At 56.4% G+C, this 57,671-nt stretch carries 52 protein-coding genes, 3 tRNA genes, 1 other RNA gene and 1 riboswitch (1 of these 57 running past the window's edge); of the genes, 2 read left to right on the top strand and 54 right to left on the bottom strand.

Annotation, left to right across the window (positions count from 1 at the left end; genetic code table 11):
• From dprA to rnpB, 3 genes are all read right to left on the bottom strand, one after another.
• Positions 1-839 carry the 5' portion of a DNA-processing protein DprA gene (dprA, locus tag DWX75_RS06785; RefSeq protein ID WP_118015579.1) on the bottom strand. It extends 259 nt beyond the left edge of the window, so the window shows 839 of its 1,098 coding nt (coding positions 1-839); it begins with the start codon at positions 837-839; the stop codon falls past the left edge of the window.
• Positions 840-1,121: 282 nt separating this feature from the next.
• Positions 1,122-1,772 carry a C40 family peptidase gene (locus DWX75_RS06780; RefSeq protein WP_369974338.1) on the bottom strand — a complete coding sequence of 217 codons (651 nt, stop codon included), beginning with the start codon at positions 1,770-1,772 and terminating at the stop codon, positions 1,122-1,124.
• A gap of 17 nt (positions 1,773-1,789) precedes the next feature.
• Positions 1,790-1,956, bottom strand: a riboswitch (cyclic di-AMP (ydaO/yuaA leader).
• Positions 1,957-2,115: 159 nt separating this feature from the next.
• Positions 2,116-2,473, bottom strand: an RNA gene (rnpB, locus tag DWX75_RS06775) — RNase P RNA component class A.
• Between the two features lie 265 nt (positions 2,474-2,738).
• Between rnpB and deoD the strand changes: the two genes are divergently transcribed.
• Positions 2,739-3,449, top strand: a complete 711-nt coding sequence (gene deoD / locus DWX75_RS06770) for a purine-nucleoside phosphorylase (RefSeq protein WP_118015577.1) — start codon at positions 2,739-2,741, stop codon at positions 3,447-3,449.
• 94 nt (positions 3,450-3,543) lie between these two features.
• Here the strand turns inward: deoD and DWX75_RS06765 are convergent, their stop codons facing one another.
• From DWX75_RS06765 to DWX75_RS06675, 19 genes are all read right to left on the bottom strand, one after another.
• Positions 3,544-4,932 (bottom strand): aminopeptidase, encoded by a 1,389-nt coding sequence (locus DWX75_RS06765; RefSeq protein ID WP_118015587.1) that lies wholly within the window; start codon positions 4,930-4,932, stop codon positions 3,544-3,546.
• Between the two features lie 5 nt (positions 4,933-4,937).
• Positions 4,938-5,903: a tRNA dihydrouridine synthase DusB gene (gene dusB, locus DWX75_RS06760; RefSeq protein WP_118015576.1), complete on the bottom strand. Its 966-nt coding sequence runs from the start codon at positions 5,901-5,903 to the stop codon at positions 4,938-4,940.
• A complete protein-coding gene (locus DWX75_RS06755; RefSeq protein WP_118015575.1) occupies positions 5,900-6,697 on the bottom strand; it encodes a type III pantothenate kinase in 798 nt (265 codons plus the stop codon). Before DWX75_RS06755 ends, dusB begins: the two co-directional genes overlap by 4 nt.
• Before the next feature lie 22 nt (positions 6,698-6,719).
• Positions 6,720-7,703 carry a biotin--[acetyl-CoA-carboxylase] ligase gene (locus DWX75_RS06750; RefSeq protein ID WP_118015574.1) on the bottom strand — a complete coding sequence of 328 codons (984 nt, stop codon included), beginning with the start codon at positions 7,701-7,703 and terminating at the stop codon, positions 6,720-6,722.
• A gap of 109 nt (positions 7,704-7,812) precedes the next feature.
• Positions 7,813-9,801 carry an ATP-dependent zinc metalloprotease FtsH gene (gene ftsH, locus DWX75_RS06745; protein WP_118015573.1) on the bottom strand — a complete coding sequence of 663 codons (1,989 nt, stop codon included), beginning with the start codon at positions 9,799-9,801 and terminating at the stop codon, positions 7,813-7,815.
• 43 nt (positions 9,802-9,844) lie between these two features.
• Positions 9,845-10,390 carry a hypoxanthine phosphoribosyltransferase gene (gene hpt, locus DWX75_RS06740; RefSeq protein ID WP_118015572.1) on the bottom strand — a complete coding sequence of 182 codons (546 nt, stop codon included), beginning with the start codon at positions 10,388-10,390 and terminating at the stop codon, positions 9,845-9,847.
• Entirely contained in the window at positions 10,377-11,771 is a 1,395-nt protein-coding gene (gene tilS / locus DWX75_RS06735; protein ID WP_118015571.1) for a tRNA lysidine(34) synthetase TilS, read from the bottom strand. Before tilS ends, hpt begins: the two co-directional genes overlap by 14 nt.
• A 97-nt stretch (positions 11,772-11,868) precedes the next feature.
• Positions 11,869-12,327, bottom strand: coding sequence for a S1 domain-containing RNA-binding protein (locus DWX75_RS06730; RefSeq protein ID WP_118015570.1), 459 nt, complete (start codon positions 12,325-12,327; stop codon positions 11,869-11,871).
• 97 nt (positions 12,328-12,424) lie between these two features.
• Positions 12,425-12,730: a cell division protein FtsL gene (gene ftsL, locus DWX75_RS06725; protein WP_118015569.1), complete on the bottom strand. Its 306-nt coding sequence runs from the start codon at positions 12,728-12,730 to the stop codon at positions 12,425-12,427.
• 79 nt (positions 12,731-12,809) lie between these two features.
• A complete protein-coding gene (locus tag DWX75_RS06720) occupies positions 12,810-13,946 on the bottom strand; it encodes a glycosyltransferase (protein ID WP_118015568.1) in 1,137 nt (378 codons plus the stop codon).
• A gap of 39 nt (positions 13,947-13,985) precedes the next feature.
• Positions 13,986-14,753 carry an SDR family NAD(P)-dependent oxidoreductase gene (locus DWX75_RS06715; RefSeq protein WP_233519505.1) on the bottom strand — a complete coding sequence of 256 codons (768 nt, stop codon included), beginning with the start codon at positions 14,751-14,753 and terminating at the stop codon, positions 13,986-13,988.
• Between the two features lie 88 nt (positions 14,754-14,841).
• Positions 14,842-15,117 carry an HU family DNA-binding protein gene (locus DWX75_RS06710; protein WP_118015567.1) on the bottom strand — a complete coding sequence of 92 codons (276 nt, stop codon included), beginning with the start codon at positions 15,115-15,117 and terminating at the stop codon, positions 14,842-14,844.
• Between the two features lie 156 nt (positions 15,118-15,273).
• Positions 15,274-15,951, bottom strand: coding sequence for an SAM-dependent methyltransferase (locus DWX75_RS06705; protein ID WP_118015566.1), 678 nt, complete (start codon positions 15,949-15,951; stop codon positions 15,274-15,276).
• On the bottom strand, positions 15,939-19,292 hold the full coding sequence (gene mfd, locus DWX75_RS06700) for a transcription-repair coupling factor (RefSeq protein WP_118015565.1): 3,354 nt from the start codon (positions 19,290-19,292) through the stop codon (positions 15,939-15,941). The genes DWX75_RS06705 and mfd overlap by 13 nt, the downstream gene beginning before the upstream one ends.
• A gap of 55 nt (positions 19,293-19,347) precedes the next feature.
• The gene (locus DWX75_RS06695; protein ID WP_118015564.1) at positions 19,348-20,949 is read right to left on the bottom strand and encodes a CTP synthase; all 1,602 of its coding nucleotides are present in this window, start codon (positions 20,947-20,949) and stop codon (positions 19,348-19,350) included.
• Between the two features lie 69 nt (positions 20,950-21,018).
• A complete protein-coding gene (rpoE, locus tag DWX75_RS06690; protein WP_118015563.1) occupies positions 21,019-21,354 on the bottom strand; it encodes a DNA-directed RNA polymerase subunit delta in 336 nt (111 codons plus the stop codon).
• A 48-nt stretch (positions 21,355-21,402) separates the two neighbouring features.
• Positions 21,403-23,058, bottom strand: a complete 1,656-nt coding sequence (argS, locus tag DWX75_RS06685) for an arginine--tRNA ligase (protein WP_118015562.1) — start codon at positions 23,056-23,058, stop codon at positions 21,403-21,405.
• A 101-nt stretch (positions 23,059-23,159) separates the two neighbouring features.
• A complete protein-coding gene (locus DWX75_RS06680; RefSeq protein WP_118015561.1) occupies positions 23,160-23,612 on the bottom strand; it encodes a DUF1934 domain-containing protein in 453 nt (150 codons plus the stop codon).
• 125 nt (positions 23,613-23,737) lie between these two features.
• Entirely contained in the window at positions 23,738-25,117 is a 1,380-nt protein-coding gene (locus DWX75_RS06675) for an NAD(P)/FAD-dependent oxidoreductase (RefSeq protein ID WP_199497539.1), read from the bottom strand.
• Positions 25,118-25,456: 339 nt separating this feature from the next.
• On the opposite strand from DWX75_RS06675, the gene putP reads away from it, so the two are divergent.
• Complete coding sequence (putP, locus tag DWX75_RS06670; RefSeq protein WP_369974337.1) at positions 25,457-26,935, top strand: sodium/proline symporter PutP; 1,479 nt, start codon at positions 25,457-25,459, stop codon at positions 26,933-26,935.
• 428 nt (positions 26,936-27,363) lie between these two features.
• Here the strand turns inward: putP and DWX75_RS06660 are convergent, their stop codons facing one another.
• The 32 genes from DWX75_RS06660 to DWX75_RS06505 all read right to left on the bottom strand — a co-directional run bounded on the left by DWX75_RS06660 (position 27,364) and on the right by DWX75_RS06505 (position 57,528).
• A complete protein-coding gene (locus DWX75_RS06660) occupies positions 27,364-28,647 on the bottom strand; it encodes an ArsB/NhaD family transporter (RefSeq protein ID WP_118015558.1) in 1,284 nt (427 codons plus the stop codon).
• A gap of 21 nt (positions 28,648-28,668) precedes the next feature.
• Positions 28,669-28,974, bottom strand: a complete 306-nt coding sequence (locus DWX75_RS06655) for a hypothetical protein (protein WP_118015557.1) — start codon at positions 28,972-28,974, stop codon at positions 28,669-28,671.
• 34 nt (positions 28,975-29,008) lie between these two features.
• Positions 29,009-30,685 carry a glutamine--tRNA ligase/YqeY domain fusion protein gene (locus DWX75_RS06650; protein WP_118015556.1) on the bottom strand — a complete coding sequence of 559 codons (1,677 nt, stop codon included), beginning with the start codon at positions 30,683-30,685 and terminating at the stop codon, positions 29,009-29,011.
• A 51-nt stretch (positions 30,686-30,736) separates the two neighbouring features.
• Complete coding sequence (locus DWX75_RS06645) at positions 30,737-31,534, bottom strand: HD domain-containing protein (RefSeq protein ID WP_118015555.1); 798 nt, start codon at positions 31,532-31,534, stop codon at positions 30,737-30,739.
• A gap of 85 nt (positions 31,535-31,619) precedes the next feature.
• Positions 31,620-32,162, bottom strand: a complete 543-nt coding sequence (locus DWX75_RS06640) for a transcription repressor NadR (protein ID WP_118015554.1) — start codon at positions 32,160-32,162, stop codon at positions 31,620-31,622.
• A gap of 66 nt (positions 32,163-32,228) precedes the next feature.
• Positions 32,229-32,304, bottom strand: a tRNA-Val gene (locus DWX75_RS06635).
• A 3-nt stretch (positions 32,305-32,307) separates the two neighbouring features.
• Positions 32,308-32,382, bottom strand: a tRNA-Glu gene (locus DWX75_RS06630).
• 2 nt (positions 32,383-32,384) lie between these two features.
• Positions 32,385-32,460 (bottom strand) — tRNA-Asn (locus DWX75_RS06625).
• Positions 32,461-32,699: 239 nt separating this feature from the next.
• Positions 32,700-34,193, bottom strand: a complete 1,494-nt coding sequence (locus tag DWX75_RS06620; protein ID WP_118015553.1) for a UxaA family hydrolase — start codon at positions 34,191-34,193, stop codon at positions 32,700-32,702.
• A gap of 1 nt (position 34,194) precedes the next feature.
• Positions 34,195-35,658 carry a tagaturonate reductase gene (locus DWX75_RS06615; RefSeq protein WP_118015552.1) on the bottom strand — a complete coding sequence of 488 codons (1,464 nt, stop codon included), beginning with the start codon at positions 35,656-35,658 and terminating at the stop codon, positions 34,195-34,197.
• 23 nt (positions 35,659-35,681) lie between these two features.
• Positions 35,682-36,713, bottom strand: coding sequence for a zinc-binding alcohol dehydrogenase family protein (locus DWX75_RS06610; protein WP_118015551.1), 1,032 nt, complete (start codon positions 36,711-36,713; stop codon positions 35,682-35,684).
• 55 nt (positions 36,714-36,768) lie between these two features.
• Positions 36,769-38,607: a sigma 54-interacting transcriptional regulator gene (locus DWX75_RS06605; RefSeq protein WP_118015550.1), complete on the bottom strand. Its 1,839-nt coding sequence runs from the start codon at positions 38,605-38,607 to the stop codon at positions 36,769-36,771.
• Between the two features lie 33 nt (positions 38,608-38,640).
• Positions 38,641-39,930, bottom strand: a complete 1,290-nt coding sequence (locus tag DWX75_RS06600; RefSeq protein WP_118015549.1) for a TRAP transporter large permease — start codon at positions 39,928-39,930, stop codon at positions 38,641-38,643.
• Entirely contained in the window at positions 39,930-40,418 is a 489-nt protein-coding gene (locus DWX75_RS06595) for a TRAP transporter small permease (protein WP_118015548.1), read from the bottom strand. The genes DWX75_RS06600 and DWX75_RS06595 overlap by 1 nt, the downstream gene beginning before the upstream one ends.
• Positions 40,419-40,516: 98 nt before the next feature.
• Complete coding sequence (locus DWX75_RS06590) at positions 40,517-41,536, bottom strand: C4-dicarboxylate TRAP transporter substrate-binding protein (protein ID WP_118015547.1); 1,020 nt, start codon at positions 41,534-41,536, stop codon at positions 40,517-40,519.
• Positions 41,537-41,910: 374 nt separating this feature from the next.
• On the bottom strand, positions 41,911-42,555 hold the full coding sequence (locus DWX75_RS06585) for a bifunctional 2-keto-4-hydroxyglutarate aldolase/2-keto-3-deoxy-6-phosphogluconate aldolase (protein ID WP_118015546.1): 645 nt from the start codon (positions 42,553-42,555) through the stop codon (positions 41,911-41,913).
• Entirely contained in the window at positions 42,555-43,514 is a 960-nt protein-coding gene (locus DWX75_RS06580; protein WP_118015545.1) for a sugar kinase, read from the bottom strand. Before DWX75_RS06580 ends, DWX75_RS06585 begins: the two co-directional genes overlap by 1 nt.
• Positions 43,515-43,661: 147 nt before the next feature.
• On the bottom strand, positions 43,662-44,159 hold the full coding sequence (locus DWX75_RS06575; protein WP_118015584.1) for a DUF523 domain-containing protein: 498 nt from the start codon (positions 44,157-44,159) through the stop codon (positions 43,662-43,664).
• Between the two features lie 74 nt (positions 44,160-44,233).
• Positions 44,234-45,637, bottom strand: coding sequence for an NADPH-dependent glutamate synthase (gene gltA / locus DWX75_RS06570; RefSeq protein WP_118015544.1), 1,404 nt, complete (start codon positions 45,635-45,637; stop codon positions 44,234-44,236).
• A 1-nt stretch (position 45,638) separates the two neighbouring features.
• The gene (locus DWX75_RS06565) at positions 45,639-46,481 is read right to left on the bottom strand and encodes a sulfide/dihydroorotate dehydrogenase-like FAD/NAD-binding protein (RefSeq protein ID WP_118015543.1); all 843 of its coding nucleotides are present in this window, start codon (positions 46,479-46,481) and stop codon (positions 45,639-45,641) included.
• Between the two features lie 48 nt (positions 46,482-46,529).
• On the bottom strand, positions 46,530-47,273 hold the full coding sequence (locus tag DWX75_RS06560) for a methylenetetrahydrofolate reductase (protein ID WP_118015542.1): 744 nt from the start codon (positions 47,271-47,273) through the stop codon (positions 46,530-46,532).
• A gap of 180 nt (positions 47,274-47,453) precedes the next feature.
• Entirely contained in the window at positions 47,454-49,121 is a 1,668-nt protein-coding gene (locus tag DWX75_RS06555; protein ID WP_118015541.1) for a formate--tetrahydrofolate ligase, read from the bottom strand.
• 55 nt (positions 49,122-49,176) lie between these two features.
• A complete protein-coding gene (folD, locus tag DWX75_RS06550; RefSeq protein WP_118015540.1) occupies positions 49,177-50,040 on the bottom strand; it encodes a bifunctional methylenetetrahydrofolate dehydrogenase/methenyltetrahydrofolate cyclohydrolase FolD in 864 nt (287 codons plus the stop codon).
• A 47-nt stretch (positions 50,041-50,087) separates the two neighbouring features.
• The gene (locus DWX75_RS06545; RefSeq protein WP_118015539.1) at positions 50,088-50,936 is read right to left on the bottom strand and encodes a 4-hydroxybenzoate octaprenyltransferase; all 849 of its coding nucleotides are present in this window, start codon (positions 50,934-50,936) and stop codon (positions 50,088-50,090) included.
• Positions 50,933-52,393 (bottom strand): menaquinone biosynthesis decarboxylase, encoded by a 1,461-nt coding sequence (locus tag DWX75_RS06540; protein WP_118015538.1) that lies wholly within the window; start codon positions 52,391-52,393, stop codon positions 50,933-50,935. Before DWX75_RS06540 ends, DWX75_RS06545 begins: the two co-directional genes overlap by 4 nt.
• 54 nt (positions 52,394-52,447) lie before the next feature.
• Complete coding sequence (gene tatC / locus DWX75_RS06535) at positions 52,448-53,242, bottom strand: twin-arginine translocase subunit TatC (RefSeq protein WP_118015537.1); 795 nt, start codon at positions 53,240-53,242, stop codon at positions 52,448-52,450.
• Positions 53,243-53,259: 17 nt separating this feature from the next.
• Positions 53,260-53,472 (bottom strand): twin-arginine translocase TatA/TatE family subunit, encoded by a 213-nt coding sequence (locus DWX75_RS06530; protein WP_118015536.1) that lies wholly within the window; start codon positions 53,470-53,472, stop codon positions 53,260-53,262.
• Positions 53,473-53,648: 176 nt separating this feature from the next.
• Complete coding sequence (gene tatA / locus DWX75_RS06525; RefSeq protein WP_118015535.1) at positions 53,649-54,089, bottom strand: twin-arginine translocase TatA/TatE family subunit; 441 nt, start codon at positions 54,087-54,089, stop codon at positions 53,649-53,651.
• 49 nt (positions 54,090-54,138) lie between these two features.
• Positions 54,139-55,098, bottom strand: a complete 960-nt coding sequence (locus DWX75_RS06520; RefSeq protein WP_118015534.1) for a polyprenyl synthetase family protein — start codon at positions 55,096-55,098, stop codon at positions 54,139-54,141.
• 148 nt (positions 55,099-55,246) lie between these two features.
• The gene (locus DWX75_RS06515; RefSeq protein ID WP_118015533.1) at positions 55,247-55,810 is read right to left on the bottom strand and encodes a hypothetical protein; all 564 of its coding nucleotides are present in this window, start codon (positions 55,808-55,810) and stop codon (positions 55,247-55,249) included.
• A 42-nt stretch (positions 55,811-55,852) separates the two neighbouring features.
• The gene (gene floA, locus DWX75_RS06510; RefSeq protein WP_118015532.1) at positions 55,853-56,851 is read right to left on the bottom strand and encodes a flotillin-like protein FloA; all 999 of its coding nucleotides are present in this window, start codon (positions 56,849-56,851) and stop codon (positions 55,853-55,855) included.
• Positions 56,852-56,889: 38 nt separating this feature from the next.
• Positions 56,890-57,528, bottom strand: a complete 639-nt coding sequence (locus tag DWX75_RS06505; protein ID WP_118015531.1) for an NfeD family protein — start codon at positions 57,526-57,528, stop codon at positions 56,890-56,892.
• Between the last annotated feature and the right edge of the window lie 143 nt (positions 57,529-57,671).

The following is a 57,671-nucleotide window of genomic DNA, read 5'->3' as shown; positions in this document are numbered from 1 at the left end:
ACGAGCCTGGCGCCCTGCTGGATCAGATGGTGACAGCCCTCGCTCGTCGGCGAACAGACACTGCCGGGTATCGCATAGACATCACGGCCTTCAGAAAGAGCCTGGTCGGCCGTGATCAGCGATCCGCTGCGGCGCGCAGCCTCCACGACGAGCGTCCCCTGTGCCAGCCCGCTGATGATGCGGTTCCTGGCCGGAAAGAAGGCCGGCAGCGGCGGCGTCCCCGGCGCGTACTCTGACAGGACCGCTCCGCGCTCGGCAATGGCTTGAAGCAGGCGGCGGTTTTCCCGCGGATAAGCGACATCGACGCCGCAGCCGAGCACTGCCACCGTCCGGCCGCCTGCTTCGAGTACTCCGCGATGCGCACAGGTATCGATACCGTGCGCGGCACCGCTGACGACGGTAAGGCCTGCTGCTGACAGCTTCCGGCCGAATTCCACGGCCAGCGCTTCCCCGTAATGGCTCATGCGCCTCGCACCGACCATCGCGATGCGCAGGGCATCGGGCACCAGCGTCCCGCGATAGTAGAGGACCATCGGCGGCGAGAAAATTTCCTTCAATATATTGGGATATTCCTCATCTTCGATGGTGCAAAGACGGATATCCCGCGATGTGCAGAGATCCTGAAGCTCAGCCGGACGGTCCGGATGACCGCGCCGGAACGCATTCACATTCGCGCAGAGCTGCCGGGGCATCGGCACGCGCCGCGTAAGCTCAGCAGCCGGCAGGTGCCAGATCAGCTCAGCATCTCCATACGTCTCCAGCAGGAGTTTCAAACGGTGGCTGCCAAGTCCGGGACATTCCGCCAGCGCAGCCAAGTGGAAAGCCTGTTTCGATTCCATACCATCGCCTTCTTCCTGACCTGTACGTTATATCATCTTACAAAAAAAGCTTTCAATATGCAACTGCTTACACGAAAATTTCAGAATAATTTCGGTTTCCTCTACAAGAAAAGCCATCCACCGGATACCAGTGAACGGCCGACTGTATCACTCCGTGAAGAGCTCATCCCAATACGCGTAAGCAATCATCAGGAGGATCAGGAAGACAAGGAAGATATCGCCCAACATTCTCATCCTTTCCGAAAAAAAAGGGAGAGAGACTTCCGCCCCTCTCCGAAAAAATTACATTACGCGACGGGCACCAATATAGCAGGAACCCCAATAAGAACTGTACAGGGAAGCAATGGACACGCCCTGGCTCGACGAGGCATTGATGAACTCACCATCGCCAAGGTAGATGCCAACGTGAGACGGACCCGGTTCATACGTGGAGAAGAACACGAGATCGCCTGCCACGAGCTCACCTGTGGACACCGGATAGCCGCATTCATACTGTGCATCAGCCGTGCGCGGCAGATAAACGCCGGCATGAGCAAACACATAGCGGACGTAGCCGGAGCAGTCAAACCCGCTCGGCGTCGTGCCGCCAAATACATACGGCACGCCGAGGTAATTCATCGACTCCGATACGACACGGCGCGAGATGTAGTTTGTGCCACGGCTGACTTCCGGCATGGACTTGCCGAGCAGTGCCGCATAGGTGGACGGACCGACAAGGCCGTCTGCACTGAGGCCCTGGGTGACCTGGAAGGCCTTGACTGCTTCTGCCGTAGCGGGACCGTAGTCACCATCTGCTGCGACATCGTAGCCCAGGCTGGCCAACTGCCCCTGGATCTCTGCTACATCGCTGCCCTGGTCTCCGACGCGGAACGCTGACGCCCCCGCCACAGAAAACCAGCACATAAGGATCATGGATAGTGCGAAAATACGCATTGCTTTACTCAAAAAGCCACTCCTCTCTCTCTTCGCTTACGAGGTTAGCTGCCGGGTTAGGGTAGAGAAGACCACCCTCGCCTTTTTCACCATGAAGACCTTTGCGGTCTGACACCGTGAGCCAGACGTTCACCCCAAAAACTTGGTTCCCCCGCTCCTGGGCTGGACTCAGCTTATTCTGTTAAACCCAATTCTAATATATATAATACGACAAAAGTCGTCGTATTCCTGTCACTTGATGATTCTTTTTTGCGTTTGTATGAAATTCTTTCAGATTGTTTTCAGATTCCCCCCAGACATGAAAACAGGCTGCCAGAAGGGGCAGCCTCGTTGCATGCATCGTGTTATAAGTCATCAGTAAGCCGAGTTCTGTTCCGCTTGCGCGGTGACAATCATTTATCTAGGCACGGCAGTTGCCTGCCGGCTCAAGCGACTCAACCCGGAAGGTTCCGCGGGCCGCATCATCCCTTCCCTATTCGGTCTTGCTCCGTGTGGGGTTTACCAAAGCCAGCCAGTCACCTGGTCTGCTGGTGCGCTCTTACCGCACCTTTCCACCCTTGCCTGACAAGTCAGGCGGTCTAAATCTCTATAGCACTTTCCCTGAGGTCACCCTCGCTGGACGTTATCCAGCACACTCGCCCTATGGAGCCCGGACTTTCCTCATCAGCCTCGAGGGCTGCCGCGATTGTCCTGACAACTTATATCAACATCTCGGATTATAACACATTTTTCATCGATTTGTCAATTTTTGTCTCAACGTTACAAGGCTGTACATCCAACAGCGATTCAGCGGGATTTTGTACATGTATGCGTGGATAACACCGGGATTCATGCGGAATCGTCATGGGAAAAAGGGACAGGTGGGCTTTTCTTATTCCTTATTTTTTTTTATAATTAGGCCATAGGTTTTAAATTTTCAGAACAGATAGCATTTTATCTGCACGGAACATGTAAAGGAGAATGACCATGGCTACACCTCATATTGCTGCTGAAAAAGGCGAGATCGCCGAGCGCATCCTGCTGCCGGGCGACCCGCTGCGCGCAAAATTCATCGCGGAAAACTTCCTCGAGAACCCGAAACAGTACACGTCGGTTCGCAACATCCTCGGCTTCACGGGCACCTACAAAGGCGTCCCCGTCTCCGTACAGGGCACGGGCATGGGCATTCCTTCCATCTCCATCTACACCCATGAGCTCATCAAGGAATATGGCGTCAAGAAACTCTTCCGCGTCGGCACCTGCGGCGCCATGCACAAGGACCTGAAGCTCCGCGACGTACTCATCGCCCAGGCGGCCAGCACGGACTCCTCGATCATCCGCAACATCTTCGGCGGTTCGATCAACTACGCGCCGATTGCCGACTACAGCCTGCTCGAGAAGGCCGTCACCAATGCGCGCAGCCTGAATCTGCCCGTAAAGGTCGGCAATATCCTCTCGGCAGACCGCTTCTACGACGATGAGATTGACAACGACAAGCTCCGCCAGTACGGTGTACTCGCCGTCGAGATGGAATCCGCCGCACTCTACACGATTGCCGCCCAGTTCCATGTCCAGGCACTCGCCCTCTTCACCGTCAGCGACCATCTGCTGACCGGCGAGAGCTGCTCGGCAGAAGAACGCCAGACGTCCTTCAACGACATGATCAAGATTGCCCTCGAAACGGCCATCGAAGACTAAGATACAAAATAAAAAGCCTGCATCATCCCGATCAGGATGATGCAGGCTTTTTTGTTATACGAACAGCCGAGATGTCATACCTCTCACAGTGCCTTTATGCTTCGAGCAGGAAGGCCGTATATCCCTTGCGCGTCTCATAGATATCGACCTTGCTCGTGGCCTCCCACGGGGAATGCATGCTGATGACGCCCACGCCGCTGTCGATGACCTGCATGCCGTAAAGGCTCATGATATAGGCAATCGTACCGCCGCCGCCGAGGTCGACACGGCCGAGTTCCGCCAGCTGATAATGCACATGATGCTTGTTCAGGATGCGGCGAAGCTCCGCGAGATATTCCGCGTTGGCATCGTTCGACCCCGATTTGCCGCGGGCACCCGTGAACTTGTTGAAGACCATGCCACGGCCGAAATACGCCACGTTCTTCTTGTCAAAGGCCGAGGCATACAGAGCGTCATAAGCACTCGAGACATCCGACGAAAGCATCTTCGAATTGGCCAGCGTGCGGCGCAGTGTCAATTCGCTGTACACGCCCATAGCATTGAGGAGCTCCGCAACCGTATTCTCAAAGAAATGCGACTGCATGCCCGTAGCGCCGACACTGCCAATCTCCTCCTTGTCGACGAGCAGGCAGCAGGCCGTACGGCGCACATACTCCGTCTCGAGCATCGCGCGCAGAGACGTGTAGGCACAGACACGGTCATCCTGCCCGTAAGCCAGGATCATGCTGCGGTCAAAGCCGAGATCACGCGCCTTGCCGGCCGGCACGAGCGCCAGCTCCGCCGACTCGAAATCCTCTTCATCGATATCGTATTTCTCCTTGATGAGCTTCAGAACGCCGGCCTTGACGGCCTCCTTGTCCTCACCCGCAAGCGGATGATTGCCGACGAGAATGTCGAGGTCCTCGCCTTCGACCACCTTGGCTGCATTCTTCTTCATCTGCTCCTGTGAGAGATGGATTAGAAGGTCCGTGACGCAGAATACCGGGTCGCCTTCATCCTCGCCGATGCAGACCTCGATGACCTTGCCGTCCGGCTTCACCACGACGCCGTGCAGGGCCAGCGGCAGCGTGACCCACTGGTATTTCTTGATGCCGCCGTAGTAATGCGTATCGAGATACGCGAGGCCTCCATCTTCATAAAGCGGATTCTGCTTCACATCGAGACGGCACGTATCGATATGGGCACCAAGGATATTCATGCCGTAGGCAATCGGGGCCTCGCCGACCTGGAACAGCACGATGGACTTCTTCATGTTGACGGCATATACCTTGTCCCCGGCTTCCAGCTTGTGGCCGGAGGCAATGACTTCCTTGAGGTCGCGGTACCCGGCCTCACGTGCCTGGCGCACGGCTTCTTTGACACTCTCGCGCTCCGTCTTGCAGGTGGACAGGAATTCACGATATCCCGTGCAGAGTTTCTCGAGTGCCTGCTTTTCCTCCTCGCTGTACTGATTCCAGACTGGAACCTTCTTCGTTTCCGCCATGAAAATCATCCTTTCTTGAAATATGCATCGATGATCGCGACAAAGTCCTGCCGCGTCACCGCCTTGTTGAACAACTCGCGCAGCACAGCACCATGCGTGATGCCCCGCGTGTACCAGGTCGCATGCTTGCGCATCTCTCTGGGACCTACATAATCGCCCTTATATTGGAGCAGGAGGTCGAGATGGCGCAGCAGCACCTCCGCGCGTTCCTGCATCGTCGGCCCCGGCAGGCGCTCGCCGGTTTTCCAGTAATGCGTCAGCTGCCGGAAAATCCAGGGATTGCCCTGTGCGGCCCGGCCAATCATGACACCGTCGCAGTTCGTCACACGGCGGATTTCGTCGAGATCGTCTTCCGTGCGCACATCGCCATTCGCAATGACGGGGATGCTGACGCTCTCCTTGACACGGCCGATGATTTCCCAGTCGGCATGCCCGCGGTAAAACTGCTCGCGCGTACGTCCGTGGACCGCGATGGCATCGACGCCGGCTTCTTCCGCCAGCTTTGCCATCTCGATCACATTGACGTGATCGTCGTCCCAGCCCTTGCGCATCTTCACGGTAAACGGCATCTTTACGGCCTTGCGGACAGCCGAGAGGATCTCATAGGCCAGACGCGGCTCGCGCATCAGTGCGGAGCCCTCGCCGTTCTTGACGATCTTCGGTGCCGGGCAGCCCATATTGAAATCGAGGATGTCCGCTGTGCCGAGCGCTTCGACATAGCGGGCCGCTTCCGCCGCCATCTCCGGCGTATTGGCAAAGATCTGCATGGCAAGCGGCCGCTCCTCCGGCTCCGACTGCAGCATGGAGAGCGTGCGCTCGTTGCGGAAATGGATGCCCTGACAGGATACCATCTCCGCATAGCAGAGCGGGCAGCCCATATCGTGCGCGATGACGCGGTAGGCCGTATCCGTCACGCCGGCCATCGGCGCGAGGAATACCGGCGTATCAAAATGGAACTTGCCGATTTTCATTTATTATGCCTCTCCTGTACACGTTCCTGATTGCGTTCATAGAGCACCCGCAGGCCTGTCAATGTCAGGAAATGGTCGATGGTATCGATGGTCGAGGATTCGCGCGAGATCATGCGGGCCAGACCGCCTGTCGCGATGACCTTGACCGGCTTCTCGCCACCCATTTCCTGCTTGATGCGGCGCACGATCTCATCGATCTGCCCCACGTAACCAAAGATGATCCCCGCCTGCATGCCCTGTATCGTGTTGCGGCAAATGATCTGCTTGGGCGGCACAAGTTCGATGCGCGGCAGCTGGGCAGCGCGCTGGAACAGGGCGTCGGCACTCGTGCCGATGCCAGGTGCAATGACCCCGCCGAGGAAATCCCCGTTCTCCGCCACGACATCAAATGTCGTCGCCGTGCCGATATCAATGACGATCAGGGGGCCGCCGTACTGTTCATAGGCACCGACCACATTGACGATGCGGTCGGCACCAATGGCGCGCGGATTCTCATAGTTCAGACGGATGCCCGTCTTGATGCCGGGGCCGACGACGAGCGGCCGCAGGCGGAAATAACGCTCGCACATCTTGACGAGCGGCACGACAAGCGGCGGTACGACCGAGGAAATGATGATGGCCTCGATATCCGTCATCTTGATGCCCTGATACGCAAACAGAGCATTGATGAGCATGCCGTATTCATCACCGGTCTTCTGGCGGTCCGTCGAGATGCGCCAGTGTTTCATGAGCTGGCGACCTTCGTAGGTCCCCATGACGATATTGGTATTCCCGATATCCAAGACTAATAACAAAGGGATTCCTCCTGTAGAACTCTTACTCCATATGACTGGGGCGGATTGACACATCACCCGCCAGCACGCGGCGGCGGCCGTCCGGCGTATCGACGAGCAGGGCGCCGTCGGGATCGATGTCGACGGCTTTGCCCGTAAAGCTCTCACCGCTGCGGACGCCGATGACGCGTACCTCGCGGCCGAGCGTGATGCTGAATTCGCGCCAGGCGTCAAAAACGCCGTCAAAGCCCTGTTCCTTCACGAGCTGATAGAGCACATCGAATTCGTGCAGGACTGCGCGGAAAAACGGCACGCGCGGTACTTTCTCCCCCTTCATCTCCTGCAGGGACGTCGCGACGGCGCGAATCTCTGCGGGGAATTCTTCCTGCGCGATATTGACATTGATGCCGGTGCCGATGATGACATAATTGATGCTGTCCATCTCCGCACTCATCTCGGTCAGGATGCCCACGAGTTTCCTGCCCTGATACAGGATATCGTTGGGCCATTTGATCCCGGCCTGCAGGCCGAAGGATTTCATGGCACGGGCCACGGCCACAGCGGCCAGCAGCGTGCATTTTGGCGCTTCCTGCGGCAGGAAGGGAGGACGCAGCAGCACGGAAAACCAGATGCCCCTGCCGCGCGGCGAAAAGAACTGGCGCTCCAGCCGGCCTCGTCCGGCGCCCTGCTCCTCGGCTACCACGACAGTGCCGTCTGGCGCCCCCTTCTGAGCCAGCCGTTTCGCCTCAAGGTTGGTCGAATCGATGGACTCGTAGGCATGGATTTCCCTGCCGACAATCCGTGTCTGCAGACCATGCCGGATCTCTTCCGCCAGCAGGCGGTCCGGCGCCTCTCGCAGCGAATAGCCGCTGCGGGAATGGCTCACGATATCGTAGCCGCTCTCCCGGAGCTCCTGGATGTGCTTCCAGACGGCCGTACGCGAAACGCCTAGCCGCTTTGCGATTTCTTCACCGGAAAGATAGGAATCCCCTGCCGAGCGCAGCAGGGAAAGTATTTTTGCGCGCAAATACGCCACCTCCCCATTCTTCAATACATCGTTTTATTATACACCGTAACGGGTGATAAAAAAAGCGAAGGACACACCTTCCGGCATGTTCTTCGCCAAAAATTGCACCTTATTTGCTGTAATGCGTCACATTGAATTTCGGTTCTGCATCCTTTGCCTGCTGTTCATCGCGTTCATCCGCCGTTTCCTTTGCGGCAGGCTCCGCGTCATCCGTGACAGGCAGCGGCGTTACGGCCGGCGTTCCATTCTGCGGGCCGTCGCTTTCTCCGGAATCCTCATCGTTCTCATCATGGATATGCCCCGTCGTCAGGAGTTCTTCCAGTTCCTTGGCCGTGAGTGTCTCACGTTCCATCAGGGCCTGCGCGATGAGTTCCAGCTTATCGCGGTTCTCCGTGATGATCTTGCGGCATGCCTCATAGGCATCCTCCATGTACTTGCGGACTTCCTTATCGATCTCGCTGGCCACTTCTTCCGAGTAGTTGCGCTGATGATTGAGGTCGCGGCCGAGGAATACCTGATGATTCTGACTCTCACCATATGCGACAGGACCGAGCACTTCGCTCATGCCGTACTGCATGATCATGCTGCGCACGATGCGCGAAGCCTGCTGGATATCCTGCGATGCACCGGTCGAGATTTCTTTGAGGACGACTTCCTCCGCCACGCGGCCGCCCATTGCCACCTTGAGGCGATCGAGGAGTTCCGAGCGCGTCGCGTAGTTGCGATCTTCCTTCGGCAGCATCAGCGTGTAGCCGCCGGCACGGCCGCGCGGAATGATTGTGACCTTGTGCACGGGGTCCGCATGTTTGAGCATCATGCCGACCAGCGTATGACCGCCCTCGTGATAAGCCGTCAGGCGCTTCTCCTCTTCGCTCATGACATGGGATTTGCGCTCCGGACCTGCGATGACGCGTTCGATGGCTTCCTCCATCTCGACCATGCCGATCTGATGCTTGTTGCGACGCGCAGCCAGCAGGGCCGCCTCGTTGACGAGGTTCGAGAGATCCGCACCCGTAAAGCCCGGCGTGCGGCGGGCGAGGATGTCGAGGTCCACATCCTTGGCAATTGGCTTGCCCTTCGTGTGAACCTTGAGGATGGCCAGTCGTCCGCGCACATCCGGCTTGTCCACGACAATCTGGCGATCGAAGCGGCCGGGGCGCAGCAGAGCCGGGTCCAGGATATCCGGACGGTTCGTCGCCGCGATGATGATGATGCCTTCATTGGCAGCGAAGCCATCCATCTCGACGAGCAGCTGGTTAAGAGTCTGCTCGCGTTCATCGTGACCACCGCCGACACCGGCGCCACGCTGGCGGCCGACGGCATCGATCTCATCGATGAAGACAATGCACGGCGCGTTTTTCTTGGCCTGTTCAAAGAGGTCGCGGACGCGGGAGGCGCCGACGCCGACGAACATCTCGACGAAGTCGGAACCCGAGATCGAGAAGAACGGCACGCCGGCTTCGCCGGCAACGGCACGGGCCAGCAGGGTCTTACCGGTGCCCGGAGGGCCGAAGAGCAGCACGCCCTTCGGGATGCGTGCACCGAGATCATTGAACTTCTTCGGATGCTTGAGGAACTCGACAACCTCCTCGAGCTCCTGCTTGGCCTCATCGGCACCGGCGACATCGCGAAACGTGACCTTGATCTTATCCGCACCACTCATGCGCGCCCGGCTCTTGCCGAACGACATGACGCGGCCGCCGCCGCCCTGCGTCTGCTGCATGATGAAGAACCAGACACCGATGAGCAGCAGGATGGGCAGGACAGACGAGAACATCTGCGACCACCAGGGCGGCTCCGGCGGATTCTCCGCCGCGATGTCAATGCCCTTCGAGGTGAGCTTCTGATAGAGATCCGGGTCATTATTCGGCGCATCCGGCGTGATGGTCGTGAATTCCGTACCATCCGACAGCGTGCCGCGGATGGTGTTCTGAATGATGACCACCTTGGATACCTTGCCCTCATCCACCTGATGCAGGAACTGGGTGTACTCCACTTCCTGCCGGTTCGTATTCCTGGTCGAGAAATAATCGATGATGGATATCGCCACCAGGATGATGAGCAGATAAAACCCTACATTGCGTAGAAACTTATTCAAACCATTGTCCCCCTTCGTTCCAGAGTCGAGGCGTACCGGTTCTTCATGCGTAGACCTCAGGCTTCAGCACACCGATATATGGCAGATTCCGGTACTTCTCTGCATAATCAAGGCCATAGCCCACCAGGAACTCATCCGGCACCGTATAGCCGCAGTAATCGATGTGCACATCGACCGTACGGCGGGACGGCTTGGAAAGCAGGGAGCAAAGCTTGACGCTTTTCGGTTTGCGCTCGCGGAAATACTTCATGAGGTAATTCATCGTCGTACCCGAGTCTATGATATCTTCGATGATGATCAGGTGTTTTCCTTCCACATCGTAGTCAAGATCCTTGAGAATCTTGACCGTACCGCTCGTTTCCGTGCCGTTGCCATAGCTCGAAGCAATCATGAAATCGAAATGCACAGGCAGATTGATGCTGCGCACGAGATCCGTATAGAATACCACCGCACCCTTGAGAATACCGACGCAGTAAATCGTTTCCTTGGCATCCTTGTAATCTTCCGTAATCTGAGCACCAAGTTCCGCTATGCGCTTCTTGAGTTCTTCTTCTGTGAATACGATTTTCTCGATATCATCTTTCATCATGGTCTTTATCCTCTCTTCTTTCTAGCCGAACATACAGGATTTTTCCAGTATCTTCAGCGACAGGATACCGGGAGCCGCGCCGATGACCGATCACCCAGAGGACCTCGCGGCCCGATGCCAGGAGCGGGATGCTGTCGCGCGCTTCACGCGGTATCTTGTCGTCAATCCATACATCTTTAAGTTTTTTGTGACCTGCCGGCAGGCTCATGATATCGCCCGGCCGGCGCGTCCGCAGGAAAAGCGGTCCATCAGCGAGGGCCCCGGCGTCCAGATAAAACTCCATTGGCCTCGTCCGGGAAGGCAGTTCATCAAGCAGGCTGGCCGAAAGGACCCAGGGACCGAAATGCGTTTCACCCGGTATGGTTACGGGCACCGCCTGATGCGGTTCCGCGCAGGCCGCCCGTTCTGCCTGTTTTCGCAGGCAGAGGCGGCCGTACGATACATGCGCCTGCCAGCGGCCGGGAAGGGCAAGTGATGAGCCCGTCCTCCCGCCTGCCGCCAGGCGTTCCAGCGCCTGGACATGTGGGAAGCCAAGGTCCTTTACCGTGCCCGAAACTTCCCGGAAAAAGCGGCGCAGCGCCCGGCGGCGCATGGCAGGATGAAGCTTCTCAAACGGGGCAAGCAGCAGAGTATCCGCCTCTCCCGGAGGCTTGAGCTGAGACCAGGAAGCGGCGAGTTCCGCTTCGAGATAATCGTCCTCGTCTGACGCGAGCTCTGCCAGCTGGCAGAGTGCCCGGGAAACCTCGGGATTGGCGTGCGCGCGCAGATACGGCAGCACCAGGAGGCGCATGCGGTTGCGCGTGCAGTCCGGCAGATCGTTCGTCACATCGTGCCGCGGCGTCAGCTGACGCATCCTGCAATACGCTTCAATATCCGCGCGCGAGGTGCCGAGCAACGGCCGAATCTGACGCCCGCGTTTGGGGCGCATGGCCGCAAGGCCATCGGGGCCCGTGCCGCGCAGGATGCGCATGAGCACGGTTTCGGCCTGGTCATCGGCATGATGCGCCGTCGCGAGGACATCTGCCCCCGCCTCATCACAGGCCTGCCAGAGGAACCGGTAGCGCAGCGTACGCGCCGCCAGTTCGAGGGAAAGCCCCCGCTCTCTGGCAAAGGCCGGCACGTCGTCAGCTCCAGTCAGGCAGACAATGCCGCGTTCCTGACAGAACCGCTGCACAAAGGCCGCATCGTCGCGCGAATCCTGCCCGCGAATGCCATGCTCAAAATGAGCCGCCGTGACGGTCAGGCGGCGCATTGCGCGCAGCTGTAGCAGGATATCGAGCAGGGCCAGGGAATCCGGGCCGCCCGAGCAGGCCACCAGGACGTGCATGCCCGGCTGCAATAAGCCATGATTGTCACAATACTCCAATACCTTACCGATCATTGCCTGCGCTCCATCCGCCGGCCGTGCAAACAGGCACCGGCATTTTCATCATAAAGCACAAAAGCACCCCGTAAGAGTGCTTTGATCATACCGATTATCAGTCCGAGCGGCGGGAGCCACGGCCTCCGCGCTTGGAATCCGTCTTGCGGCGCAAATCCGTCAGCCGCTCGTCGCTGTCCTTGAGGAACTTCGAGAGCTTATCCTCAAAGGATGCCGTAGAATTGTTGAAGCGGTTTGACTTGCGGAAATCCCGCGGTCCACGGTTCGGGCGCTGTGGACGGAAGGAAGAATTGCCCGTGCGAGCAGGCATCTCCGGCTTCTTTTCCTGAAGCTGCTTGATGGAAAGCCCGATCTTGCCGCGCTCATCCACACTCAACACCTTGACCTTGACTTTATCCCGTTCCGAGAGAAAATCATGGACATCCTTTACATAAACATCCGCTACCTCAGAGATATGGATCAGACCGGTCTTGCCCTCTGGCAGTTCCACGAACGCACCGAAATTCGTGATGCCCGTGACAACACCTTCTACTACATTGCCGACTTCAATGGACAAATTAATTCTTCCTCCTTAAATCGCGATGGAAAATACACGCTTTATTATAACCTTGCGTGCTCAAGAGTGTCAAGGAAAGAACGTCTTTTCAGGCTCTTCATTTCCCTTCGACCGATTTGCCCGGATTGTACGGCAGTTCTCCCCTGCGCGTCATGCCCAGCTGCTCACGTGCGATCTTCTCGATGTAATCAAGGCGGCTCAGATCATCCTTCTCCTTGACCAGCTTGTCGTGTTCTTCCTGTGCAGCTGCCAGCCTTGCCTCCGCCGCAGCCTGATCCTCATTGACCTGGCTCAGATAGATCTGCTGCGATATCAGGATGGACGAAAAATATACGATGATGGCAATCAGCAGGAAATTAAACCAGCTGAACCAGCTTTTTTTCCGTTTTTCTCTCGGCCTCATAACCTCTTCTCCTCTCCACTCCTGCAAGTCTCCTCTTTATCATACGGAGAAACAGCGGGCAATGCAAGCACTCCGAACATTATTTCTGCCGAACTTCCTGCGGCCGCGCCATCATCATCTCCGTCAGGCGCTGCGCAATGGCTGCAGCCGCCAGCGGATGGCTGCAGCAGATTGCCGCACGGCTCATCGACTGGAGCCGTGTGCCCTGCAGAAGGCGCCTGACGGCCAATGCGATGTCCTCTCCGGGATGGAGCCAGACCGCCGCACCATGATGCGTCGCATAAATGGCATTTTCCGTCTCCGGCCCCGGAATGGGATCATGCAGCAGCATCGGCAGTCCGAGCACGAAGGCCTCACTGATGGTCAACGCGCCGGGCTTCGTGATTAAAAGATCGGCACCGCGCATGAGGAAATGGACCTGGTCGGTATAGCCCCAGACGAGCACCTGATGATGCGAGGCGTCAGCAAAGTCCTGTACTCTGCCCAGGAGCCGCTCGTTGCGCCCCGCCACGACGAGCAGGGTCAACCGGCTGGGAATGGCCTCCAGCGCACGGAGATTCTCTTCAATGCCGCCGAGCCCCAGGCCGCCGCCCATCAGCAGGACAGCCGGCTGCCCCTCGGGAATGGCCAGCGCGCGGCGCACACCTTCCTTATCCGTCATCTCCTGCAGAATGCCCGATACCGGGATGCCCACGGCGACGAGCCGGTCCTCAGGAAAGCCATGCTGCATCATGCCCGTGCGCATCTCCTCCGTCGCCATGAAGTAGCAGTCCACGCCTTCATAAAGCCAGATCTGGTGCAGCGAATAATCCGTCATGACCGTCCCCAACAGATAATCGGCCTCTCCATGGCATTTGAGACGCGCTGCGGCACCTTCCGGGAACGGATGCGTGCAGAGCACGAGATCAGGCCGGTACCGCCTGGCAAGATGGCGCATGACAGGGCTCATGACCAGCGCGAAGGCCTCCTGCACGAAACGTCCGCCCGATGCTCCCCCCGACAGATGATAGAAGACATCGTAAAGATTGGGCACGAAAGCCAGCATGACGAGGTAAAATTTTTTCATGAACCAGTGCAGGCGCGACGTGCGGCGCGACATGAAATCGATCGTCGTGATCTCTGCCTCGGGCTGCAGGCGCCGAAGTTCCGTCTCCACCGCCTCGGCCGCCTTGATATGACCGGAACCGATGGAAGCCGTCAATATCAGGATATTCATGATATGCTCTCCTTTTCCCCTGACTACAAAACAACGGCATCAGGCCGTCAGTCCGCCGTCCACGCCATAAATCGCTCCCGTGATGAAGCCTGCCCGGGCGGAAGCCAAGAAGACGATGAGAGAAGCGGCTTCCTCCGGCGTGCCGATGCGTCCGAGCGGATAGACCGACGCCATCTCGCGCAGGGCCTGCTGCGGGTCAGGAGCTCCCTGAAGCTGCGCCTGCGTCAGGGGCGTCATGATGTCGCCAGGTGCTATGGCATTGACGCGCACGCCGAAAGACGCGAGCTCAAGTGCCAGTGCACGCGTGAAGAGCACCACGGCCCCCTTGCTCGCACAATAGGCCGCGCAGAAATAATTGCCGTGAACACCGGCGTCTGACGCAACATTCACGACAGCGCCGCGCGTGCTGCGCAAAGCGGTAAGCGACGCCTGCGTCAGATAAAACGTCCCCTTGACATTGGTCGCCAGGATATCATCAAGTTCCGCAGGTGTAAGGTCGTCAAGCGCCCCTTCCTGATAAATGCCGGCCGAATTGACGAGGACATCCATTCCTCCCCAACGGTCCATCATCTGGCGGACGCAGGAAATCCCATCTTCCTGCCGCCTGACATCGCCGGCAGCAAAGAATACCTCTGCCGCAGGAAAATCCCGCTGCAGGAAGGCCACCGCCGCCTCGCCGCGCATCTGCGTGCGGCCCATGATACAGACCTTTGCACCTTCCTCGAGGAAGTGGCGGGCCGCCGCCAGGCCGATCCCGGAAGACCCTCCTGATATCAGCACGCGTTTCCCCTGTAAGCCAAGCTCCAAAATCGCTCCTCCTCACCCAAAATACCGGCAGGTATAACAAGAAGCCGGGCTCCCGAAGGAACCCGGCTTCTCCATGAATCAAGCAAACTTATGCATTGACCGCATCTTTCAGAGCCTTACCAGCCTTGAATACCGGATTCTTGGAAGCCGGAATCTGGATCGTCTCGTTCGTGCGCGGGTTGCGGCCCGTACGAGCAGCACGCTCCTTGACTTCAAACGTGCCGAAGCCAATCATCTGTACTTTATCGCCTTCAACCAGTGCCTGCTGTACACTCTCGAACAGTGCGTTTACAGCCTTCTCAGCATCTTTCTTCGTCAGACCTGCTTTTTCTGCAACGCTAGCTACCAATTCAGTCTTATTCACAATCGTAGCCTCCTTAAAAGTTGTTTTGCTTACGATGGCAGGTATTCGCGACACAGGGCGCTTATTCCTGCCTGCTTATCAAAATTTAACAGAAAACCCTTGAAAAATCAAGGGTTTTCGGAAAAATAACCACTGGAATCGTCTGGATTCCGCCTCTTATTCCTGAGGTGCCGGCACAAAGAGACTGGTCAGGTGATCGACATCGTGCTGCCGGTCAAGCTCATAGAGCGGAATCCTGCGGATGGATTCATCGGGCAGAGCCAGGTTGTGGATGTACGTCACCTCGTACTCATCCGGATAGAGCTCCATGAGCATAAGCTTGGTGTCCGAGGCGATGATGGAATCGTAAATCTGCGTGATGACCAGCGATTGCGCCGGGCACCCCGTGAGCGTGCCGACATCCTCCGCATCGAGGATCGTGAGTCCGTCGATCGGGTCAATGCCGAGACGCGTGTAGAGGACCTCCACAAAGCTCATGCCCGGCAGGATCTCGACCTCCACATCGGAGCCTGCCGCCAGCTCGCGCAGCAGGACGACCGTGCGCTCTGCCACGAGCGGGCTGCCGGGCACCGCATAGACGAGATTCCCCATCTTGCGGGCACGCTGCATCAGGTCGTCGGCAATCGTTCGATAGAGCGTTTCAAAATCCGGTGCTTCCTGGTAAAAATCATCATACGTCGCAAAGGACAGTCCCTCTTTCTCAAGCGCTGCCACCGTGGGGTGAATGCGCGTGCGCAGGATGAGATGCTGCGCCTCCTTCATGAGCTGCCAGGATTCCATGGTAATGAGTCCGGGGCGGCCCGGGCCGAGCCCGACAACCGTTATCTTTGACATGCTTGTGCTTCCTTTCCCTTCTGTATCTTGGCCTGCATCGTCTTCATGGCCGTTTCATCGCCGGCGGCCATCATCAGGACACGCGTGACGAAATTCGTGATGTTCTTCCGGTTGTGCTCGTCGACCGTGAAGCGAATACCGTTCTTATCCGGCAGGCTGCGCATGCGCCGGCCGAAGAACTTCGAGAGTTCCAGCATCGCTTTGGCCGGCAGCTTCCTGCCCGGCAGGAAGCAAATATCAAGGGCCTGCGGCAATTGCACAATGGAGCGTACAGAGAGGTCGCGTGCATAATTCTTGATGCGTGCGACCTCGAGGAGGTGCATGACGGGTTTGGTCGGTTCCCCGAAACGGTCGATGAGTTCATCGAGCAGAGCGCGCAGCTCCTCGTTGTGGCGGATGGCCGCAATGCGCTGGTAAATCTCAATCTTGTGCATCGCATCACTGATAAAATCACCGTCGATATAGGCTTCCGTCTGCAGATCGATCAAAGGCTCAGGCGGCGCTTCTTCCACCTTCCTGCCATGACGCAGATTCTCAACGGCTTCCTCGAGCAGCTTGCAGTACATCTCAAAGCCGACGCTGGCAATATGGCCGTGCTGCTGGGAACCGAGCAGATTGCCGGCGCCGCGGATCTCCAGGTCGCGCATGGCGATCTTGAAACCCGCCCCTAGCTCAGCAAACTCCTTCATGGCCTGCAGGCGCTTTTCCGCCGTCTCGGTCAGGATCTTGTCCGCCTGATAGACGAAATACGCAAAAGCCATGTGATGCGAACGCCCGACGCGCCCGCGCATCTGATAGAGCTGCGAGAGACCGAAACGATCGGCATTGTAAACGATGATCGTATTGGCATTCGCGACATCGAGACCGTTCTCGACGATGCTCGTTGCCAGCAGGATATCGTAATCGCCTTCATAGAAGTCCATCATGACGTGCTCGAGCATTTCTTCCGGCATCTGTCCATGGGCCGTCTGAATGCGCGCTTCCGGCACGAGAGCCTGCAAATGGTCGCGCATGCGGTCAATCGTGTCGACGCGGTTGTAGATGAAATAGATCTGGCCGCCGCGGCGCAGCTCACGCTTGATGGCATTGGCGATGACCGTATCATCATTTTCCACCACATACGTCTGCACGGGGAAACGCTCTGCCGGCGGCGTCTCGATGATGCTCATGTCACGCGCTCCGACGAGAGACATGTGGAGCGTGCGCGGGATTGGCGTCGCGGAAAGCGTCAGCACGTCGATTCCCGCGGCCAGGCTGCGGATCTTGTCCTTCTGCCGCACGCCGAATCGCTGCTCCTCATCGACGATCAGCAGGCCGAGATCCTTCCACTGTATCTTTTTCTGGTTGAGAATGGCATGCGTGCCGATGAGGATATCCACCTGCCCGAGACGCACCTTCTCCATCGTCTCTTTCTGCTGCTTCGACGTGCGGAAGCGGCAGATGACATCGACGACCGGCGCAAAGCCTGAAAAGCGCGTCGTGAACGTCTGATAATGCTGCTGCGCGAGGACCGTAGTCGGCACGAGCACGGCCACCTGCTTGCCGTTCATCGCGGCCTTGTAAGCTGCACGGATCGCAACTTCCGTCTTGCCAAAGCCCACATCGCCGCAGAGCAGGCGGTCCATCGGCCGCGGCTTCTCCATGTCGGCCTTGATTTCCGCAATGGCGCGCAGTTGATCCTCCGTCTCCTGATAGGGGAACGTCTCCTCGAACTCCCGCTGGCTGCTGTCGTCCGGGCCAAAGGCAAAACCCTTCGCATCCTTGCGCTTGGCATAGATCTCGATGAGCTTCTGCGCGATGTCCTCAACGGACTTCCTGGCCCTGGCCTTGGCCTTGACCCATTCCGTGCCGCCCATGCGGTGCAGGCGCGGCACTTCCCCCTCCGCACCAATGTACTTCTGCAGCAGGCCGACCTGGTCGGTCGGGACGAAGAGTTTGTCATCGCCGCCATACTTGATGTGCAGATAGTCCTTGTGGATGCCGCCGACTTCCAGCGTCTCGACGCCCAGGTACTTGCCGATGCCGTGATTCTCATGGACGACGTAATCGCCGGGCTTGATATCCCGGAAATGCGTAATCCGTTCGCCGGCATTCTGCGGCCGCCGGACCGTGCGGCGCTTATGGCGTCCGAAGATATCCTTCTCAGTCACGACGACGAGACGGGCCGAAACGAGCTCAAAGCCCGTGAGCAGCGAACCCAGGCGAATGTTCAGGGCATCGTCGCGCAAGGGATCTTCGAGCCTGCCGATGAGGGATGGCAGGCGCCTGTGTGCGAAGAACTCCCGCAGGCTGTTGGCTTTCTCCTTGTCACCGACCAGAAGCAGCACGCGCTGCTTCTGGGAAAGCCAGCGATTGGCTTCATTCTCGAGGAGATCCATCTGGCGCTGGAACGGCGTCATCGTCGTCACGGTGATGCCCAGCGTCTCCTGCGGCTCTGCGCCCGGAATCTGCTGCAGCATCAGGGAGGAATAGACGAGACGGTTGCCGCGCGCTGCGGAGAGGAGATCTTCCCAGGCAAAGATCTTGTCCTGTATCTCCGGATTCTCCTTGACCATGGTCCGAATTTCATCGCGGATGCGCGCCGGCTCGTCGAAAATGACCGTACCCTTCCCCTCCAGATAGTTGAGGAAGAGCTCCGGACGGCCGACGGCATCCGTCTGTGCCAGCGGCATGATGGTGACATCGGCGATGTTGCGTACGGAGCGCTTCGTGTCGAGGTTGAACTCCCGCATTGAGTCGATCTCGTCATCAAAGAACTCGATGCGCACGGGCGCCTGCCCGTTGATGGCAAAAACGTCGACGATGCCGCCGCGCACAGAGAACTGCCCGATGCTCTCGACCTCCTCGACATGCTCATAGCCGAGTTGCACAAGGCGTTCCATGAGTGCTTCGCGCGGCAGGACCTCGCCCATCTTGAGCGTGAGGGAGAGCCGCTGGAATTCGTTGCGGCTCATCTCCTTCTGTACGGCAGAGGCTGCGCGCGCGAGCACGATGACCGGTTCACCGCGCACGAGCCTGCCGAGTACCTCCATGCGGCGGGCAGCGCGCTCCTGGCTCCTGGCCTCTGCCTTGACCTCCATCGTATCGAGCTCGGGCAGCTCGACGACGGACACGCCGGGCAGCAGCAGTGAAAGGTCCTCCCGCCAGTCAGAAAGCACCGCGGCGCTGTGCACCAGGATGACCGTCATCTGCGGCCGGTTCGCATAACAGGCCGCAAAGGCCGTGTGTTTCTGAGAGCCGCCCAGGCCGTATACCAGGACCTCCGACGGGCCTCCTCCTATGTAATCGCGCAAGTTCTGCAGGACACGGTCCTGCATCATGGCGGCGAATAATGCGTTCATGCTTACACCTCACGACAAAAAGACCCGGAAAACCGGGTCTGTCTCGTTTTGTAAATTATTTCTCCAAAGCCGCCTTGACAAAATCACGGAACAGCGGATGCGGGTTGTTCGGGCGGGATTTGAGTTCCGGGTGAGCCTGCGTGGCCACGAACCACGGATGATCCTTGACCTCAATCATCTCGACGAGACTGTCATCCGGCAGAGTGCCCGCAATGACGAGGCCCTTCTCCGTCAGGGCGCCGCGGTATTCGTTGTTGAATTCAAAGCGATGGCGATGGCGTTCCTGGATGAGGTTCGTGCCATAAGCTTCCTTCGCATGCGTGCCGTTCGTGATCTTGCACGGATACGAGCCCAGGCGCATCGTACCGCCCTTCTTGACGATTCCCTGCTGGGACTCCATCAGCGAAATGACCGGATGCGTCGTCTCCGGATTGAACTCCGTCGAATGCGCATCTTCCATGCCGCAGACGTGACGGGCAAACTCGATGACGGCGCACTGCATGCCGAGGCAGAGGCCGAGGAACGGAATCTTGTGCTCGCGCGCATACTCGATGGCCTTGATCTTGCCTTCAACACCGCGGTCGCCGAAACCGCCCGGCACGAGGATGCCCTTGCAGCCCACGAAAACCTCATCGAGGTCCGTTTCCGGGTCCTCAATGTTCTCGGCATTGACCCAGTGGATCTTGACTGCGGCATCATTGGCGATGGCACCGTGGTGCAGGGCCTCCGTCACCGAGATATAGGCATCGGGCAGCTCGACATACTTGCCGACAACGGCAATCTTGACGCGTTTCTGCGGATGATTGATCTTATAGACCATCTTCTCCCATTCGCTCATGTCAGCAGGACCGTAATCCATATTGAGCTTCTTCAGGGCAAACCGGTCAAGGCCTTCCTTCTGCATCATCAGCGGCACTTCATAGATGGTCGAAGCCGTGCGGTTCTCGATGACCGCTTCCGGCTGGACATCGCAGAACATCGCAATCTTATCCTTCATCTCCTTGGAGATCGTCTTCTCCGTGCGGCAGACGAGGATATCCGGCTGGATACCGATGGCACGCAATTCCTTGACGCTGTGCTGCGTCGGTTTCGTCTTGAGTTCGCCGGCAGCCGAGATGTACGGCAGGAGCGTCACATGGATGTAGAGCGTATCGTTCGGGCCGACTTCCTTCTTGACCTGACGGATGGCCTCGAGGAACGGCTGGCTCTCGATATCGCCGACCGTGCCGCCGATTTCCGTGATGACGACATCCGCACCATCAGCCTTGGCAACATCGTATACCTTCTGCTTGATCTCATTCGTGATGTGCGGGATGACCTGCACCGTGGAGCCGAGGTACTCACCCTTGCGCTCCTTGTTGAGCACGGACCAGTAAACCTTGCCCGTCGTGATGTTGGAATTCTTCGTCAGGTTGATGTCGATGAAACGCTCGTAATGGCCGAGGTCCAAATCCGTTTCCGCGCCATCGTCCGTGACAAATACCTCACCATGCTGATACGGACTCATCGTGCCCGGATCGATGTTGATGTACGGATCGAACTTCTGGATCGTGACCTTGATCCCCCGGCTCTTGAGTAGTCGGCCGAGAGAGGCGGCCGTGATGCCTTTTCCCAGGGAAGAAACGACGCCACCGGTAACGAAAATATACTTTGCCATGGAACTGCCTCCTGTTTCACTCTTTAACACATGCTGACTATTCTAACCCCTTTCCCAAGGGGTGTCAACTCACTCCTGGATGCTCTCGAGCTTCTTTTTGCGGTTGCTGCTGGCACGTGCGGCAGCCTTGCTGGAACCGGAGCTCGTCGAACGGCTGGCATGAGAGCGCTTGACCTCGGGCGGATTCCACTCCGTGAGGCCCCACTGGCCCTCGCCTTCATAATGGAAACGGCTGTCCATATTGATGAGCGTATAAACCTCTGAGATCGCAGCCGAAAGCGACTGGACCGGCTTGCACTTCTTCTCGATGACCTCGAGCACGAGATCCTTGTAATACATCGTCTTGCCTGCCTGCGTCAGGATGTGGTAGGCGACATCGACTTCTGAGCTATTGATGAAATCCATTCTGATGGTTCTCCCTTCTTGATTGGCACGCCTGCAGCTGCCTGCAAATTACATGTGTTCCGGTGCCGAAACGCCGAGGATGCCGAGGCTGTGGCGGATGACATGGGCCGTAACCGTCACGAGGGCCAGGCGGGCCTCTGCAAGATCATGGTCAACGCCCATGATGCGGCACTTATTGTAGAAGCTGTGGAAAAGTGATGCCAGGTCATAGCTGTAACGGGCAATGCGCTGCGGCGCGTAGTCGGCTGCGGCCTTTTCGACTTCTTCCGGATAGCTCTCGATTTTCTTGATGAGGTCAATCTCACTCTCATCCGTCAGCAGGGAAAGCTTCGGCGCCTTGCCGAGCACCAGCTTCGTCTCTTCCGCCTGACGGAAGATGCTGCAGATGCGCGCATGCGCATACTGGATGTAGTAGACCGGATTGTCATTCGACTTCTTCTTGGCGAGATCGAGATCAAAATCGAGCTGGCTGTCGAGCGAGCGCATCAGGAAGAAGTAGCGGGCTGCATCAGTGCCGACTTCTTCCATGAGCTCGTTGAGCGTGACGCTCTGGCCCGTGCGCTTGCTCATCTTGACGAGTTCGCCGCCGCGGTAGAGGCTGACCATCTGCAGCAGCAGGACCGTGAGCTTCTCAGGATCATGGCCAAGCGCCTGCATGGCGGCCTTGACGCGGCAGACATAGCCGTGATGGTCAGCGCCCCAAATATTGATGAGGCGGTCAAACCCGCGTTCATACTTGTTGTGATGGTAGGCAATATCGGCGGCGAGATACGTCGGCACGCCATTGTCGCGGATGACGACGCGGTCCTTGTCATCGCCGTAAGCCGTGGACTTCAGCCAGAGCGCGCCGTCCTTCTCATAGATGTCGCCCTTTTCCTGAAGGATCTCCACGACCTTGCGCACGGCATCGGGATGCAGCGTGCGCTCGCTGAACCAGTTGTCGAACGTCACGTGGAATTTCTCAAGATCTTCCTTGAGGATGGCCAGTTTTTCATGATACGCGAGATCCTTGAAGATGGCCAGTCGCTCTTCCTCGCTCAGCGAAAGGTACTTGTCGCCATCGCGGTCGAGGATGCGCTGAGCCGTATCAATGATGTCCTGCCCGTGGTAACCGTCCTCGGGGAATTCGACATCCTGTCCGAGGAGTTCCAGGTAGCGGGCATTGACGGAGCGGGCCAGATTGTTCATCTGGTTGCCCGCATCGTTGATGTAATACTCGCTCTCCACCGGATAGCCGGCAGCGCGCAGCAAATTGACGAGCGCCGAGCCGGCTGCCGCACCGCGGCCATGGCCAACGTGCAGCAGGCCCGTCGGATTGGCGCTGACATACTCGACCTGGATCTTCGGAGCATCCTTCTTCGGGAGATTGCCAAACGATTCTCCGGCATCGAGGATGGACTGGAAATTATCGTAGAGCACGTTGCCCTTGAGGTAAAAATTCAGGAAGCCAGGACCGGCGATCTGTGTATGATCCAGCCAGTCCCCTGTGATGCGCCCCGCAATCTCCTCGGCAATCTGGCGCGGGTTCTTGTGGAACACGCGTGCCGACTGCATGGCAAAGTTGGTGGCGAAATCGCCGAACTCCTTCTGCGGCGGCACCTCCAGCACGACCTGCGGCAGCTCGCCTGCCGGGAATACGCCCTCGGCCACAGCGGCCTTTGCGGCCTCTTCAATGGCCTTTGTCAGTATCTCTTTGATCTCCAAGAAATTTTCCTCCTATCCGACGTTTGCCAGATTTCGTACCATCGATCCCAGTAACTGGCAAGCTGGAATCGAATCCATTCTATCTATCCTAAATGTTTCCTTTATTTATCCTGTTTGTTCCTGTCTTCTTCGACCTCGATGTGCAGCCGGTTGCTGCTCTGAAAGGCACCATTGACAAAAAGGTCATAGCGGATATCCACGATTCCCTCGGCTTCCCCGTCCTCATAGTGAACGGACAGTTCCTCGGTGCGCACGGCCAGGTCGATATTCCCATACGGGGTGCGGTACGTGCTGCGTTTCTCCGTGCCGCGCTCGAAACGCTGCTCCTGTTCCACGCTGCCGTGCCGCAGAAGCGTCATGGCTTCCTGCCCGATCTTCAAGACAGTCGGTGTTTTGGTACCCTGCTGCAGGTCTTCATCATCGTAAAGCACATAATGCTTGTCCCGATGAAAATAATGACGTCCCTTCGCCACGGTCAGGATTTCATCTTCCCTGCCCTCCGCATCGCGAAAGGAGCCCTTGACCCGCACTACGACCGGATTCTGCTCACTCATCCAGCTGCCTCCTTGAAATTACACTGTATATTATTATATCTCAACGGACGGGCCTTGCCAACAAAAATTTTAGGGAAAGAAGCGCGGGCAAAAGCCCGTCTCCCTTCCCTTTTCTACGGATATTTTCACGCCATGCGGCTGAGGATCCTGCGCGCCACGTAGACACCGCTGGCCGCTGCCTGCGAAAGGCCGCGCGTCACGCCGGCGCCGTCACCGATGGCAAAGACGTTCTTGAGCTTCGTCTCAAGTTCCTTCGAGAGGACGACGCGGGAGCTGTAGAACTTGACCTCGACGCCGTAGAGCAGCGTATCGTCATTCGTCATGCCCGGTGCGACGTAATTGAGCGCCTGAATCATCTCGATAATGTTGTCGAGATGACGCTTCGGCAGAACAAGCGAGAGATCGCCCGGCGTCGCTGCGAGCGTCGGCTTCGTGAAACTCTTGCTCATGCGGTGCGCATTCGTGCGGCGTCCCTTGATGAGATCGCCGTAACGCTGCACGATGATGCCGCCGCCGAGCATGTTCGAGAACGACGCGATGCGCTTGCCATACTGATGCGGCGCCTTGAATGGTTCCGTGAAGTGATTCGAGACGAGCAGCGCAAAGTTCGTGTTGTGGCTCTGCAGCTTCGGGTCGCTGTACGAGTGGCCGTTGACCGTCACGATGCCGTCGGTGTTCTCCATGACGACGTGGCCGTGCGGGTTCATGCAGAACGTGCGCACAAAATCGCCGTACTGCTTCGTGCGGTACAGGAGCTTGGCCTCGTAGACCTGGCTCGTGATATCGTTCCAGACCTCATCGGGCACTTCGACGCGGACGCCGACATCGACGCGGTTGTTCTCCTGCTCGACGCCAAGGCGGTCGCATTCATCCGAGAACCATTCCGAACCGGCACGGCCCGGTGCGACGACGAGATACGCGGCTGCAATCGTCTCGCCGTTCTCAAGTTCCAGGCGGTTATCCCCCTGCCCGTCTGATTCGATATGCGCGACCGGGCATTCAAAGCGGAACTCCACCTTGTCCTTGAGATATTCATATGTGCGTTCCAGCATGCGGAGGTTGTTCTCCGTGCCAAGATGGCGCACGCTGGCGCTCAGAAGGTGCAGATCATGCTGCAGCGCCAGGCGGCCGATGTCTGAGCCCTTCGTCGAGTAGACCTGTGCGGGTGCACCATGCTTCATGTTGATCTTGTCAACATACTCAATGAGATCCATGACTTCATCGTCCGGCAGATACTCGTTGAGCCAGCCGCCGAACTTCGTCGTGAAGTTGTATTTGCCATCGGAGAACGCACCGGCGCCGCCGAAGCCGCGCATGATGCTGCACGGCTTGCAGCCGATGCAGCTCTTGACCTTGCCTGCCGAAATCGGGCAGACGCGGTGATAGATATCCTTGCCGCTCTCAAGCACCAGCACGCGCAGATCCGGCTTCTTCTCCACAAGCTCATAGGCCGTCATCACACCGGCCGGACCGCCGCCCACCACTGCCACATCATACCGTTCCATAGGAAATCCTCCATTCATCATTCTCAACCTTTCAGCCTTATTGAAATCGCAATAATCAGAAAAGGAGTCCCATTCCTTTATCTGCCGCGCCCGAAGCAGCGCACAGCAAAAGAGCGCAGACTCCTTTGGCCCCGTTCAAGGCCATCTCCTGCGTTCAAACCTTATGTATTATAAGGGAATGAGCTTACAAATGCAAGTCTTTTTTAGAAAAAATTTATAGATTTTGTTCACTATGCCATATTTTTATGCATACCATATAAATAAGTATTGCATTCTCCCTCTTTTCTCCCCTATAATTGAACTATTCATGTAAACATGATAACAAAAGGAGGATTTACCTTGACACATGATCTTGCAATCATCAACACCTTTGTATTGTACATTGGTTTCATGATGGCGATTGGCGTCTACTACTACCGGCGCACGCGCAATATGAGCGATTACTTCCTCGGCAACCGTAAACTCGGTGCCTGGGTCACCTCGCTCTCGGCTGAAGCATCGGATATGAGCGGCTGGATGCTCATGGGCGTACCGGGCTTCGCGTATCTTTCCGGCCTCAACGCCGGCTGGATTGCCGTCGGCATCGCCATCGGCACCTGGGCCAACTGGCATTTCGTCGCAGCGCGCCTGCGCAAATACACGGAGCTTGCCAACAATTCCCTGACCCTGCCGGAATTCCTGCAGAACCGCTATCATGACAAATCGGGCCTGCTGCGCATCATTCCCGCCATCTTCATCCTGATTTTCTTCGTCATCTACACGTCCTCGGGCTTCGTATCGGCCGGCCGCCTCTTCGAGACGGTCTTTGGCATCCCTTACGAATACGCCATCTTCATCGGCGCCGGCTCCGTCGTCTTCTATACGCTCGTCGGCGGCTTCCTGGCCGTCTCGCGCACCGACTTCATCCAGGGCGTCATGATGTTCTTCGCCATCCTCGTCGTGCCGATCTGCGGCGCCATGCAGTGCGGCGGCTTTGAAGCCACCGTCAGTGCCATCCAGAATGTGCAGGCCTCCATGCTCGAGCCTCTGACCAAGGCCGACGGCTCCACGCTCGGTTTCATCGAGCTCATTTCCCTTCTGGCCTGGGGTATCGGCTACTTCGGCCAACCGCACATCCTCGTGCGCTTCATGGCCATCCGCACGTCCAAAGAAGTCAAGCAGGCAACGCATATCGCCATGACCTGGGTCATCCTGTCCCTGGCAGCAGCCGTCGCCGTTGGCATGGTCGGCCGCGTCTACCTCACGACGCCGCTTGAAGGTCCGGCCTCGGAAACGGTCTTCCTCGTCATGACGAATGAACTCTTCCCGCCAATTGCGACGGGCCTCATCCTCTCGGCTGTTCTCGCAGCCATCATGAGCACGGCCTCCTCGCAGCTGCTCGTCGCAGCTTCGGCCTTCGCACAGGACTTCTATCGCACCTGGCTGCGCAAGGATGCCGAACAGACCGAGCTCGTCTGGATTTCCCGCGCCAGCGTCCTCGTCATCGCGAGCCTCGCCATCTTCCTCGGACTCAATCCGAACAACTTCATCCTCGACATGGTTTCCTACGCCTGGGCCGGCTTCGGCGCCGCCTTCGGCCCGGCTCTGCTCATGAGCCTCTTCTGGAAGCGCACGACGCGCAACGGCGTGCTCGCCGGCATCGTCGTCGGCGGCCTCACGGTCCTCATCTGGAAGCAGTTCGCCTTCTTCGGACTCTATGAGATCGTACCGGGCTTCCTGTTCTCCGCAGCTGCCATCTGGATTGTCAGCCGCTGTGGGGAAGAACCCGACCGTGCCATCCTCGAGACTTTCGAGAAAGTCAATCACAGCAACATCTAAAATGATTCTCCAAGCTGCCGCCCCAAACGGCAGCTTTTTTATTACAAAAAAGCAATTGCTCCAACCATCCTGCAGTACCATCACCTTGTATTTTCGCAAGGAACAGCCGGCAGGCCGGGCTGGGCAAAAGCGGAGCGTTGTCGCGCTGCGTGAAGAATCGATTTTTTCCCTGCCAGAACCCTGTCAAAAGAGCGTCGTTCAAGCAAAGCGCGTTTCGTTCTTTTGGCAGGATACATTGAAAGGGAAAAAATCGATTTAGCAGCCCGACTTCGCGAAGTGTTGCCCGGCCCGGCCCTGCCCTCTGTCCCTGCAAAAGAGCAATACGCCGAAGCTGATATATCTCACTGTCTGAAATCAAATCATTGCACGGCAAAAATCCGCTGCCCAAATGACAGCGGATTTTAATCTGTATTCACATGTATGACGGCTCAAAGATAACGCAGCCAGACGTACACATTCGAGATCAGGATCGTCAGGATCATGACGGGGAATGCGATTTTCATAAAGCCCAGGAACGAAATCTGCTTGCCACGCTGGGCAGCCATCGAAGCCACCACCACGTTGGCGCTTGCACCGATCAGCGTACCATTGCCGCCGAGGCAGGCACCGAGCGACAGCGACCACCAGATCGGGTCGAGATTCGTGATACCCATCTGGCCCATATCCTGGATCAGCGGGATCAGCGTCGCGACAAACGGGATGTTATCGATGAACGCCGAAGCAAAGGCACTCATCCAGAGCACGAGCATGGCCGTCGCATTGACGCTGCCGCTCGTCAGCTGCATGGCCTCTGCGGCCAGCATCTTGATGACGCCCGTCTCAACCAAAGCGCCGACCAGGATGAAAAGGCCGGCGAAGAAGAAGATAGCCAGCCATTCCACCTTGGAAAGCACCTTGGCGATCATGCTCTCATTGCGCGTATACGTGATGAGCAGCAGCAGGCCCGCACCCGAGAGTGCCGCCGTAGCCGTCTGCAGTCCCAGTTTGTCGTGGCAGACGAACAGGCTGATCGTAATGAAGATGACAAAGAGGCATTTCTTCAGGAGCTGCGGATTGGCAATCTGGCTTTTGGCATTGAGGCGCATGACGCGCTCCTGCAGATCCGGCTGTGTACGCAGCTCGCGCCCGTAAATGGCAATGAGCACCAGCTCCACCACGAAGAAAATCAGGATGCAGATACCCGTCAGGTTATTGACGAAATCCATGAAGTTCAGGCCGACGGCGCTGCCGATCATGATGTTCGGCGGGTCGCCAATGAGCGTGGCCGTGCCGCCGATATTGGACGCCAGGATCTGCGAGATCAGATACGGCTTGACATCGACCTTGAGCTGTGACGTGATGCTGAAGGTGATCGGCACGGTCAGAAGCACCGTCGTGACATTGTCGAGCAGGGCCGAGCAGACCATTGTCAGAGCGGAAAGGGCAATGAGCAGGGCGATTGGCCGTGCCTTGACCTTTTTTGCCGACCAGATGGCCAGAAAATTGAAGAGTCCCGTCTCACTCGTGATGTTCACGATGATCATCATGCCCATGAGCAGGCCCAGTGTGTTGAAATCAATATGGCGTATGGCCGTATCCTGATCGATGATGCCGCAAAGGATCATCAGCATGGCACCGCAAATCCCCACAATCGTGCGGTGTACTTTTTCCGAGATGATCAGTGCATAGGCAATCACGAAAATCGTGATGGCCAGAGTGGTTGAGCTAACCAATGGATTCCACTTCCTTCTCTCTTACTGCTTATACTTCGGTGTCAGGACGATGCTTTCCCCATCGCGCTTGATCTTGAACGTATACGACTTGACGCCGGCGCGGAAGAGCTCCATCTTGAGCTGCAGCAGCGCGCGTCCCAGTTCATCCGTGAGCTGCGGCGTAAAGCCGGCACGGGTCAGTTCAGCCGGAACCGGCTGCTCAGCCTCCTGCTGACGCTTCTTCTTCGCCGTCTGCTCCGCACGCACGAAATGATCTTCGATGGACATGTCCTCCACGTAATCCTTGAACATATCCTTATCCGTCAAGTTCTTTGGTATTTTCGTCATCTTCAGCCCCTCTTTCCTCTGAATCCTCTCTACCTCACTTGGCGCTGACCTTTGCCCAGCTGTCGCGCAGCCCGACCACACGGTTGAATACGAGGTGATCCGGCGTCGTATCGGGATCAACCACGAAGTAGCCGACGCGCAGGAACTGATAGTGCGTTCCCGCCGCCGTGAGCTTGACCGAAGGCTCTACCAGAGCATGCTCAATGACCTGCAGCGAGTCCTTGTTGAGTGCCGCAATGAAATCCTTCGGCACATTGCCGTTTTCATCCGTTTCAATGAGGTAATCGTAGAGGCGTACCTCGGCGTCGAGAGCCGTCTTCTCAGCAACCCAGTGGATTGTGCCCTTGATCTTGCGGCCGGCTGTCCTGCCGCCCGTCTTGGATTCAAGATCCGCCGTGCAGCGAAGCTCCGTGATATTGCCCTGCTCATCCTTTACGACTTCCTCACATTTGATGATGTAGGCATGCTTGAGACGTACCTCTCCACCCGGCTTCAGGCGGAAGTATTTCTTGGGCGGCTCCTCCATGAAGTCTTCCTGCTCGATGTAGATCGTGCGGGAGAACGGCACGAAGCGGTGGCCGCCGTGCACGGGGTTGTTGTCCGCCAGCAGCCACTCTTCCTTGTCTTCCGGATAGTTCGTGATGACGACCTTCAACGGGTGCAGCACGGCCATGACGCGGTCGGCATTCTCGTTGAGATCCGCGCGGACCTCGTGCTCGAGCATTGCGACGTCGACGATGCTGTCGGCCTTGGCGACGCCGATTTCCCTGCAGAAGTTGCGGATGGAAGCCGGCGTGTAGCCGCGGCGGCGCAGGCCTGAGATGGTCGGCATGCGCGGATCGTCCCAGCCGCGCACATAGCCCTCTTCGACGAGCTGGCGCAGCTTGCGCTTGCTCGTGACCGTGTTCGTGAGATTCAGGCGGGCAAACTCGATCTGGCGCGGACGCGTATTTGGATCGAAGCCGAGGGAATCGAGCAGCCAGTCGTAGAACGGACGATGCTCCTCAAACTCCAGCGTGCAGACGGAATGCGTGATGCCCTCGATGGCATCGGAGAGCGGATGTGCGAAATCGTACATCGGATAGATGCACCACTTGTCGCCCGTGCGATGATGATGCGCATGGGCAATGCGGTAAATGACCGTATCGCGCATGACGAGATTCGGCGAAGCCATGTCGATCTTGGCGCGCAGGACCTTTTCGCCGTCGGCGAATTCACCGGCCTTCATGCGTGCAAAGAGATCGAGGTTTTCCTCGACGCTGCGGCTGCGGTACGGGCTCTCCTTGCCCGGCTCCGTCAGCGTGCCGCGATACGCCTTGATCTCCTCAGCCGAAAGATCGTCGACATAAGCCAGGCCCTTCTTGATGAGCGTTACCGCAAAGTCATAGAGCTTGTCAAAGTAGTCCGATGCGTAGAATTTGCGGTTGCCCCAGCTGAAGCCGAGCCAGCGGATATCCTCCTGGATGGAATCAACGTATTCCGTATCTTCCTTCGTCGGATTCGTATCATCAAAACGCAGGTTGCAAAGGCCGTGATTGTACTCGGCAAGACCGAAATTCAAGCAAATGGATTTGGCATGGCCGATGTGAAGATAGCCATTCGGTTCGGGTGGGAAACGCGTATGGATGCCTTCCGTATACTTGCCATTCTTGAGATCTTCCTCGATCATGTTCTGGATGAAGTTGGAAGCCATGGTGATCTTTTCTGCCATCTGATATCTCTCCTCGTCTCTCTATTCCTGTCCAAACGTCCAGTCAGGAACTCAGATTCCCGCTGAATCCTCTTCTTTACATCGTTTCTCCACATACGTGCGCAGGCGTGCCACGCCCTCTTCCATGCCCGGCTGATCCGGCAGGTACCTGATGATGCGTTCAATGTAGCCCCGCTTGACGATTTCCCGCAGCGTCCAGTTGAAGTAAATGTCGTAGACCCAGAGCAGACGCACGAGCTTGCGGTCGCCATGCGTGCGCAGCTTGCGGTAATCCGCCTGCCGTCCGGCCTTGAAATCCTCGATGAAATCCGGGCTGACAAGCTGACTGGCATCGGATGCGATGAACTTCGGCGCCTTTTCCGCACCATCCGGCGTCAAGAACGGCGACAGGACACGATAAATATCGAGCTTATCGGCATCGCGGATGATCTGGGCAAAGACAAGATGGCGCCGGTCCGCCACCGGGCCGATTTCCTTTTTATTGTGGCGTGAAATCGCGAACCGCACGAGCTCCTCATCCTCGGGGGCCAGCTTCTTCATGAAGTCAAGCTCCGACAGGACCTTGAGCCCAAGATCCGCGTGATCTTCCGACTCGGCATCATTGAAGGTCTTGTAGAGGCTGTACTGGCGAAAGCGCCCCACATCATGAAAAAGACCCATGATTTCCGCCAGGGCAACATCATGCGCAGAAAGGTGCAGATGTTTTGCCAGGGCGATGGCATGGGTGGTTACGTACCCCGTATGGATTTCCTTGATGCGGATTCCCTGCATCACTTCTTCGTCATCGGTATGGAACGATTTCATATAGGCATCCATCCAGGCATGCATTTCTTTGAGCAATTCCTGCATCGTATGTTCCTTCCCTTCCAGGCAATCGTCACCTCGTGACTAATGCTTACATTATACTACGAACCATGTTTTGACGCAATTCCATCTATTTAACGCCGCTGTGCTTCACCTCGTCCTCCACAAGGATACCAAGGTTCCGCAAATCGTCACGGATGGCCGCCAGAGTCTCCTCGTCGGGGATGCGGACGGTATGCATGTGGATGCCGCCCGTCACGACCAGCAGCGGATTGGCCTGGCACTTCTTCATCTTCGTCAGGAAGCGACGGATATCGCGGCGGCTCTCAAGCAGGAGATCGCCGCGAATTGCCCCGTAAACAGGATGTTCGACGATGACATCAAGCACGGCACCGCCATTGTCGACGATGGCCTGAAGCTCTGGCTCCATGCCGGCCGCATCATGACGGCAGACAAGCGTCGCCAGCATCGCCGCCCCCTCACCGGACTCCGGCAGGATATACCCGCGCGGCGTGGCAAAGATCTGTGCGCCCTGCGCCCGCAGGATACTGATATCGCCGACAATGATCTGGCGGCTGACCTCAAGTTCCCGGGCCAGCTTGGTCCCGGTCAGCGGCTGCTTTGCTTTCCTGAGCCGTGCCAAGAGCAGGCGGCGCCGTTCTTCCGTATGCACGAATACCACTCCCCCATAAACCAGCAAAACAAAAAAAGCTGCCTCACGGCAGCTATGCGTACAAAATGGTGGGCGATAACAGGATCGAACTGCTGACATCTTGCTTGTAAGGCAAGCGCTCTCCCAGCTGAGCTAATCGCCCGAATGGTGACGCCAATGGGATTCGAACCCAGGAACCCGCCGTGAAAGGGCGGTGTCTTAACCGCTTGACGATGGAGCCATTGGCTCCTCGAGCAGGATTCGAACCTGCGACAGCCTGATTAACAGTCAGGTGCTCTACCGGCTGAGCTATCGAGGAATATCAGATACTCGCGTATCGACTTGTATTATTATACTGGATAATCGAGAGGATTGCAAGCCTTTTTTTCCAGGAATGTGAGATTACGATTCCTATATCACGGTCTGGGTCGGGCTCGCCGCTTCGTTACATGCTGCTGAGCCAGTATCTCTTCACGCATTGATGCACATGCACTTCTTCAAAAGACAAGCCCGCAGCAAAAGTCCCATGCTGCGGGCTTGTTCAGTAAATACAAGAAATCAAAGTGTCACACCATCTTTGAAGATGGCCAGTTCATGCTTGTCCAAGGCCTCGGATTTCGTATGGCACGTTCCTGAAGCCACATTCAAAATGAATTGCAGGAATTCCTCGGACAAAGCTTCCATGCTCTCGCCGCTCAGGAGTCTGCCGGCATTGAAATCAATCCAGTCCGCTTTAAACGAGGCCAGACGGCTGTTGCTCGCAATCTTGAGCGTGGGGACCGGACAGGAAAACGGCGTGCCGCGTCCTGTCGTAAAAAGCACCATCTGCGCACCGGAAGCGGCCAGCGCATTCGAAGAAACAAGATCATTTCCAGGTGCCTGCAAAAGCGACAGGCCCTTTTCTTTTACGGGTTCGCCATAAAGCAGCACATCTTCCACGGGAGCGATGCCGCCTTTTTGTACACAGCCCAGAGACTTATCCTCCAGAGTCGTGATGCCGCCTGCCTTATTGCCTGGTGACGGATTCTCATTGATTTTCTCGCCGTGTTTCTGGAAATACGTCTTGAACCCGTTGATGAGGCGCACGGTCTTCCGGAACACCGCTTCATTCCTGCAGCGGTTCATCAGCAAGGTTTCCGCACCGAACATTTCCGGCACTTCGGTCAGCAGAGCCGTGCCGCCCGCTGCCGTGACACGATTGACAACGGACCCGACCAGGGGATTGGCCGTCAGGCCGGAAAATCCATCGGAGCCGCCGCATTTTACGCCGATGCACAATTTCGCCAACGGTTGCGTCGTCCGTTTCGTTTCAGCCGCATGAGCCGCCAATTCCCTTACCAGGCGCACACCTTCTTCCACTTCGTCTTCTGCTTCCTGACAAATGAGGAACTTGATTCCCGCTTCGTCCACACCGGTGAGCATCTGGCGCATCGCGTCCATCTTGTTGTTTTCACAACCGAGCCCCAAAAGCAATACCCCGCCCGCATTGGGATTATGTGCCAGTCCTGCCAGGAACTTCTGCGTATAGCACAAATCATCGCCCAGCTGCGAACAGCCGTAAGGATGGCTGTAGGCGTAAATCCCATCCACATGCGGACCGACAAAAGCCTGAGCCCGTTTCTCAATCTCCCGCGCTATCGCATTGACGCAGCCGACGGTCGGGATAATCCATACTTCATTGCGGATTCCGACACGGCCATCGCGGCGCTCATAGCCCTGGAAGGTATGAACCCGGTCCTCTGCCGGCTGCCATGCCGGTGCCTTCTGCGGTTCATAGCGATACTCCAGCAGGTCTCCCAACTTGCTTTTGACATTGTGCGTATGCATCCACTCGCCCGGCTGAACCGCCACGGTCGCCTGCCCGATGGGAAAACCGTACTTGATGACATCTTCACCTGCTGCTATCGGCACAATGGCCATTTTATGACCAGCAGGGATATCTTGCCGCACCACGATGTTTTTCCCCGCTGACGCAACCGTCTCACCTTGTTTCAAGGCAGAAACAGCCACTGCCACATTATCCGCAGGATGAATCCTGATCAGCTGTTCCATCTCATTCCTCTTTTCCCAAAGATTCAATGTAAGCTTTTGCACCATATGTCCGGATCTTCTGGAAGTGATCCTGCACGGCTGCCGCAAAGCCCGGAATGGCCGTGAGGTCCTCCCCCCACCAGTCTGCGGATTTCAGGATATGATCGACGTATTCTGCATCCGGCAGGGCTGCCCAGGCGGCAATCTGCTCCAGCTTATCCGCATCATCATGGATCTCATACACCTGTTCACCGCGATGGCCAAGCAGGCAGCCATCGCCCCGTTCCGTCGCATGATAAAAGACCAGGAGTGCCGCCATGGAATACGTGAGCCATTTCGGCAGCTTTCCTGTGGCAGCCAGACTGTCTTTCAACGTGGGCAGGACCCGCGTACGCCACTTGGAAATGGAATTCAGGGCGATGGACAGCAGAGCATGATGAACGAAAGGATTCTCAAAGCGCTCAAAGACAGCATCGGCAAATGCCTTTGCCTTCTCCTGCGGCAGATGGACAGTCGGCACGATCTCCCCGTAGACAGACTGGTTCAGCTGGCGGCGTATGGAAGGATCCTTCATGCAATCACCAACATAATCAAAACCTGCCAGATAAGCTCCCAGGACCATGGACGTATGCGCACCATTCAGGATCCGGACCTTCTGTTCCTTGAATTTGGCGATATCCGCCGTAAATTCTACCGGGAAATCCGGTGCATTGAGCGGCAGTTTGTCTTTGAGCTGCGGGTCCCCAATCACCCAGAGCGCAAATGGCTCACACTGAGTCATGAGCGCATCGTGATACCCCAGTTCTCCCTCGTAGGCAGCGGCCTCTGACTTCGGATACCCCGCCACAATACGGTCAACCAGGGTATCCGCAAATGTGCAGGCAGTATCCAGCCAGGACGAAAAGCCTGATTCGAGCTGCCAGTGCTCCGCATATTTCTTCACGCAGGCTTTGAGCGCGGCACCATTGTGATCGATGAGTTCCACCGGCAGCATGATGAGCCCTTTATCGGCTGCACCATGGAAATACTGGTAGCGCGCAAACAGGAATTTCGTCAGTTTTCCCGGAAAAGACTGCGGCGGCGCATCTTCAAACCGGTCCGCTTCACGAAAGACAATGCCGGCCTCCGTCGTATTGGAGATGACAAATTCCAGCGTATCAAGTTCGGCCAGCTGCATATAGGCTTTTTCATCCTCATGAGCGGCAATGATGCGTTCCAGGCAAGTGACGACCCGGTTCTCCTTGTACGGCTTGCCCGCCCGCTGACCGCGCAGGCAGACGGTATAAAGATTGTCCTGCGTCAGGAAACGCGCATTTACCTGTTTTGCCCGCGGCATGACCACGGCTATGCCGGCATCAAAGCCCTGCTCCTCATTGGCACGGTCGATTGCATAATCGACAAAGGCACGCAGGAAATTTCCTTCACCGAACTGCAGCACCTTGATGGGATGCTCTGACCGATGGTAAATATCTTGGATATTCTTCATTCTCGACTCTCCCCTGGCAGGATTCATTCCGGATCCGCAAAATGAATGACGACTTTGAGCATCTTCGAGGCATTTTCGGAGAAATCGCGGAAGGCCTTGGCGGCATCCGCCATCTCATAAACATTGGTCACGACTTTCTCGACATCTGCTTTGCCAGCTTTCACCAGATCGATGAGGTCCAGGAAATCCTGTTTCAAGGCATTGCGGGAACCAAAGACATTCAATTCTTTTTTCTGCAGAAGCGTAAAATCAAAGTCTGCATTCTTCTTGCCGACGCCGATCTGGACAAAACGTCCGCCATAGGCTGCCGCATCAATGCAACTGAGGAAGGTAGACGGAAGGCCGACTGCCTCAATGGTCACATCAAAGCCTTTGCCTGCCGTGATTTCCTGTACGGCCTGCTTGAAGTGCTCCGGACTGTCATTCAGGATCGTGCCGGCGAGGTTAAAGCTCTTCTGTGCATAAGCCAGCTTCTCCGGTGCGATATCCGCGATATAGACTTCTGCACCAGCTGCTTTTGCGGAAGCAGCGGCCAAGACGCCAATCGTGCCCGCGCCGACAACCAGGACTTTCTCACCCGGCTTGATGTGCGCGCGCCCGGCGCCATGGTAACTGATGCAGAACGGCTCGATGAGTGCCAGCTGTTTCGGCGAAAGGCCCTTGCCGTCATAGATTCTCTCAATCGGCATCGTGATGTATTCCATGAAAGCACCATCACGCTGCGCGCCCATCGTCTCGTTGTGTTCGCAGCAGTTCAGGAGTCCGCGCTCGCAGGAATAGCACTTCCCGCAGTTAAAATACGGATTGCAGGTAACAATCATGCCCTTCTTGAGCCCACGGTCATTTTCTCCGATTTCCATGATTTGCGCCGAAAATTCATGACCCGGGATACGCGGATAAGAAGCATAGGCAAACGTGCCGCGATACGTTCCCAGATCACTGCCGCAAATGCCTCCATATAGGATTTTCAAAAGCGCCTCACCTTTTTTCGGCACGGGCTTTTCCGTCTCAAAAATTTCCACTTCTCCAGGCTGATTGATACGAATTGCTTTCATGAAAAATCCTCCTCTTATTTTCACCCTTACGAGTGAATCAGTAAAAATGGACAGTCTAAACTTCACGACGGCATTTACGCCAAAGTGTCACACGGCTGATTCCCAATTTCGCACACGTTTCCTCTGGCGTATACTGCTCCAGCATGCGGTCGATAACCGCAATCTCAATTTCTTTGAGTGACAATCCCAAAGGAATTTCTATCGTATTCTTGTTATTGCTCATACGGCTTCCATCCATCAGTTCATCCAGATGGATGCGGCTGCCGTAACCGTCAGCATAGCAGGCAAAAACCTCTGCCATATTGCGCAGCTCGCGTATATTGCCCGGCCATGCGTAATTCATCAGGCGATTTTTTAATCTTTTATCAAACCAGGAAGAAAATTCTATCTTGGGCGCAAATTGATGAAAATAATACTGCATGAGCATCATGATATCTTCTCTGCGCTCGCGCAACGGCGGTATGTTGATTTTCAGCACATTGACGCGATAATAGAGATCCTCACGGAATTTTCCTTCATCTACCATATCACGCAGATTCTTATTCGTAGCACATATCACGCGGATATCAAGCGGGATGATCTTGTCATCCCCGACGCGCATGATTTCATGCTCCTGCAGGACGCGCAGGAGGCGTCCCTGTATGTTCAGGGGGAGTTCGGCAATCTCATCCAGGAATATCGTGCCACCATCTGCCAGTTCAAATAGCCCTTTCTTGCCGGAACGTCTGGCACCGGTAAATGCACCTTCCACGTAACCAAACAATTCACTTTCAATCAGATTGGGCGGTATGGATGCACAGTTGACCGAAACAAACGGCTTGCGGCTTCTCTGGCTGGCATTGTGAATGCTCTGTGCCATACCTTCCTTGCCCGTTCCCGTCTCTCCTGTAATCAGTACATTTGCCTCCGTCTGTGCGAATGACTCAGCTAAAGCGAGCAATTTCTTGACCCGGGGCGAAACGGTCAATATGTCTGAAAAATGCTTTTTGGCATAAAGACCTTTTTGATACATCGAAGTGCGTATCTTCTGTTCTGATTTGGCTATGCTGCCAGTTTCATGAAAAACGAGCACGGTATTCTCATGCTGATCCCTCATACCTATGGGAATCATGCGGAAAAGAGCTGTATTTTCGCCAATGGTAATCAGCTGCTCTCCAGTGTAGTCCTTGATATATGGTTCCATTTGCTTCGGCAGATTACGCAGGATATTCCCCTGAAACAAGCGATTGGCTTCCTCGTTGAAAAAGAGCGGATGCTTGTTTTCATCCAGGACCGCAATCCCCTCCTGGATATTTTGCACAACGGCCTGCAGCTGCTCCAGCTGCAACGCTTCCTTTTTCTTGGCATCCCGGATTTTCACCGCATCGTTGATGGCCTTCTCAATGGAGGATTCGCTGGAATCCACATAGGAATTGAGCATGCCATTTTCTTCTGCTACACGGATGGCATAGCGGCAGCCGGCAATCCCATCCACCGTCTTGCCAATGACCAGGCTCCTGACCGTTGCCTCAATTTCCTCATAGGTCCGGCACGGACGCACGAAAATATCCGTATCCGCCAGAGAAAAATTCTGCGGCGTATCAAAGAGGATATTGTCGCGCATGACAATGGCAATGCGATGACAATCCTTACTGCTCAGGTAAGCAACAGCCGTGAGAATGTCATTGAAGGACGTCGTAACCTCGACCACCGTTTTTCCCGAGATTTTCTTGATTTCCTCAGCCACACCACCGCGGCTGATGATTACGAGCGCTTCCGGATGCGATTCTATCTCCGCACACGCCGATTTGTCATCGGTTACCAGAACGGGTATGGAAAGGCCTTTTCTGCGAATGATTTTTCTTGCCTTGCGTCCGACCTCTTCAGTCGGCGCAGCAAATAGAATGAGTGACATATGCTTCCTCCTGCAACGATTGAATCAATTGCTTTAATTATATAGCAAATTGATTACGCCCGTACTGAATACAGGGAAAATCGTCAAGAGAAGCAGGCATACAAGGAGCAGGAGGTAAAATGGCACGGCTTCACGGATAAAGGCGCTCATCTTACACTTGGTAACACCGCAGGTAACGAACATCAGCGTGCCCATTGGCGGCGAGAGAGCGCCAATTGCCAGGTTAAAGATGAACATGATGGCAAACTGGTACTCATTGATGCCAAAATGCGTTGCAATAGGAGCAAGCAGCGGCACGAGGATAATCATAGCCGCATTGCCTTCCAGGAACATGCCGACAAAGAGCAGGAAAATGTTCACGACCAGGAGGAACATTTCCGGGCTCTGCAGGAACGTGATCATCATCTGTGCGAGTTCCTGCGGGATACGCTCTTTCGTCAGGATCCAGGCAAAGGTGGACGCAGCACCAATGATGATCATGATGGAAGCCGACGTCGTGATGGTTTCTTTGATGCCCGTCACGATATCCGCAATGCGCATCTCCCGGTAAACGAGGCCAAGGAACAGGGAGTACACAATGGCAACAGCACCGGCTTCGGTCGGCGTGAAAAGACCGATGCGGATACCGCCGATGATGATGATGGGCAGGCAGAGCGGCAGGAAGGCTGCCTTTAAAGCACTCCAGAATTCGCCTGCCGTCGCATGGTGTTCGCGCATTGGCTTGTACCCGCGCTTATGCGAAATCACGGATACGAGCATCATCATGGCCACGCAGAGCAGCAGGCCCGGTCCAATGCCGCCCATGAAGAGCTTGCCGATGGACAGATTGCCGATGGAACCGTAAATGATCATGGCAATTCCCGGCGGAATGAGCGGCGTGATGATGGCGGAAGTAGCCGTGACGACCGAAGAGAACTCCAGGGAGAAGCCGCGCTTCTGCATCTCCGGAACAATCATCTTCGCTTCCATCGCTGCATCGGCAAGGTTCGACCCCGAAAGTCCGCCCATCAGGGTACTGAGGAGAATGGCCACCTGTGCAAGACCGCCGCTGAAGGTTCCCAGCAGGACTTCACAGAAATTCATGATGCGTTTAGTAACGCCTGTATAGTTCATGAAGACGCCGGCACAGACGAAAAATGGAATGGCCAGCAACGGAATGCTTTCTGTTCCTGCAATGACGCGCTGCACAAAGATCTGTCCGGGAATATTCGGCGACAACAGGAAATACATGACACCGCCGGAAAGAACGGAAAGGAAAACCGGTACTTTCAAGAACAAAAGGACTAACAGTACAATAGTCGAGATTGCAATACTGCTTTCCATCAGTCATGCACCTCCTTGAATTTTTTGATAATCACACGCGTATAGTTATACATCATCAGGATACAGCCGACCGGAACCACCAGATAGATGACCGCGTTGGGAATATGAAGGATATTCGTGCTGCGTCCCATCTGCACCATCGAATAGACAATGACATCACTGTAATAGAAGAAGAACAGCAGGATGCCCATCGAGATGACATAGCCGCCAAGCTCAATCCAACGCGCTATTTTTTTCGGCAGGCGTTCCACCACGATCTCAATAGCCACATGGCTGCCTGTCCGGAAGGCTGCACCGACGCCCAAAAAGGTAATCCAAACAAAGCAGGCCAGCTGGACCTCTTCTTCCCAGGCGAACGGGCTTCCCAGAAAATATCGTGCAAAAACACCGAAAAACGTTACAAATACCAAAACCGTCAGGGCAATTCCTGCAATAAAAAAGTCCAGATTGTTGATAATGGATCTGCCAAGATTTTTTTGCTCTTCCATAATTTCACCAGTCTCCCTAAAAACATACACAAACATTCAAGAAGCAAGGCGGAAGGACTCCATTTCCTCGGGCCTTCCGCCTGCCATAGAATCAGGGATTATTGCATAGCTGCTTTTACCGTATCATAGAGATTCGGCGACCAGTCTTTGAAGTCTGGGAGCGAGTAGAATTTCTTGCTTGCAGCACGGAATTCATCAAGTACAGCCTGAGACGGCTCAACTACCGTTACGCCTTCTGCCTTGAATTTCTCCAGGACATCCTGTTCTGCCTTTTTCTGAAGCTCGTTGTTGTAAAGGCCGGCTTCTTCGCAGGTGGAAACCAGCATATCCTGCTGTTCCTTGGTCAGGCTGGTCCAGAATTTTTCACCACAGACAAGGGTCGTAAAGTTTTTAACATGACCATCGAGAATCAAATACTTTGCCACTTCCTGGAATTTACCGTTATACAGAACCGGCAGCGGATTTTCTACACCATCAATGGTGCCCTGCTGCAGAGCCGTGTAAACATCACCAAGAGCCATCGGCGTCGGTACGGCACCAAGAACTTCAAAGCCCTTAACCTGGATTTCGTTGTTCGGGACACGGATCTTCATGCCTTTGAGATCCGCCAGAGAATTGACCGGTTTCTTCGTCAAAAGGTGACGATCGCCATAAACCCAGTTCGAAGCAATGATCTTCAGGCCATTGTCTTCCAGCTCTTTGCTTTCCTTTGCATACCAGTCGCTCTTCGTGAGCTTCCAGCACTGATCCCAGTTATCAAACAGGAACGGGCCAAAGACGATACCGAAGTCCTTGACGCCACGGTCTGCGTAGAAGGCACCGTCTGCCAGTGTTACAACCGGCTGTCCGGCAATCATCTGATCAATCAGATCATTTTTATTGCCCAGCTGACTGGAAGGATATGCCTCAATCTGCATGGTACCATTGCTTTTTTCTTCCAGAAGCTCTTTCCACTTGTTAATGCCCTGATCGAACGGTTCACCCGGATTGTTCTCATAACCAACCTGGATAACGATTTTTCCGTCTTTCGTCCCAGCTGCCTGCTGTTGTCCGCCACACCCAGTCAACAGGCATGCTGACAATACCATCGTCGCCAGCGCCAACAAAGTTTTCTTCATGCCAAAGCACTCCTTTCAAAAGACCCTCTTTAGTTGGGGTGATTTGCTTACCCCATTCTTCCTTTTACTCTATATAATAGCAATATGCATGCCAATTTATTCTGAATACGTAAAATTTTTTCAACATATCTGTGATAAGTTGCTTAATTGTCTTGATTTTTATAGCTTCAAATTGTAACAACAGGATTAAAATTTATTTTTGATTGTTATAAAATTATTCCGATTTTTGAGAGTATACTGCTGTTTTCTCGATATTTTTGCTCCATTTGTTTCATTACGAAATGCATAATATTACTTTATGAAATAAATTCAGCAAAAAAAGAACTGCACTGTGCAGCTCCTCTGACAATGCAGTTCTTCTATGAACAGACTTATTATTTTCTTGCTTCGGCTACGGCTTGTACAAAGCGCTGTGCCATGGCCGTCACACCATCGTAATCTCCTGTTTTCGCAGCACCGGTCAGGCTGCTGCCGGCAGATATGGCGATGCAGCCAGCATGAAGCCAAGCTGCTACGTTATCAACACTGACACCGCCGGAAGGCATCAGAGGGGCCTGCGGCAACGGACCGTGGATATCCTTGATCATCTTGGGCCCAACAATGTCACCGGGAAACACCTTGACAATATCCGCGCCCGCTTTCAGGGCATCAACGGCGCCGCCCGGCGTCATGACACCCGGACAGGAAACCACACGGTAAAGATTGCAGAGACGCACGGTTTCTTCATCAAAGGCCGGAGAGACGATGAACTTTGCCCCTTCCACCATGGCCAGGCGAGCAGTCGTCGCTTCAAGGACCGTGCCCGCACCGATCACAACCTCGGGATCTCCTTTATATTCTTCGACCAGCGTACGGATGGCTTCCTGTGCTCTCGGCGTTGTGAACGCCAGCTCAATCGCCTTTACACCACCCTTTATGCAGGCCTCAGCCGTACGGATGCCGTCTTCCATGGTCTTTCCGCGTACAACGGCAATGATACCCTGTTTCTTTAATTTGGCCATCACTTCAAATTTGTCCATCATGAATCCCTCCTGCTCTGATTTTCTGCCATAAAAGTCTGCAGCTGCGTTCTTGTTGGCAGGCCTTCATTATCGCCTGGTGACATGACTGCCAGGGCGCCAATGGCAGCTCCACGTTCTGCCGCCCGCGCAAGGCCCTGATGTTCCAGGAGTGCGCTGATAACGCCTACAGCAAAGCCATCACCCGCTCCAACCGTATCCACGACTTTGGCAACATGGAAGCCGGGAGATACGAAAGCCTCCTGACCAGCTTCCTTTACGAGAGAGCCCCTGGCTCCCAACTTAACGATGACGGCTTTGGCACCTTGTGCCAGATAGAAATCCGCAATCTGTTCCGGGTCGGAGGTCCCTGCCAGCTGTTTTCCTTCCGAAATTCCCGGCAAAACGAGATCCGCCTTCGCAGCCATTTCATTGAGCACGCGTACCATCTCCGCCCGATCCGGCCAAAGTGCCGGACGGATATTGGGGTCAAACGAAACATATACCCCCCGTTCTCGTGCCATCTCCATCAGGCGCATGGCCGCCGCGCGGCAGCTTGCAGAAAGAGCCGGCGGGATGCCCGTCACATGTACATGGCGCACACCTTCCCAGTCAAGCTTCTCCAGGTCTTCCGGCGCAAAATGAGAGAAGGCGGTTCCCTGCCGGAAGTTGACCACTTCCGGGTCGCCCGTTTCCACTTTGGCTTTCAGCTGCATCCCCGTCAGGAATGTATCATCCTGCAGGATATACTGCGGATCGATACCGTTGGCCTGCAGAAAGTCAATGATATGCGCACCGAACGGGTCTTTCCCCACGCGCGATACGTAAGCAACCGAATGCTCCAGCCGGGCCAGGCCGACAGAAACATTCACTTCCGCACCACACACATAGCGCGTAAAATGTGTCACGTCCTTCAGCGGCCGTGCTTCTTCCGCCGCCATCAAGCCCATGGGTTCACCAAATGTCAAGACTTCATGCATACACTCACACTCCCTGTATTCACAAATTTGGTTCCTGCCTGTTTAATATGCATAAATCGTGCCATTTTATATAAAAAATGCAGCCATCCATCAGGATGACTGCAAATGCATGAGCGTTACGATTCGATTGATTGACTTTTTACTGCGTCAGACGCGGTCACGGCGCAGATCTTCTGCCAGGAGCGTCTCGAGACGGCCAACGGTCATGTCCTTTTCGGAATAAACGGTCAGGCCGTGCTTCTGCAGCAGGGCGGCTGCAGCACCGGCGCCTCTGATCTTGCGTCCGCGGAAGGTACCGTCGTAGATATTGTGGACGCCGCAGGACGGGCTGCCCTCTTTGAGGATGGCCACCCTGGCATGGTACGCCTCTGCGATCTTCAGGAGCTTCCTCGCGCCTGTCAGGAGATATGCGGTCGTATCCATGCCGTCCTTGTCCATGGCCTTCGCCTTGCCAGCCAGGAGTTTCTTGCCGTTGCCGCCCTGGATCTCCATGGGCGGGCGCGGCACGGGCAGCATCGCGAAACATTCCGGGCAGACCGCAACGAAGCGCCCGCGCGCATTGTATTTCTGCAAGAGTTCGTTGGCATTATTGCCGCCGTTGTATTTGACATTATGCCCCAGCAGGCAGGCACTGACCAGGATCATGATAAACTCCTCTTCTGCCCTGGAATTGCTGGCCTCTGCGGCATCACCCAAGGCCTATTGATGCCGGGAATCCTTCAGGAGCGCTTGCTCTTCAGATACGCATCGATGGCGGCAGCCGCCTTGCGGCCGGCGCCCATCGCGAGGATAACCGTGGCGGCGCCCGTGACGATATCGCCGCCGGCGAATACGCCTTCCTTGGACGTCATGCCCGTTTCTTCATCCGCCATGATGTTGCCGCGCTTTGTCGTCTCAAGTCCCTTCGTCGTATGGGCGATGATGGGGTTCGGGCCCGTACCAATGGCGATGATGACCGTATCCATCGGCAGCTCAAATTCCGAGCCTTCGACCGGCAGCGGACGGCGGCGTCCCGAGGCATCGGGCTCACCGAGTTCCATGCGGATGCACTTGAGTCCCTTGACCCAACCGTTCTCATCGCCGAGGACCTCCACCGGATTCGTCAGCAGCTGGAACTCGATGCCCTCTTCCCTGGCGTGCCCGACTTCTTCTGCACGCGCCGGGATCTCGGCGGCGCTGCGGCGGTAAACGATGGTCACCTTCTCCGCACCGAGGCGCAGGGCCGTGCGGGCCGCATCCATCGCGACGTTGCCGCCGCCCACGACGGCCACGCGCTTGCCCACGCGGATTGGCGTCGCATATTCCGGGAATTTATAGGCTTTCATGAGATTGCAGCGCGTCAGGAACTCATTGGCCGAGTACACGCCGTTGAAGTTCTCGCCGGGGATTCCTTGGAAGCGCGGCAAACCGGCGCCTGTGCCGATGAATACGGCATCAAAACCTTCTTCCTGCATGAGTTCGTCGACCGTGTAGAGGCGGCCGATAACGGAATCCACCTCAATCTTGACGCCGAGCTTCTGGATGTTCTCAATTTCTTTCTTGACCACAGTGTCCTTCGGCAGACGGAATTCCGGGATGCCGTAGGACAGCACGCCGCCCGCCTTGTGCAGGGCCTCGAAGATCGTGACATCATAGCCTTTCTTTGCCAGGTCGCCGGCGCACGAGAGGCCCGAGGGGCCAGCGCCGATGATGGCCACCTTCTGCGCATCGGCCGCGCGCGAAACGGGCTGGATGTCTTCTTCCCCGGCCAGCTGGCGGTCGGCGGCGAAGCGCTCGAGACGGCCGATGGCCACGGCTTCGCCGCGCTTGGCGAGGATGCAGTGTTTCTCGCACTGATTCTCCTGCGGGCAGACGCGGCCGCAGATGGCCGGCAAGGCATTCGATTCCTTGATGGTCGCGATGGCGCCGTCGAAGTCACGCTCCTTGATCTTGGCGATGAACGTGGGGATATCGATCGAAACCGGACAGCCCTTGCGGCACTGCGGCACCTTGCAGTGCAGGCAGCGCTCCGCCTCGGCAACCGCCGTCTCCTCATCGTAGCCCAGTGCCACCTCTGAGAAATTATGAGCACGGACCTTGGGATCCTGTACCGGCATCTCGTGTTTCTTCAATGAAAGTGCCATCTCAATCCCTCCCCAGGCCAATACGGCAAACATGATCTTTTTCTTCTGCTTCCAGATCGCGGTACATGCGCTGACGGCTCATAAGCCCCTTGAAGTCCACGAGATGGCCATCAAACTCCGGCCCGTCGACACAGGCGAACTTCGTTTCGTCGCCCACCGTCACGCGGCAGCCGCCGCACATGCCCGTGCCGTCGACCATGATCGGATTCAGCGAGACGACCGTATGGATGCCGAGATCGCGCGTCGCATCCGCCACGCTCTTCATCATGATGACCGGGCCGATGGCCGTGATCTGAGCGATTTTTTCACCGCGGTCGACGAGTGCCTGCACGGCATTCGTTACAAAGCCCTTGATGCCGTAAGAGCCGTCATCCGTCGTCACGAGCACCTCATCCGTCACGGCCTTCATCTCATCTTCCATGATGAGGATGTCCTTCGTCTTGGCACCCATGATGGCGATGACCTTGTTGCCCGCTTCTTTCATGGCCCGGGCAATCGGGTACGTCGGCGCCACGCCGATGCCGCCGCCGACGACGACCATCGTGCCGTCGAGCTTCTGGATTTCAGACGGACGTCCGAGCGGTCCGACGAAATCCAGCAGGCTGTCGCCTTCCTTCATGGCCGCGAGTTCCATCGTCGAAGCGCCAATGGCCTGGAAGACGATGAGGATCTTCCCGGTTTCCCGGTCGAAATCCGCAATGGTCAGCGGGATGCGCTCGCCCTCTTCATTGACGCGCAGGATGATGAACTGGCCTGGTTCGGCTTTCCTGGCCACGCGCGGCGCCTCGATATCCATGGCATACACATGGGGCGACAATTCCTCTTTCCTGAGAATCTTAAACATAATCCACTCTCCTATCACTAGATGATTGAACTACTTGTCACGCCGTCTTCAAGCGAAGACCCCGGCGAGGTAAGCGGCAAGATTCGTCTTGATGGGCATGAAGTAGACATTCGTCTGCTCACGTTCTGCATACTCCATGACCTCGTGCGCGAAATCCACGCTCCACTCCAGCGTCGGCCGGAACGAATGCGGGAAAACAACGTTGTTCTTGCGCTCCCAGTAACTCTGAGAACGCGCGCTCATGACGGGCGAAACGCCCCAATAGACCTCAAGTCCCTGCAGCATATCGGCATAGACCGCAAGATAGCGCATATCGAAGAACGGCTGCGTGAAGAAGCCAGCTGCCCCCGCCTGGAGCTTGCGCTTGACGCGGTAAAGTTCCTGTGCCATCGAGCCGCGGTACTGATCGATGCCGGCATAGACCTTGACCTCCGGCATCTCCTTGCGGAATTTCCAGATGACATCGACGCTGTTCGTCGGATAGACTTCATGCATCATGTCCTGCGGAGGATCACCTTCGATGACGAGCACTTCGCGGATATCGTGCGCCCGCAGGTATTCCTTCATCGAAAGCTCTTCTTCGAGATTGATATCCATCGCCCGGATATGCGGCATGGATGCCGGGAAAAAATCCTTCGCGATGGCCGCCCCCTGCCAGCTCCGCAGGGGAAAGCGCAACAGGTCCGGAATGTTGATGACATCTACTTTTTCTTGATACTGATGCAGGAGCGCGAGCTCCTGGCGCAATGCTTCTTCGTCGCGCGGCACGAGTTCTACCGAGATACGCTTCATACGATTCCTCCACTGCCATCAGACTACCCGATGGATAAAAAATACAATCGTTACATTACTATCATTGTAAAATCTTTTTATCGATTTTGCAAGTATCGAAACTTTATCTATCATAAATTATATAAATTATGATATAAAATAAAAAAATCCCGCTCCGAAGAACGGGATGTGCTTGTAGGATTAGAACAGGCCGGTGATCTTGCCGTTGACATCGATATCCATGTTCTCGGCTGCCGGATGCTTCGGCAGGCCCGGCATCGTCAGGATGTTGCCCGTCAAGGCGACAATAAAGCCGGCGCCGGCACTGATGCGCAGTTCCTTGACCGTGATGCGAAAGCCGGTCGGACGGCCGAGCTTCGTCGCATCGTCCGAGAGCGAGTACTGCGTCTTGGCCATGCAGACCGGCATCTTGTCGAAGCCGAGCTCCTCAATCTCCTTGAGCTGCTTCCTGGCTGCCGGCGTGAAATCGACACCGTCGCCGCCGTAGATTTCCTTCGTGATCTTCTCGATCTTCTCGGGAATGCTGTCCTCGACATCGTAGATGAAATGGAAATCATTCGGCTTCTTCGTCGCCTCGATGACCTTGTCGGCAAGCGCGAGGCCGCCTTCGCCGCCCTTGGCCCAGACTTCCGACAGAGCGACTTCAGCGCCAAGTTCATTGCACTTCTTCTCGACGAAGTCGAGCTCTTCCTTCGTATCCGTCGGGAAGGCGTTGATGGCGACAACTGCCGGCAGGCCGAACTTCTGGATATTCTCGATGTGCTTCGTAAGGTTCGCAATACCCTTCTCGAGTGCAGCCATGTCGACCTTGCCGAGTTCCTTCTTGTCGAGGCCGCCGTGCATCTTGAGCGCACGCACCGTCGCGACGATGACAACGGCATCCGGCTTGAGGCCGGCGAAACGGCATTTGATGTCGAGGAATTTCTCGGCGCCGAGGTCTGCACCGAAACCGGCCTCCGTGATGACGTAATCCGCAAACTTCAGAGCAAACTTCGTCGCCATGACGCTGTTGCAGCCATGGGCGATATTCGCAAACGGGCCGCCGTGAATGAAAGCCGGCGTACCTTCGAGCGTCTGCACGAGGTTCGGCTTGATGGCATCCTTGAAGAGCAGCGTCAAGGCACCCGTTACATTCAGTTCCTTGGCGCGGATGGCGCGACCATCACGGCTGTAGCCGATGACGATCTCGCCGAGGCGCTGCTTCATGTCTTCGAGATCCTTCGCGAGGCAGAGAATGGCCATCATCTCGGAAGCTACCGTGATGTCAAAGCCCGTCTCGCGCGGTGTGCCATGAGCCTTGCCGCCGAGGCCGATGACGACGTGGCGCAGCGCACGGTCATTGAGGTCGAGCACGCGCTTCCAGGTGATGCGGCGCACGTCGATATCAAGAGCATTGCCCTGCTGGATGTGATTGTCGATGACAGCGGCGAGCAGATTGTGCGCCGTCGTAATAGCGTGGAAGTCTCCCGTGAAATGCAGGTTGATATCCTCCATCGGCACGACCTGCGCATAGCCGCCGCCGGCAGCACCGCCCTTGAGGCCGAAGCACGGTCCGAGCGAAGGCTCGCGCAGCGCGACGGCCGTCTTCTTGCCCTGGCGGTGGAACGCATCGGCAAGGCCGACACTCGTCGTCGTCTTGCCCTCACCTGCCGGCGTCGGATTGATGGCCGTCACGAGAATGAGCTTGCCATTCGGCTGGTCCTTGACGCGGTCCCAAGCGGAAAGGGCCACTTTTGCCTTGTACTTGCCATAAAGCTCGAGTTCGTCATCCGAAATCCCCAGTTTTGCTGCGATTTCCTGGATGGGGCGCATCTTCGCTTCCTGTGCGATTTCAACATCGGTTTTCATTTCTGTACCTCCTGCACATTGTAAGGGAAACACTTTGCCGCTCCTGCGGCTCTCTTTATGCCTGAAGCTGCATCTCTGCGGCACGGACAACATTTTCCATGAGCATGGCGACGGTCAAGAGGCCGACGCCGCCCGGGACCGGCGTGATGGCACCGGCCACTTCCTTGACGGCTTCAAAATCCACATCGCCAACGAGTTTCTTCGGCGCGATGCGGTTGATGCCGACATCGATGACCGTGGCACCGGGCTTGACCATATCCGCCGTGACAAAATGCGGACGGCCGACAGCGGCCACGAGGATATCCGCCTCGCGCGTGACAGATGGCAGATCCTGCGTATGGCTGTGGCAGATCGTCACCGTGGCATTCCTGCTGAGCAGCAGGTGCAGCATCGGCTTGCCGACGATGTTGCTGCGGCCAATGATGACAGCCCGCTTGCCGTCAATCGGAATACCGGCAAGCTCGAGCATGCGCAGGCAGCCGAACGGCGTGCACGGCACGAGTCCCGGCTGCCCCGTCACGAGGCGGCCGACATTGACGGGATGAAAGCCATCGACGTCCTTCTCGGGGCGAATACGCTCGAGAATCTCGGACTCATGTGAGGCGATCTGCTTCGGCAGCGGCAGCTGCACGAGGATGCCGTGGATCTTATCATTCGCATTGAGGGCATCGATCCTCGCCAGCAGCTCTTCCTTCGTCGTCGACTCGGGCATCTCGATGACCTCCGAGTAAATACCAAGCGCCTCGCAGGACTTGTGCTTGTTGCGCACGTAGACCTGAGAAGCGGGATTCTCACCGACGATGATGACGGCAAGGCCCGGCTGTACGCCGTACTTCTCCTTCAGGGCTTCCGCCTTTTTCTTGGCATCCTCACGGAACTGCTGGGCAAAAACCTTGCCCTCCAAAATACGAGCTGTCATAAAATCACCTTTCCTATCTCTGAAAAAACAAAGTCAAAAAGCGTATGTCAGATATAGAAACTCAGCCAGGTACAGACAAAGATGGCAACCGAAACGATGCCATTGCGCATGAAGTACCGCTGTGTCACGCGGGAAAAATCCGTCGGGCTCACGATCTGATGCTGATAGTAAAGCGTGCCGCCGGCAATGCCGACGCCGACGAAATAAAGCCAGGACAGATGCATCATGATGCCGACAGCAAAGAAGCAGACGAGGCAGACGATATGGCAGACAACCGCGATGCGGAAGGCACCAGCTGCTCCGTAGCTCACGGCCAGGGAATGCAGCCCCTGGCTGCGGTCAAATTCCTCATCCTGCGCGCCGTACATGGCATCGAAGGCGCCAATCCAGAGTGCCACTGCCGTGCAGAGCACAATGAGCGGTGCGGTGATTTCGCCGCTGACGCCGACCCAGCCCCCGGCAGGAGCCATCGCGATGGCGAGGCCCAGGAACATGTGGACCCAGCCCGTCACGCGCTTCATGAACGGATAAATGATGAACGGGATGGCAGCCAGTGGCAGCAGATAGATGCAGATGGGCTGCAGCTGCAGGACGGAGAACACGAGCAGGATGAAGCACAGGACGATGAAGATGAGTGCCTCGCGCTTCGAGATGCGTCCCGCGACCATGGCGCGGTAGGCCATGCGCGGCTGCTGGCTGTCGTACTTGAGATCGGCGAGGTTATCGATGGCAAGCGCCGCCGCGCGCCCGCTCGTGATGGCCAGGGCAATCCAGAAGAGATCGACGAGACGCGGATGGCCGCCCGCTGCGAGCACAGCGCCCATGAAGGCGAACGGCAGGTCAAAGATGGTGTGATGGAGTGCCACATTATTGATATGTGCCTTGATGGAAATCAATCGAGTCCAAGCTCCTTCCACTTCGCGTCAACCTTGGCCTTGATGTCCTCGGACATCCGGATTTCATCCGGCCACTGCCGGCTGTGGCCTTCCTCCGGCCACGTCTTCGTCGCATCGATGCCGAGCTTGGCACCCCATTTGGCCATCGGCGAAGAATGGTCAAGCACATCGAGAGGACCTTCGACAATCTCGAGGTCGTGCTTTGCATCGATGTTGTTGAACACGCGCCAGGCCACCTCGCTGATATCCTGGACATCGACATGAGCATCGACGACGATGATCATCTTGACATTCATCATCTGCCCCATGCCCCAGAGTGCGTGCATGACCTTGCGCGCCTGCATCGGATACGATTTCTTGATGGAGACGATGCAACAGTCATGGAAGACGCCCTCGAGCGGCATGTTGATGTCGATGATCTCGGGCTGCATCTGCTGCAGGAGCGGCAGGAAGATGCGCTCGGTCGCCTTCGCGAGGTAGCAGTCCTCCATCGGCGGCTTGCCGACGACTGTCGACGCGTAGATGGCGTCCCTGCGGTGCGTGATGGCCGTGATGTGGAAGACCGGATAATCGTCAGCCAGCGAGTAATAGCCCGTGTGATCGCCGAACGGCCCCTCGCGGCGCAGTTCATTCGTCAGGACATAACCCTCGAGGATAATCTCCGCCGTCGCCGGCACCTCGATGTCCACGGTCTTGCACTTGACCAGTTCGACGGATTTATGGCGCAGGAAACCCGCAAACACCATCTCGTCGATATCGCGCGGCAGCGGCGCCGTGGCTGCATACGTGAGGACCGGATCCGTGCCGATGGCTACGGCCGCCTCAATGCGGTCGCCGCCCTGCGCCTTCATGTCGCGGAAATTCTCCGCGCCGTTCTTGTGTATGTGCCAGTGCATGCCCGTCGTCCGGCTGTCGTACTTCTGCAGACGGTACATGCCGACATTGCGCTTGCCCGTCTTCGGGTTCTTTGTGAAGACGAGAGGCAGCGTCACGAAGGGACCGCCGTCATCTGGCCAGCACTTGAGAATGGGGATATCATCAAGGCTCGGATTTTCCGTCTCGACGACTTCCTGGCACGGTGCATGCTTGACGTATTTCGGGAAATTGATGGCACGCTTGATCATCGGGATCATCGTCACGACGCTCATCTTGTTCTGCAGCGAGACATACGGCAGCTTCATCATCTCCCGCAGTTCGTCGGCCACATCGTCGAGCTTCTCGACGCCGAGAGCCATCGCCATGCGCTCATAGCTGCCGAATGCATTCATGAGTACGGGCATCTTCGAGCCCTTTACATTCTCAAAGAGCAAGGCCACGTTCTTCTTGCCTTCCTGCTTGGAAACGCGGTCCGTAATTTCCGTGATTTCAAGCTCCGGATCCACTTCCGTCTGGATGCGCTTCAGAAGGCCCTTTGCCTCGAGCGCCGCAATGAACTCACGCAAGTCCTTATATGCCAAAACAATCACTCCTCATTATATGTTCGTTCGTATTCTCTGTGCGACATCCTGTTCTCACTTGCGCAGGATATAGCGGACAATGAAATAGCCGACCTCATACAGCACGATCATCGGCAGTGCAATCATCGACTGCGTAAAGATATCCGGTGTCGGCGTGATGATGGCGCCGATGACAAAGGACAGGAAGATGACGATGCGCTGGAATTTCTTCAGGCGTGCAGACGTCAGGATCCCCATCTTGCCGAGTATCGTGATGATGAGCGGCAGCTCAAAGACAAAGCCAAAGGGCAGCACAAAGGTGATGACAAAATCAAAATACTTGTTGACGGAGAACAGGGCCTCGAGTTCCGAATTGCCAAAGCCCATGAAAAAGCGGATGCCGGCCGGCAGGACCAGGAAAAAGGAAAAAGCCAGCCCGCAAAAGAACAGGATGACGGAGGTCGGCACGACGATGCCCAGCACCGCCCGTTCCTTATGCGTAAGTGCGGGCAGGAAAAACCGCCAGACATGGTAAAACACGACGGGCAGCGCCATCAGGAACCCTGCTACGACAGCGACCTTCAGATACGTGAAGAAGGCCTCAGACGGCTGCATGTAGTAGAGCTTGCCAGCCGGCAGCGTCAGGTAATGCATGATATCTTCGATGAAGTAATATCCCACACAGCTGCCGATGCCGATTGCCACCAGGCATTTGATCAGACGGCTGCGCAGCTCCGTCAGATGTGCGACGAGCGACATGGTCCCGTCATCCTCGGCATTCTCCTCCGTCACGGCCGGAGATGGCGTCTCCTCTGCTGCACGCAGTTCCTCGGGCGCTTCGATTTCTTCATATTGTCTTTCTTCTGCCATGAAATCCTCTCACCAGCTCACTTCTGTTCATCTTTCTTATCGGCCAGCTCCTGGGATTTCGCCGTCACGTTGACCATCTTGTCATCCTTCTTCTCATCCGTGCTGGCCTGCTTGAACTCGCGAATGCTCTTGCCCAGCGCCTTGCCGACATCGGGCAGCTTGCCCGGTCCGAAAATGACAAGGCCAATGATCAAGATAAGGACGAGTTCCGGTACACCTAATCCAAACATAATGTTCCTCCTGAAATACTGAATTGAACATGAGACAACGCTCGTAAATCTACGACTTTATTATACCGTCAGACTGGTAAAATCACAACGATACATCGCTGCATCCATCTCTTATAATTTTTGTTTATTACGAGTCCCCGTCTAATAGAAAAAGGGCGCAGCGGTGCGCCCTTCCCTCAATCTTTTTTCTGCTCTGCCCCGCCCTGCGTGGCAGCCAGCTGCTGGCGCACACTCTCCTGCGTCGGTGCCTGATAAGCAGGGGGCTGCTGAGGCGCCTGTCCGGCTGTCTGCGAACCGGCTGCTGCAGGCTGCTGTGCCTGCGGGCTGACAGCTGGCTGTGCGGGAGCCGATGCGGCCGGCTGTACCGGGGCGCTGGCCGGAGCGGCCGGTTGTACCGGGGCAGCTGGCGCCTGTGCCGCAGGCTGCGCAGGGGGAGCCTGCGGCTGTGCCGACTGCTCCGGCGCATTGATAGCCTGCGACAGCGCATTGGAAGCCTTGCGGAACTCCCGGATGCCTTTGCCAAGCGTGCGGCCCATTTCCGGAAGTTTGCCGGGGCCGAAGACGATGAGTCCAATGATCAAGATGAGTACCAGTTCCGGTACACCAATTCCAAACATAATCGTTCCTCCATGAATCGAGAAATCTCAGCAGGCGTCCTGCCATCCCTTAAAAGTCGCGGTCGCCAATAAAGTCAGCCACCATGACATAGGCTTCGCGGATTTCCTCCGGCAGTTCCTCCGGCAATACTTCCTTGGCGTGCGCCAGGTATTCGTCGGCCTTGTCCTTGGCAAAGTCCACGGCATCGGTGGCCTTGACGATGGCAAGCGCACGCTCGACCATCTCATCCGTCATATCCATATCCGTGACAATGGCACGGAGTTCCTCCGCGTCAGGGCTCGTCTCGAGCGCACGGATGACGGGCAGCGTCACGATGCCCTGGCGGATGTCATTGCCCGCCGGCTTGCCGATTTTCTCCGACGTCTGCTCAATGTCGAGCAAATCATCCGTGATCTGAAATGCCATGCCGATGGAATGACCGTACTCCGCGAGCTTTGCCGCTGCTTCCACCGAAGCACCGCCCACGAGAGCGCCGAGCTCGCAGCAGATCTCAAGGAAATCGGCCGTCTTCTTCTGGATGCGCTCATAATAGTCGTCCATGCCGCGCGATGCCTGGTAGACTGCATGATCCTGGATGATCTCACCGACACTGAGGTTGCAGACAAGTTCTGCCAGGCGCATGGAGACGCGCTCTCCGTATCCCTGATTGGCAATCAGATGGAAGGCCCGTGCAAAGATGTAATCCCCTGAAAGGATGGCAACCTGATTTCCCCAGCGGGCATTGGCCGTCTCCGAACCGCGGCGCGTATCGGCTTCATCGATGACATCGTCATGGACCAGGGAAGCCGTATGAATGAGTTCCAGAGCCTCAGCCAGAGGCAGGACATGCGCGAGCTCAAAGGACGGCCCTCCATGGGCAGAAAGCAGGCAAAGCGCCGGACGGATCCGCTTGCCGCCCGATGTCACCAGATGCGTGCCCACTTCTGTCACCAAGTCATTTTCAGAAGAAACTGCTTCCAAAAGACCTTCTTCCAGGACCTCCAGGTCACTTTTTATCACATCAAACATGTGGTTTGACAAATTCATCACCTACAAAACCTTACTCGTTATTTATACCTCATTTATGATACACGATGCATTCTATAATTTTACTACACTTTGCTCCTTTTGTCATCGAAAAAGCCTGCCATTTCTGGCAGGCGCTCAAAAATCTTCCTCATTCATGCCTGTGATGCTGCTGCCAGCGTCCCGGACGGCGGGCACGCGGCGCACTGAGGATTTCCGCGAGAACAACGGCCTGCTGTGCCGTTTCCGGCGTCAGCACCGGCAGGACTGGCCGAGGGCCGCCAGCATCCCCCTGCGGGATCTTCGCATCCCTTGTATAAGCGGCCTGTTCCTCCGCACGGATGCGCGCTTCCTCCAGCCGCTTGGCCTGTTCATACGCCTCATGATGGTGTCTGGCGGCCTGCTCTTCCTGCTGCAGTTCATGCTGTTCCTTGAGCACGGCTCCCGCCTCGCGGTAAACACCGCCGGCATCGATATGGCCGGGTGCCGGGGGTGCTCCCTTGATTTCGGGGATCTTGAAGCCAAGCCGCCCCTTCGCGGATTCAGTCTGCCCGCCCCGCTGCGACGGCCACGGCCGCGGCAAAGGCGGCGGCAGCGTCGCAGACGGCTCCGGACGCTTCGGCGCGCGCGGCAGCTTTCTGCCCTTCTTTCCCAGCCGGTCCATGACAATGGCAAACAAAGCAAAGAGGACGATGACGAGAAGAGAAGAATCCATATGCTTTACCTCTCTTTCCTGCTGTTCTGCCCCGCTCTGTCATCACTTGACCGGCTTGGCAGGCTTCATTTTATCGGCTGCGCCAGCTGTACTGATGGCATTGCGCATATCCGTATCGGCCTGGACATTGTTGAGATTGTAATAATCCATGACGCCGAGACGGCCGCTGCGCAGCGCTTCCGCCATGGCATGCGGTACTTCGGCCTGGGCCTCGACGACCTTGGCCTCCATTTCCTGCGTATACGCCTTCATCTCCTGCTCCTTGGCCACGGCCATCGCACGGCGTTCCTCGGCCTTGGCCTGCGCAATGCGCTTGTCGGCCTCCGCCTGATCTGTCTGGAGCTCGGCACCGATGTTGCGTCCGACATCGACGTCAGCGATATCGATGGAAAGGATCTCAAACGCCGTGCCAGCATCAAGGCCCTTGCCAAGCACCGTCTTGCTGATATCATCCGGGTTTGCCAGCACATCGTTGTGGCTTTCCGAAGAACCGACGGTCGTGACAATGCCCTCGCCGACACGCGCGATGATTGTCGGCTCACCAGCACCGCCCACGAGACGGTCGATGTTCGCGCGCACCGTGACGCGCGCCTTGATCTTGAGCTCGATGCCGTTGCGTGCAACGGCCGAAACCACCGGTGTCTCGATGACCTTCGGATTGACGCTCATCTGCACGGCCTCGAGCACATCGCGGCCTGCGAGGTCGATGGCGGCAGAGCGCTCAAAGGGGAGCGGAATCTGGGCGCGGTGTGCCGCGATGAGGGCATCGACGACCTTGTCGACATTGCCGCCTGCCAGATAATGCGCCTCAAGCTGATTGACCACCACATCGAGTCCTGCCTTGTTCGCCTTGATGAGCGGCAAGATGATCTTGCTTGGTGGCACGCGGCGCATGCGCATGCCCACGAGCGTGATGATGCTGACGTGGACATCGGCAGCCAGAGCCGAGATCCAGAGTCCCAGCGGCACAAAGTGCAGAAAGAGCATGACCACGGCCACGATGAGCACGAGGATAAAACCGGAACTGATTAACATCGCCATAAAAACGCCTCCTACCAAATGCATTCCATCTACTTGTCTTACGAAGATTCCGTACGCCGCACGACGACGCGGCTGCCGTGAACTGAGATGACCTCCACTTCCTCACCCTTGCGGATGAACGCCCCCTCCGACACGACATCCACCGGACGGCCGTCAATGCGGGCAGAGCCGGAAGGACGCAGTTCTGTCAGGACCGTGCCGCGCTTGCCCACGAGATCATCCTCCTGGACGGCACTGACGTACCCGCGGCTCGAAGTCGACTGATCCTTGAGCACGAATTTGTTCCAGAGCTTGCTCGAAGGCAGTTTCTTGACAATCAGGGCAAAGATGACAACGGCTGCGGCAAAGGATACGGCCATGGCGACAATCGCGTTGATGTCGCCGCCAAGCGCCAGCACGACGCTGTAGAGCATGGCAGCCACGCCCACGCCGGCCAGCAGGCCAACGGTCGGCAGCAGGATCTCGACGATGATGCACAGGATGCCGAGCAGGAAAATGGCAATCTGATAGAGATCGACGAGTCCCTTGACGTACTGGCTGCCCCAGAAGACGCCGGCTGCCACGATGCCCAGCATGACGCCGGCGCCCATGCCGCCCGTCTTGATCTCGACGAAGATCGCCAGGAACATGATGGCCAGCAGCAGCATCTGCAAAAGCGGCATATCCACGATTCCCATGCGGATTCCCCCTTTCGGATTGAGAGCCTTTGGCTCACAGGTATTCGTTTTATACTATTCGACACATAAGGGAAAATACCTTTATGCCCCATCCACCCATACACAATCAAAACCACCAGTTAAACTGGTGGTTTGCTCTGGCC

It is taken from the genome of Mitsuokella sp. AF21-1AC, assembly GCF_003458855.1.
Classification (GTDB): domain Bacteria; phylum Bacillota; class Negativicutes; order Selenomonadales; family Selenomonadaceae; genus Mitsuokella.
This window is presented reverse-complemented; position numbering and strand designations above follow the sequence as displayed.

Bases quoted from the DNA above. Each gene is read 5' to 3' on its own strand.
- DWX75_RS06575 (WP_118015584.1), bottom strand. From the start codon at position 44,159: ATGATCCTGGTCAGTGCCTGCCTGCTGGGGCATAATGTCAAATACAAC.
- DWX75_RS06515 (WP_118015533.1), bottom strand. From the start codon at position 55,810: ATGGATTCTTCTCTTCTCGTCATCGTCCTCTTTGCTTTGTTTGCCATT.
- gltA (WP_118015544.1), bottom strand. From the start codon at position 45,637: ATGGCACTTTCATTGAAGAAACACGAGATGCCGGTACAGGATCCCAAG.
- DWX75_RS06765 (WP_118015587.1), bottom strand. From the start codon at position 4,932: ATGGCGGAAACGAAGAAGGTTCCAGTCTGGAATCAGTACAGCGAGGAG.
- DWX75_RS06555 (WP_118015541.1), bottom strand. From the start codon at position 49,121: ATGAAAACCGATGTTGAAATCGCACAGGAAGCGAAGATGCGCCCCATC.
- DWX75_RS06615 (WP_118015552.1), bottom strand. From the start codon at position 35,658: ATGAAGAATATCCAAGATATTTACCATCGGTCAGAGCATCCCATCAAG.
- DWX75_RS06620 (WP_118015553.1), bottom strand. From the start codon at position 34,193: ATGGAACAGCTGATCAGGATTCATCCTGCGGATAATGTGGCAGTGGCT.
- DWX75_RS06675 (WP_199497539.1), bottom strand. From the start codon at position 25,117: ATGGAACGGTATGATGTGGCAGTGGTGGGCGGCGGTCCGGCCGGTGTG.
- DWX75_RS06590 (WP_118015547.1), bottom strand. From the start codon at position 41,536: ATGAAGAAAACTTTGTTGGCGCTGGCGACGATGGTATTGTCAGCATGC.
- tatC (WP_118015537.1), bottom strand. From the start codon at position 53,242: ATGGCAGAAGAAAGACAATATGAAGAAATCGAAGCGCCCGAGGAACTG.
- DWX75_RS06560 (WP_118015542.1), bottom strand. From the start codon at position 47,273: ATGAAGCGTATCTCGGTAGAACTCGTGCCGCGCGACGAAGAAGCATTG.
- deoD (WP_118015577.1), top strand. From the start codon at position 2,739: ATGGCTACACCTCATATTGCTGCTGAAAAAGGCGAGATCGCCGAGCGC.
- DWX75_RS06505 (WP_118015531.1), bottom strand. From the start codon at position 57,528: ATGGGAATCGTGGATATGCCGCTTTTGCAGATGCTGCTGCTGGCCATC.
- DWX75_RS06585 (WP_118015546.1), bottom strand. From the start codon at position 42,555: ATGGACAAATTTGAAGTGATGGCCAAATTAAAGAAACAGGGTATCATT.
- DWX75_RS06605 (WP_118015550.1), bottom strand. From the start codon at position 38,607: ATGTCACTCATTCTATTTGCTGCGCCGACTGAAGAGGTCGGACGCAAG.
- floA (WP_118015532.1), bottom strand. From the start codon at position 56,851: ATGGCGATGTTAATCAGTTCCGGTTTTATCCTCGTGCTCATCGTGGCC.
- DWX75_RS06695 (WP_118015564.1), bottom strand. From the start codon at position 20,949: ATGGCAAAGTATATTTTCGTTACCGGTGGCGTCGTTTCTTCCCTGGGA.
- tilS (WP_118015571.1), bottom strand. From the start codon at position 11,771: ATGATCGGTAAGGTATTGGAGTATTGTGACAATCATGGCTTATTGCAG.
- folD (WP_118015540.1), bottom strand. From the start codon at position 50,040: ATGACAGCTCGTATTTTGGAGGGCAAGGTTTTTGCCCAGCAGTTCCGT.
- rpoE (WP_118015563.1), bottom strand. From the start codon at position 21,354: ATGGATTTCATCAATAGCTCAGAAGTCGATGTCGCCTACCACATCCTG.
- DWX75_RS06680 (WP_118015561.1), bottom strand. From the start codon at position 23,612: ATGAGTGAGCAGAATCCGGTCGTAGTGCGGGTCAAGGGCTCCTTTCGC.
- DWX75_RS06565 (WP_118015543.1), bottom strand. From the start codon at position 46,481: ATGTTTAAGATTCTCAGGAAAGAGGAATTGTCGCCCCATGTGTATGCC.
- DWX75_RS06580 (WP_118015545.1), bottom strand. From the start codon at position 43,514: ATGCATGAAGTCTTGACATTTGGTGAACCCATGGGCTTGATGGCGGCG.
- mfd (WP_118015565.1), bottom strand. From the start codon at position 19,292: ATGAACGCATTATTCGCCGCCATGATGCAGGACCGTGTCCTGCAGAAC.
- ftsL (WP_118015569.1), bottom strand. From the start codon at position 12,730: ATGAGGCCGAGAGAAAAACGGAAAAAAAGCTGGTTCAGCTGGTTTAAT.
- DWX75_RS06595 (WP_118015548.1), bottom strand. From the start codon at position 40,418: ATGGAAGAGCAAAAAAATCTTGGCAGATCCATTATCAACAATCTGGAC.
- DWX75_RS06705 (WP_118015566.1), bottom strand. From the start codon at position 15,951: ATGTCAAAGATAACGGTTGTCGGGCTCGGCCCGGGCCGCCCCGGACTC.
- DWX75_RS06780 (WP_369974338.1), bottom strand. From the start codon at position 1,772: ATGCGTATTTTCGCACTATCCATGATCCTTATGTGCTGGTTTTCTGTG.
- tatA (WP_118015535.1), bottom strand. From the start codon at position 54,089: ATGTTTGGAATTGGTGTACCGGAACTGGTACTCATCTTGATCATTGGA.
- DWX75_RS06655 (WP_118015557.1), bottom strand. From the start codon at position 28,974: ATGACGAAAATACCAAAGAACTTGACGGATAAGGATATGTTCAAGGAT.
- DWX75_RS06600 (WP_118015549.1), bottom strand. From the start codon at position 39,930: ATGGAAAGCAGTATTGCAATCTCGACTATTGTACTGTTAGTCCTTTTG.
- hpt (WP_118015572.1), bottom strand. From the start codon at position 10,390: ATGATGAAAGATGATATCGAGAAAATCGTATTCACAGAAGAAGAACTC.
- DWX75_RS06520 (WP_118015534.1), bottom strand. From the start codon at position 55,098: ATGTTTGATGTGATAAAAAGTGACCTGGAGGTCCTGGAAGAAGGTCTT.
- DWX75_RS06610 (WP_118015551.1), bottom strand. From the start codon at position 36,713: ATGAAAGCAATTCGTATCAATCAGCCTGGAGAAGTGGAAATTTTTGAG.
- DWX75_RS06650 (WP_118015556.1), bottom strand. From the start codon at position 30,685: ATGGCAGAAAAGATCACCATGGCTTCCAACTTCATCCAGAACATGATC.
- DWX75_RS06720 (WP_118015568.1), bottom strand. From the start codon at position 13,946: ATGAATATCCTGATATTGACGGCTTCCATCGGTTCCGGTCATATCAAG.
- DWX75_RS06645 (WP_118015555.1), bottom strand. From the start codon at position 31,534: ATGCAGGAATTGCTCAAAGAAATGCATGCCTGGATGGATGCCTATATG.
- dusB (WP_118015576.1), bottom strand. From the start codon at position 5,903: ATGAAAATCGGCAAGTTCCATTTTGATACGCCGGTATTCCTCGCGCCG.
- DWX75_RS06530 (WP_118015536.1), bottom strand. From the start codon at position 53,472: ATGTTTGGATTAGGTGTACCGGAACTCGTCCTTATCTTGATCATTGGC.